General features: G+C 60.6%; 50 protein-coding genes, 3 tRNA genes and 1 riboswitch. Of the genes, 27 read left to right on the forward strand and 26 right to left on the reverse strand.

Going from position 1 to position 57,671, the window contains the following annotated elements; all coding sequences use genetic code 11:
• The first annotated feature begins 581 nt into the window (after positions 1-581).
• A riboswitch (cobalamin riboswitch) is annotated at positions 582-795 on the forward strand.
• 97 nt (positions 796-892) lie between these two features.
• The 6 genes from cobW to H043_RS0115720 all read left to right on the forward strand — a co-directional run bounded on the left by cobW (position 893) and on the right by H043_RS0115720 (position 11,428).
• Positions 893-1,963: a cobalamin biosynthesis protein CobW gene (cobW, locus tag H043_RS0115695; protein ID WP_027612646.1), complete on the forward strand. Its 1,071-nt coding sequence runs from the start codon at positions 893-895 to the stop codon at positions 1,961-1,963.
• A 3-nt stretch (positions 1,964-1,966) separates the two neighbouring features.
• Complete coding sequence (gene cobN / locus H043_RS0115700) at positions 1,967-5,815, forward strand: cobaltochelatase subunit CobN (RefSeq protein WP_027612647.1); 3,849 nt, start codon at positions 1,967-1,969, stop codon at positions 5,813-5,815.
• 164 nt (positions 5,816-5,979) lie between these two features.
• Entirely contained in the window at positions 5,980-6,978 is a 999-nt protein-coding gene (locus tag H043_RS0115705; protein ID WP_027612648.1) for an ATP-binding protein, read from the forward strand.
• Positions 6,906-7,637 carry a VWA domain-containing protein gene (locus tag H043_RS0115710; RefSeq protein WP_177325635.1) on the forward strand — a complete coding sequence of 244 codons (732 nt, stop codon included), beginning with the start codon at positions 6,906-6,908 and terminating at the stop codon, positions 7,635-7,637. Before H043_RS0115705 ends, H043_RS0115710 begins: the two co-directional genes overlap by 73 nt.
• 171 nt (positions 7,638-7,808) lie before the next feature.
• Positions 7,809-9,455, forward strand: a complete 1,647-nt coding sequence (locus H043_RS0115715) for a phospholipase D-like domain-containing protein (RefSeq protein ID WP_027612650.1) — start codon at positions 7,809-7,811, stop codon at positions 9,453-9,455.
• 413 nt (positions 9,456-9,868) lie between these two features.
• A complete protein-coding gene (locus H043_RS0115720; protein ID WP_027612651.1) occupies positions 9,869-11,428 on the forward strand; it encodes a TerC family protein in 1,560 nt (519 codons plus the stop codon).
• A gap of 166 nt (positions 11,429-11,594) precedes the next feature.
• Here H043_RS0115720 and H043_RS0115725 read toward each other — a convergent pair whose 3' ends face one another.
• Positions 11,595-12,023, reverse strand: coding sequence for a co-chaperone YbbN (locus H043_RS0115725; protein ID WP_027612652.1), 429 nt, complete (start codon positions 12,021-12,023; stop codon positions 11,595-11,597).
• 275 nt (positions 12,024-12,298) lie between these two features.
• Between H043_RS0115725 and H043_RS0115730 the strand changes: the two genes are divergently transcribed.
• From H043_RS0115730 to H043_RS0115775, 10 genes are all read left to right on the forward strand, one after another.
• On the forward strand, positions 12,299-12,547 hold the full coding sequence (locus H043_RS0115730) for a type II toxin-antitoxin system Phd/YefM family antitoxin (protein ID WP_003225462.1): 249 nt from the start codon (positions 12,299-12,301) through the stop codon (positions 12,545-12,547).
• The gene (locus H043_RS0115735; RefSeq protein WP_027612653.1) at positions 12,537-12,818 is read left to right on the forward strand and encodes a type II toxin-antitoxin system RelE/ParE family toxin; all 282 of its coding nucleotides are present in this window, start codon (positions 12,537-12,539) and stop codon (positions 12,816-12,818) included. The genes H043_RS0115730 and H043_RS0115735 overlap by 11 nt, the downstream gene beginning before the upstream one ends.
• 286 nt (positions 12,819-13,104) lie before the next feature.
• On the forward strand, positions 13,105-13,953 hold the full coding sequence (locus H043_RS0115740; RefSeq protein WP_027612654.1) for a transporter substrate-binding domain-containing protein: 849 nt from the start codon (positions 13,105-13,107) through the stop codon (positions 13,951-13,953).
• Positions 13,954-14,004: 51 nt separating this feature from the next.
• Entirely contained in the window at positions 14,005-14,667 is a 663-nt protein-coding gene (locus tag H043_RS0115745; RefSeq protein ID WP_003225455.1) for an amino acid ABC transporter permease, read from the forward strand.
• A gap of 9 nt (positions 14,668-14,676) precedes the next feature.
• Positions 14,677-15,339 (forward strand): amino acid ABC transporter permease, encoded by a 663-nt coding sequence (locus H043_RS0115750; protein ID WP_007965124.1) that lies wholly within the window; start codon positions 14,677-14,679, stop codon positions 15,337-15,339.
• A complete protein-coding gene (locus tag H043_RS0115755; protein WP_027612655.1) occupies positions 15,336-16,133 on the forward strand; it encodes an amino acid ABC transporter ATP-binding protein in 798 nt (265 codons plus the stop codon). The genes H043_RS0115750 and H043_RS0115755 overlap by 4 nt, the downstream gene beginning before the upstream one ends.
• 29 nt (positions 16,134-16,162) lie before the next feature.
• Positions 16,163-16,552 carry a RidA family protein gene (locus H043_RS0115760; RefSeq protein ID WP_003225452.1) on the forward strand — a complete coding sequence of 130 codons (390 nt, stop codon included), beginning with the start codon at positions 16,163-16,165 and terminating at the stop codon, positions 16,550-16,552.
• A 146-nt stretch (positions 16,553-16,698) separates the two neighbouring features.
• Positions 16,699-17,463, forward strand: a complete 765-nt coding sequence (locus tag H043_RS0115765) for an IclR family transcriptional regulator (protein WP_027612656.1) — start codon at positions 16,699-16,701, stop codon at positions 17,461-17,463.
• Positions 17,464-17,502: 39 nt separating this feature from the next.
• A complete protein-coding gene (locus tag H043_RS0115770; protein WP_027612657.1) occupies positions 17,503-18,717 on the forward strand; it encodes an amino acid deaminase in 1,215 nt (404 codons plus the stop codon).
• A 128-nt stretch (positions 18,718-18,845) separates the two neighbouring features.
• Positions 18,846-19,778 carry a sugar kinase gene (locus H043_RS0115775; protein WP_027612658.1) on the forward strand — a complete coding sequence of 311 codons (933 nt, stop codon included), beginning with the start codon at positions 18,846-18,848 and terminating at the stop codon, positions 19,776-19,778.
• 115 nt (positions 19,779-19,893) lie between these two features.
• On the opposite strand, the gene H043_RS0115780 is transcribed toward H043_RS0115775, so the two are convergent.
• Both H043_RS0115780 and H043_RS0115785 read right to left on the reverse strand, forming a co-directional pair.
• Positions 19,894-20,169 (reverse strand): peptidylprolyl isomerase, encoded by a 276-nt coding sequence (locus H043_RS0115780; protein WP_003225447.1) that lies wholly within the window; start codon positions 20,167-20,169, stop codon positions 19,894-19,896.
• 39 nt (positions 20,170-20,208) lie between these two features.
• Complete coding sequence (locus H043_RS0115785) at positions 20,209-22,758, reverse strand: PAS domain-containing sensor histidine kinase (RefSeq protein ID WP_027612659.1); 2,550 nt, start codon at positions 22,756-22,758, stop codon at positions 20,209-20,211.
• 133 nt (positions 22,759-22,891) lie between these two features.
• Between H043_RS0115785 and H043_RS0115790 the strand changes: the two genes are divergently transcribed.
• Positions 22,892-24,004 (forward strand): PilT/PilU family type 4a pilus ATPase, encoded by a 1,113-nt coding sequence (locus H043_RS0115790; protein ID WP_027612660.1) that lies wholly within the window; start codon positions 22,892-22,894, stop codon positions 24,002-24,004.
• Between the two features lie 113 nt (positions 24,005-24,117).
• Here the strand turns inward: H043_RS0115790 and H043_RS0115795 are convergent, their stop codons facing one another.
• From H043_RS0115795 to H043_RS0115840, 10 genes are all read right to left on the reverse strand, one after another.
• Complete coding sequence (locus H043_RS0115795) at positions 24,118-26,073, reverse strand: acetoacetate--CoA ligase (RefSeq protein ID WP_027612661.1); 1,956 nt, start codon at positions 26,071-26,073, stop codon at positions 24,118-24,120.
• 139 nt (positions 26,074-26,212) lie between these two features.
• On the reverse strand, positions 26,213-26,986 hold the full coding sequence (gene hbdH / locus H043_RS0115800; RefSeq protein ID WP_027612662.1) for a 3-hydroxybutyrate dehydrogenase: 774 nt from the start codon (positions 26,984-26,986) through the stop codon (positions 26,213-26,215).
• 7 nt (positions 26,987-26,993) lie between these two features.
• The gene (locus H043_RS0115805; protein ID WP_027612663.1) at positions 26,994-28,385 is read right to left on the reverse strand and encodes a GntP family permease; all 1,392 of its coding nucleotides are present in this window, start codon (positions 28,383-28,385) and stop codon (positions 26,994-26,996) included.
• A gap of 277 nt (positions 28,386-28,662) precedes the next feature.
• Positions 28,663-30,078 carry a sigma-54-dependent Fis family transcriptional regulator gene (locus H043_RS0115810; RefSeq protein WP_027612664.1) on the reverse strand — a complete coding sequence of 472 codons (1,416 nt, stop codon included), beginning with the start codon at positions 30,076-30,078 and terminating at the stop codon, positions 28,663-28,665.
• Between the two features lie 140 nt (positions 30,079-30,218).
• Entirely contained in the window at positions 30,219-31,793 is a 1,575-nt protein-coding gene (locus tag H043_RS0115815) for an ABC transporter ATP-binding protein (protein WP_027612665.1), read from the reverse strand.
• Between the two features lie 9 nt (positions 31,794-31,802).
• Positions 31,803-32,825 (reverse strand): ABC transporter permease, encoded by a 1,023-nt coding sequence (locus tag H043_RS0115820; protein ID WP_027612666.1) that lies wholly within the window; start codon positions 32,823-32,825, stop codon positions 31,803-31,805.
• On the reverse strand, positions 32,825-33,886 hold the full coding sequence (locus tag H043_RS0115825) for a microcin C ABC transporter permease YejB (RefSeq protein ID WP_027612667.1): 1,062 nt from the start codon (positions 33,884-33,886) through the stop codon (positions 32,825-32,827). Before H043_RS0115825 ends, H043_RS0115820 begins: the two co-directional genes overlap by 1 nt.
• Positions 33,886-35,754: an extracellular solute-binding protein gene (locus tag H043_RS0115830; RefSeq protein WP_027612668.1), complete on the reverse strand. Its 1,869-nt coding sequence runs from the start codon at positions 35,752-35,754 to the stop codon at positions 33,886-33,888. Before H043_RS0115830 ends, H043_RS0115825 begins: the two co-directional genes overlap by 1 nt.
• A gap of 135 nt (positions 35,755-35,889) precedes the next feature.
• Positions 35,890-36,171, reverse strand: a complete 282-nt coding sequence (locus tag H043_RS0115835) for a peptidylprolyl isomerase (RefSeq protein WP_016774509.1) — start codon at positions 36,169-36,171, stop codon at positions 35,890-35,892.
• 96 nt (positions 36,172-36,267) lie between these two features.
• Positions 36,268-37,137: a triacylglycerol lipase gene (locus tag H043_RS0115840; RefSeq protein ID WP_027612669.1), complete on the reverse strand. Its 870-nt coding sequence runs from the start codon at positions 37,135-37,137 to the stop codon at positions 36,268-36,270.
• Between the two features lie 337 nt (positions 37,138-37,474).
• On the opposite strand from H043_RS0115840, the gene H043_RS0115845 reads away from it, so the two are divergent.
• Positions 37,475-38,653 (forward strand): hypothetical protein, encoded by a 1,179-nt coding sequence (locus H043_RS0115845; protein WP_027612670.1) that lies wholly within the window; start codon positions 37,475-37,477, stop codon positions 38,651-38,653.
• 73 nt (positions 38,654-38,726) lie between these two features.
• On the opposite strand, the gene H043_RS0115850 is transcribed toward H043_RS0115845, so the two are convergent.
• Positions 38,727-39,791: a 3-deoxy-7-phosphoheptulonate synthase gene (locus H043_RS0115850; RefSeq protein WP_027612671.1), complete on the reverse strand. Its 1,065-nt coding sequence runs from the start codon at positions 39,789-39,791 to the stop codon at positions 38,727-38,729.
• Positions 39,792-40,406: 615 nt separating this feature from the next.
• Here H043_RS0115850 and H043_RS0115855 point away from each other — a divergent pair.
• From H043_RS0115855 to H043_RS0115895, 9 genes are all read left to right on the forward strand, one after another.
• Entirely contained in the window at positions 40,407-41,168 is a 762-nt protein-coding gene (locus H043_RS0115855; RefSeq protein WP_027612672.1) for a carbon-nitrogen hydrolase family protein, read from the forward strand.
• Positions 41,165-41,608, forward strand: coding sequence for a GNAT family N-acetyltransferase (locus H043_RS0115860; RefSeq protein WP_027612673.1), 444 nt, complete (start codon positions 41,165-41,167; stop codon positions 41,606-41,608). Before H043_RS0115855 ends, H043_RS0115860 begins: the two co-directional genes overlap by 4 nt.
• A gap of 127 nt (positions 41,609-41,735) precedes the next feature.
• Entirely contained in the window at positions 41,736-42,377 is a 642-nt protein-coding gene (uvrY, locus tag H043_RS0115865; RefSeq protein ID WP_024012761.1) for a UvrY/SirA/GacA family response regulator transcription factor, read from the forward strand.
• A gap of 2 nt (positions 42,378-42,379) precedes the next feature.
• Positions 42,380-44,203, forward strand: a complete 1,824-nt coding sequence (gene uvrC, locus H043_RS0115870) for an excinuclease ABC subunit UvrC (protein ID WP_027612674.1) — start codon at positions 42,380-42,382, stop codon at positions 44,201-44,203.
• Between the two features lie 32 nt (positions 44,204-44,235).
• On the forward strand, positions 44,236-44,796 hold the full coding sequence (gene pgsA / locus H043_RS0115875) for a CDP-diacylglycerol--glycerol-3-phosphate 3-phosphatidyltransferase (RefSeq protein ID WP_003225417.1): 561 nt from the start codon (positions 44,236-44,238) through the stop codon (positions 44,794-44,796).
• 60 nt (positions 44,797-44,856) lie between these two features.
• Positions 44,857-44,932: transfer RNA gene (locus H043_RS0115880), tRNA-Gly, on the forward strand.
• Positions 44,933-44,978: 46 nt separating this feature from the next.
• A tRNA-Cys gene (locus H043_RS0115885) sits at positions 44,979-45,052 on the forward strand.
• A 192-nt stretch (positions 45,053-45,244) separates the two neighbouring features.
• Positions 45,245-45,331, forward strand: a tRNA-Leu gene (locus H043_RS0115890).
• Between the two features lie 340 nt (positions 45,332-45,671).
• Positions 45,672-46,112, forward strand: coding sequence for a hypothetical protein (locus H043_RS0115895; RefSeq protein ID WP_027612675.1), 441 nt, complete (start codon positions 45,672-45,674; stop codon positions 46,110-46,112).
• Positions 46,113-46,265: 153 nt separating this feature from the next.
• Here H043_RS0115895 and H043_RS30435 read toward each other — a convergent pair whose 3' ends face one another.
• From H043_RS30435 to H043_RS0115955, 12 genes are all read right to left on the reverse strand, one after another.
• Positions 46,266-46,427 (reverse strand): hypothetical protein, encoded by a 162-nt coding sequence (locus H043_RS30435; RefSeq protein ID WP_177325636.1) that lies wholly within the window; start codon positions 46,425-46,427, stop codon positions 46,266-46,268.
• A 201-nt stretch (positions 46,428-46,628) separates the two neighbouring features.
• Entirely contained in the window at positions 46,629-47,135 is a 507-nt protein-coding gene (gene msrA / locus H043_RS0115905) for a peptide-methionine (S)-S-oxide reductase MsrA (protein WP_027612676.1), read from the reverse strand.
• Positions 47,136-47,342: 207 nt separating this feature from the next.
• Positions 47,343-47,627: a hypothetical protein gene (locus H043_RS0115910; RefSeq protein ID WP_027612677.1), complete on the reverse strand. Its 285-nt coding sequence runs from the start codon at positions 47,625-47,627 to the stop codon at positions 47,343-47,345.
• A 107-nt stretch (positions 47,628-47,734) separates the two neighbouring features.
• Positions 47,735-47,965: a hypothetical protein gene (locus H043_RS0115915; RefSeq protein WP_007964939.1), complete on the reverse strand. Its 231-nt coding sequence runs from the start codon at positions 47,963-47,965 to the stop codon at positions 47,735-47,737.
• 122 nt (positions 47,966-48,087) lie between these two features.
• Positions 48,088-48,318: a hypothetical protein gene (locus H043_RS0115920; RefSeq protein WP_027612678.1), complete on the reverse strand. Its 231-nt coding sequence runs from the start codon at positions 48,316-48,318 to the stop codon at positions 48,088-48,090.
• Between the two features lie 70 nt (positions 48,319-48,388).
• A complete protein-coding gene (locus H043_RS0115925) occupies positions 48,389-50,014 on the reverse strand; it encodes an ABC-F family ATP-binding cassette domain-containing protein (RefSeq protein WP_027612679.1) in 1,626 nt (541 codons plus the stop codon).
• A 145-nt stretch (positions 50,015-50,159) separates the two neighbouring features.
• Positions 50,160-51,188 (reverse strand): DNA topoisomerase IB, encoded by a 1,029-nt coding sequence (locus H043_RS0115930; RefSeq protein WP_027612680.1) that lies wholly within the window; start codon positions 51,186-51,188, stop codon positions 50,160-50,162.
• A gap of 69 nt (positions 51,189-51,257) precedes the next feature.
• Complete coding sequence (gene modC / locus H043_RS0115935) at positions 51,258-52,337, reverse strand: molybdenum ABC transporter ATP-binding protein (protein ID WP_027612681.1); 1,080 nt, start codon at positions 52,335-52,337, stop codon at positions 51,258-51,260.
• A gap of 3 nt (positions 52,338-52,340) precedes the next feature.
• On the reverse strand, positions 52,341-53,021 hold the full coding sequence (gene modB / locus H043_RS0115940) for a molybdate ABC transporter permease subunit (protein ID WP_003225407.1): 681 nt from the start codon (positions 53,019-53,021) through the stop codon (positions 52,341-52,343).
• Positions 53,022-53,789, reverse strand: a complete 768-nt coding sequence (modA, locus tag H043_RS0115945; protein ID WP_027612682.1) for a molybdate ABC transporter substrate-binding protein — start codon at positions 53,787-53,789, stop codon at positions 53,022-53,024. It abuts the gene before it with no gap.
• Between the two features lie 168 nt (positions 53,790-53,957).
• Complete coding sequence (locus H043_RS0115950) at positions 53,958-55,022, reverse strand: nitronate monooxygenase family protein (protein ID WP_027612683.1); 1,065 nt, start codon at positions 55,020-55,022, stop codon at positions 53,958-53,960.
• A gap of 101 nt (positions 55,023-55,123) precedes the next feature.
• A complete protein-coding gene (locus H043_RS0115955; protein WP_027612684.1) occupies positions 55,124-57,586 on the reverse strand; it encodes a hypothetical protein in 2,463 nt (820 codons plus the stop codon).
• Between the last annotated feature and the right edge of the window lie 85 nt (positions 57,587-57,671).

Below are 57,671 nucleotides of genomic sequence, written 5' to 3' on the forward strand. Positions count from 1 at the left end.
AATCTAAACTGTGGGAGCGGGCTTGCTCGCGAAGGCGGCCTGACAGCCGACCAATCTCTTACTGAATGCACCCAATCCCAGTAGGAACTGCCGAAGGCTGTGATCTTTTGATCTGCTTTGGCTTTGCTTTGGCTTTAGCTCTTGATTTGGCTTTTGATCTTCAGCCCCTTCGGCAGGCCGAGCGTAGGTGTTCATCCGGGGGGTTAGGCGCGCAGCGCCATGCGGCGAAGCCGCATCCATCGAGAGGAGGTGCAGCGAAGCAAACCGGAGGCGATGCCCCCGGATGGACACCGTAGCGAGGGAACACTGAGCCTAAGCGAAGTGCCGTACGCCGGGGGCAAAGCCTTTTGGGTTACCTTTTCGGCGTTTGGAAAAGGTGACTCGCTGTAAGAGCGAAACCGCCAGAGGCAACACCCGAAGAAACGGATATGCCCCCCAAACCCCAAACCCCAAACCTCAAACCCGGCGTTTGGAAAAAGTGACTCGCTGTAAGAGCGAAACCGCCAGCGGCAACCCCCGCAGCAACGGATATGCCCCCAATCCAAAAAAAACCAAAGCATTGACCCATCCTCAAGCCATGCGTAGCCTTGCGCTTTCGAGGTTCTTCGGCCCACGCCGAAGCTAAGAAGGGAACGCGGTCAAAGCCGCGGCTGCCCCCGCAACTGTGAACGGTGAAGTTCGTTGCCACGCCACTGCCAGCTCAATCCACTGAGCCCGCGGGAAGGCGCAGCGAACGCCGGGCCCAAGGCCCGAACACCGTCAGCCAGGAGACCTGCCTCGTCACAGATTTCTCACTACAACCGGGCGGGGTGATCCGGTGGCGAATTCTTCCGCGCGCACGCTCGCAGCGGATCTCGTCCCGTATGCCCGCCACCTTGCCAAAGGGCATCCGATGAAAACACTGGCCAAACTCCCCGTCACCATCGTCACCGGTTTTCTCGGCTCGGGCAAAACCACCTTGCTGCGACACATGCTCGACAACGCCCAGGGCCGTCGCATCGCCGTGATCGTCAACGAGTTCGGCGAGCTGGGCATCGACGGTGAGATCCTCAAGCAATGCACCATCGGCTGCACCGAAGAAGAAGCCACCGGCCGCGTCTACGAACTGGCCAACGGCTGCCTGTGCTGCACGGTGCAGGAAGAGTTCTTCCCGGTGATGCGTGAACTGGTCGCCCGTCGCGGCGATCTCGATCACATCCTGATCGAGACCTCCGGTCTGGCTCTGCCAAAACCATTGGTGCAAGCCTTCCAGTGGCCGGAAATCCGCAGCGCCTGCACCGTTGACGCGGTGATCACCGTGGTCGACAGCCCGGCCGTGGCCGCTGGCACCTTCGCCGCGTTCCCGGATCAGGTCGATGCCCAGCGCAAACTCGACCCGAATCTGGATCACGAATCGCCGCTGCATGAGCTGTTCGCCGACCAACTGGCCAGCGCCGATCTGGTGATCCTCAACAAGGCCGACCAGACCAGCGCCGAAGATCTGGCTCGCGTTCGCGCCGAAGTCGCCGAAGAACTGCCACCAGCGGTGAAAATCATCGAAGCCAGCAACGGTCGCCTGCCGCTGGACGTGCTGATCGGCCTCGGTGCCGGATCCGAAGAACATATCGACAGCCGCCACAGCCATCACGATCACCACCACGACGGTGATGACGACCACGATGACCACGATCACGACGCCTTCGATTCGATCTCGATCGAACTGCCGCAAGCCGACGAGAGCCTGCTGCTCGACGCGCTGACGCAATTGGTGGTCAAGCACGGCATCCTGCGTGTCAAAGGTTTCGCGGCGATTCCAAACAAGCCGATGCGCCTGTTGATTCAGGGCGTGGGCACGCGTTTCGACAAGCACTTCGACCGCCAGTGGGGCGCTGACGAAGCGCGCGTCACCCGTTTGGTGCTGATCGGTCAGGCACTCGACGCCGCGCAACTCGAAGCGCAACTGCGCGCCGCGCTCAGCGTTTAAGCCATGCACCTGCTCAGGACCCAGCCCGGCGGTTTCGTGTCGGATGACAACATTGCCGACCTTGGACAAACCCCCGCCGAGCTGGTGATCCTGTGCAGCGGCGATTCCAGCCTGGCGCTGCTCGCCGAAGCCGCGCAGCAATTGCCCGAGGATTACCCGAGCCTGCGTCTGGCCAATCCGATGCAGGTGCAGAATCACGCCTCGGTCGATCTGTATGTCGATGAGGTGCTGCGTCACGCCAAGGTCATTCTGATTTCGCTGCACGGCGGCATCGCTTATTGGCGTTATGGCGTCGAGCGTCTGGTGGAGTTGTCCGAGCGCGGGGTGCAGGTGATTCTGGTGCCGGGGGATGATCGTCCCGACCCGGAACTCAGCGACCTGAGCACGGTGCTCGCCGAAGATCGCGACCGTCTCTGGCAGTTCTTGCGTCAGGGTGGCATGGGCAATGCGCTGGACTTCTTCCATTGCCTGGCCAACCGCTGGCTGGCGCGTGACTACGCTTGGGGCGAGCCGCAGGCGTTGCCGCGTACAGCGATTTATCACCCACAGAAAAACACCGCCGCACTGAGCGACTGGCAAGCCGAATGGCTGCCCAGTCAACCGGTCGCGGCGGTGTTGTTTTATCGCTCGCATTTGCAAGCGGCGAACACTGCGTTCATCGACGTGTTCTGCCAGCGCTTGCAGGCGGCGGGGCTCAATCCGTTGCCGATCGCCGTCGCCAGCCTGAAAGAACCCGGCTGTCTGAGCGTGGTCGAGGACTGGCTGGACGAGGTCGAGGCGGCGGTGATTCTCAACACCACCGGTTTCGCGCAGTCCAGTCCAGAAGCCCCTCATCTGTGCCCGTTCCGGCGCAATATTCCGGTGATTCAGGCGATCTGCGCTCAGGACAACGAGCCGGGCTGGCGCGACAGCGAGCAAGGCCTGGGGCCACGGGACTTGGCGATGCACATTGCCTTGCCGGAACTCGACGGGCGCATCATCAGCCGGCCGATCAGCTTCAAGGACCTGGCCTGGCGCAGCGAGCGCAGCCAGTCCGACGTGGTCTGCTACCGGGCGCAACCCGAACGCATGGATTTTGTCGCTGAACTGGCGCGACGCTGGAGCGATCTGGCGCGGCTGCCGAACACGGAAAAACGCATCGCGCTGATCCTCGCCAACTACCCGACTCGCGACGGCCGGATCGGCAATGGCGTCGGTCTGGACACGCCGGCGGCGGCATTGAATATCCTGCGCGCGTTGCAGGCGGAAGGCTTCCCGTTGACGGCGGAGTTGCCGGACAGCGGCACCGCGTTAATCCAACAATTGCTCGGCGGCGTCAGCAACGACCTCGACAGCATTGACCTGCGGCCGTGCCAGCAAAGTCTTGCGATGGATGCCTATCTGGCGATGTTCAACGCGCTGCCGCAAGCCAATCGCGCGGCAGTGCTGGAACGCTGGGGCGCGCCGCAAAACGATCCGATGTGCCGTGACGGACGGATGATGATCGCCGGTCTGCGTTTTGGCCTGACCTTCGTCGGCATTCAACCGGCGCGCGGTTATCAGGTCGACCCGAGCGCGGTGTATCACGATCCGGATCTGGTGCCGCCGCACGGCTATCTGGCGTTCTATTTCTGGCTGCGCAACACCTACGGTGCGCACGCAGTGATTCACGTCGGCAAGCATGGCAACCTCGAATGGTTGCCGGGCAAGGGCGTGGGGCTTTCGGAGAATTGCTGGCCGGACGCATTGCTCGGGCCGCTGCCGAACATCTATCCGTTTATCGTCAACGATCCGGGCGAGGGTGCCCAGGCCAAACGGCGCACGCAAGCGGTGATCATCGACCACCTGATGCCGCCGCTGACCCGTGCCGAAACCTACGGCCCGCTGCGCAATCTGGAACTGTTGGCCGACGAATATTACGAGGCGCAACTGCTCGATCCGCGTCGCGCCCGCGAGCTGCAGCGCGACATTCTGCAACTGGTGCGCGAGACGCAGATCGACCGCGAACTGCAACTCGACGCCGGTCTGGACAGCGACGCCGATGCAGCGATCTGGCTGCCGCGTCTGGACACCTACCTGTGTGACCTGAAGGAATCGCAGATCCGCGATGGCCTGCACATCTTTGGCGAATCGCCGACCGGGCGTTTGCGCATTGATACCTTGCTGGCCTTGCTACGCATTCCGCGTGGCGACGGCAAAGGCGCGCAGTCGAGTCTGCTGCGGGCGTTGGCCAAGGCGTTTGAGTTGGGCTTTGATCCGCTGGATTGCTCCCTTGCCGATCCATGGAACGGCCCGCGTCCGCCAGAGCTGCAAAGCGTCAGCGACGAAGTCTGGCGCAGCGCCGGTGATACCCGCGAACGCCTTGAGCTATTCGCCACCCACCTGATCTCCCAAACAGTGCACGCCCCTTGTAGGAGTGAGCCTGCTCGCGATAGCGGTGTGTCATTCAACACTGAATTGCCTGACCTGACGCCATCGCGAGCAGGCTCACTCCTACAGGAACCGAGGGGGGCTGAAGTGAGGGTAATCATTGAAAACCTGCGCGAAGTCGTCGCCCCACGCCTAGACGCCTGCGGCCCCGCCGAAATGCGCGGTCTACTCGACGCCCTGAACGGCCGCTTTGTCCCCGCCGGCCCAAGCGGCGCGCCCAGCCGTGGTCGTCTCGACGTGCTGCCCACCGGGCGCAATTTCTACTCGGTGGACGTGCGTAACCTGCCGACCACCACCGCGTGGCGCATCGGTTTCCAGTCCGCCACGCTGATTCTTGAGCGGCATTTGCAGGATCACGGCGATCACCTGCGCCAGCTCGGTTTATCGGTGTGGGGAACGGCGACCATGCGCACCGGCGGTGACGACATCGCCCAGGCCATGGCGCTGATGGGCGTGCGTCCGGTCTGGGCCACCGGCAGTCAGCGCGTCGATGATTTCGAGATTCTGCCGCTGAGTCTGCTCGATCGGCCACGAGTCGATGTCACGCTGCGGGTCTCGGGCTTCTTCCGCGATGCCTTTGCCAACCTGATTCGCCTGTTCGACGCGGCCGTGCAAGCGGTGGCAGCGCTGGACGAACCGGATGACCTCAATCCGCTGGCCGCGAAGGTGCGCGCTGAACGTGAGGCGCTGCTGCAATCGGGGCTGGATGCCGAAGCGGCGCGACGCCAGGCCGGCTGGCGGATTTTCGGTGCCAAACCCGGAGCCTATGGCGCGGGCGTACAGGGCGCCATCGATGGGCGTCTGTGGCAGAGCCGCGAAGATCTGGCCGAGGTCTACCTGAACTGGGGCGCCTACGCGTACGGCGGGGCGGACGAGGGCACCGCCGCCCGCGAGCAGTTCGTCCAGCGCCTGAGCCAAGTGCAGGCGGTGTTGCAGAATCAGGACAACCGCGAGCACGATTTGCTCGATTCCAACGACTATTACCAGTTCCAGGGCGGCATGCTCGCGGCGGTGGAAACCCTGCGCGGTGAAGCGGCGGCGAGTTATCACGGTGATCACAGCCAGCCGGATCTGCCGAGAATCCGTACCCTGAAAGAAGAGCTCAATCGGGTGATCCGCTCGCGGGCAGCCAATCCGAAGTGGATCGACGGGGTCAAACGTCACGGCTATAAAGGTGCGTTTGAACTGGCGGCGACGGTCGATAACCTGTTCGCCTTCGACGCCACCACGCAACTGATCGATGATCATCAGTATGCGTTGCTGGCCGATGCCTATTTGCTCGACCCGACGACGCGGGATTTTGTTCGTGAACACAATCCGCATGCGCTGCGCGACATGACCGAGCGCATGCTCGAAGCGCAGCAGCGCGGGATGTGGCAGGAACCCGGGGCCTATAAAGAAGCCCTGGAAAACCTGCTGCTGGATATAGAAGAAGACACCTGACACACCGCCTCACTCTGTGGGAGCGAACCTGCTCGCGAAGGCGTCGTGTCAGACAGTATTTTTGTAGCTGGCACACCGCTTTCGCGAGCAGGCTCGCTCCCCCAGGGATCAACGTGGCTCCCAACGATTTTCGACAGATCACCGACCATGACCGAGTATTGAAGATGACCGACACCCCGCATTTCCCGCTCTCTGCCGTGGTCGGCGCCGATGACCTGAAACTCGCGCTGTGCCTCACCGCCATCGACCCGAAAATCGGTGGCGTGCTGATCGAAGGCCCGCGCGGCATGGCCAAGTCGACCCTGGCCCGTGGCTTGGCTGATCTGCTGGCGAGCGGACAGTTCGTCACGCTGCCATTGGGCGCCACCGAAGAGCGTCTGGTCGGCACTCTTGATCTCGACGCCGCGCTGAGTGAAGGGCGGGCGCAGTTTTCTCCCGGTGTTTTGGCCAAGGCTGACGGCGGTGTGCTGTACGTCGATGAAGTAAACCTGCTGCCCGATCATCTGGTCGACCTGCTGCTCGATGTGGCTGCCAGTGGTACCAACCTGATCGAGCGCGACGGCATCTCCCATCGGCATTCGGCGCGATTTGTATTGATCGGCACGATGAACCCGGAAGAGGGCGAACTGCGTCCGCAACTGCTTGACCGTTTCGGCCTGAACGTCGCCCTCCGCGGCCACACCGCGCCAACCGAACGCGGGCAGATCATCCGCCGCCGCCTGGATTTCGACAGCGATCCACAGGCGTTCTGCGTGCAGTGGGAAGCCCAGCAGCAAGCGCTGCGTGAGCGCTGCGAACAGGCGCGCATCGCCTTGGCGAACATCCCGCTGGATGACGACGCGTTGGCGAGCATCACCCAGCGTTGCTTCGCTGCTGGCGTCGATGGCTTGCGTGCTGATCTGGTCTGGCTGCGTGCGGCCCGTGCGCACGCGGCCTGGCGCGGCGCTGCAGTGATTGCCGAGCAGGACATCGACGCCGTGGCGGAATTTGCCCTACGGCACCGACGTCGCGAATCCTCTTCTTCCAGCCCTCAGCCACCCGCGCAGAACCCGGCCAGTAGCCAGGCCGAACCGAGCGAAGGGCAGGGCCAGTGGGGCGATATGCCCGCCCCGGCACTGGCCACGGGTGCCCGTCGCGAAGTGCCGAGCTGGCCAAAAAAGTAACCGGCATTCGTCCCCGATCCGACGCGGGGGCGAATGCCAGACCCCGCGCCGGACGCCTCGACCACGGACGCCAGGGCCAGCGCCACGCTGCGCGCAGCGGCCTGGTGAACTGGCCGGGCACGCTGCTCAATGGTCGGCCGCAGACTCGTGAAGATCTGCAGTTCCAGTTGCGTACTCGAACTCCCCATGAGCTGTGGCTGGTGATCGTTGATGCCTCGGCTTCAACGCGTCGGCATCAGGCGCTGAGCGATGCCAAGGGCCTGCTCGCGCAATTGTTCGATGATGCTTATCGGCAGCGCGCGCGACTGGCCTTGCTGACCGCCAGCGGCAGCGCGCCGAAATGGCAGGTGCAAGGTCTGAAGGCATCGAGTGGTTTGCGCACCTGGCTGGAGGCGTTGGGGGCGGGCGGCGGCACGCCGTTGGTGGCGGCATTGACGCAGGCACAGCAATGGCTGGTGCAGCGACAAAAGCGCTTCCGGGCCGAGCAGCAGCGCTTGCTGGTGGTGACGGATGGCCGCTTGAAAACCTTGCCGCCGATGTTGCCGCTGGAGTGTCCGGGATTGTTGATCGACATTGAGCGCGGGCCCATCCGATTGGCACGGGCGCGGGAATTAGCGGCGGCGCTGAGTGCGGAATATCGGCATATCGATGATGTGTGAAGTCTGAGCGGGCCTCTTCGCGAGCAGGCTCGCTCCCACATGGATTGTGAACGCTGCTTTACCTGTGGGAGCGAGCCTGCTCGCGAAGGCATCGCCTCGGATCATGCAGGATCAACGAAAACCGCAGAGCTGCTCTATGCTCCACCCCAGCCCAATCACAAGGAGTGAATCATGCGGGTACTGGTCGCCAATCCTCAGGACGATTTTCGCGTCAAAGCCTACGCCGGCACCAACGGCGTGCTGCTGGCCATGGATCTTGCCGAACCCCGGCGCAAAGGCCTGCTCGGGTTTGCCATCGAAAAGCAGCAGGGCGGCAAACCGTGGTTGTTCCTGTTCAACAGCCTGACATTTCCCGGCAAGGCGCACACGTTCCCGCAGTATCACGCCACGCCCAGCGATAAAGCGCCGCTACAGAAATTCCGCTGGGCCGATTACGCGGTCAATCCGGGCACGACGATGCACTATCGCGTGCATCTGGCCTATGGCACGGCGGATGCGCCGCTATTGGGAGAATCACTGGAGCTGAGCATCACCAGTGACGACGGTCATCCGGCCAACCAGAGCGTGATATTCAACCGTGCTGTGGCCGCCAGTCAGGCCTTCCAGCGCAAATTTCCCGACCTCGACGCGCAGATCAGCGCCAACAAGAACCTGCCCATCGAAGCCTGGCCCGACGCGGCGCGGCTGTGGCTGGAGAACGGGCTGTTGGAGCGTTTGCTGGGCTTTATCGAACGTGCGGTGGACGCGCAGTGGGCGCTGGAAATCGCGATCTACGAGTATCAGTTGCAGGCGATCATCGACGCTGTAAATGCGGCATTTGCCCGGGGGGTTCAGGTGCGCGTTCTGTATCACGCGCAACCTGATGATCCCGATACGACCCTGAACGAAACGAACCTTGCCAAATTGCCGATGGCGAACAAGCGCGGCCGGGTCACCCATAACATCTTTCACGACAAATTCATTGTTCTCAGCCGTGTCGATGGCGCGGGTCAGCGGCAACCGCAGGCGGTGCTGTGCGGCAGCACCAATTTCACCGCCAACGGCGTGTATCGCCAGGCTAACGTGGTGCATACGCTCGACGACGTGATGGTTGCCGCGCGGTATTTGCAAGTGTTCGAAGAAGTCTGGGCCAACCCGGCCGACGTCGCTGCGACGCGCAACTGGATAACCGGGCACAATCCGATGGACCCGGCACAGGCGCTGTTCGCCGGGTTCTCGCCACGCAGCGGTGGTGGCGATTTGCGTGAGTTTGTCGAGATCATCGAGGCGGCGAAAAAGGACGTGTTGTTCGTCACCGCTTTCAGCCTGCCGGACGCGATTCTCAACGCGCTGCTCGGCAAACCGCATGACGACATCCTGCGTTACGGCCTGCAAAACACCGCGAGCAGCATCACCGGATTTCATGCCGACCGCACCGCCGAATTCGCTGCCACAGCTTTGCTCAACACCGGGCTGGAAGGCTGGCTGAAAGAAAACATGAAAGGCCAGAAGGGCAACCTGCTGGTGCACACCAAAGCCGTGATCACCGACTTCACCACCGATGCGCCGACCATCATCAGCGGCAGTCACAACCTCAGTACGTCAGCCAGTAACGGCAATGACGAGAACTTCCTGATCATTCGTGGCGACACCGATCTGGCTGATCGCTATGGCCTGGAGTTGCTGCGGTTTTATGAGCATTACCGCTTTCGCTATTTCGCGAAAAAACTCGAGCTCAAGCAGGTGAGTCCGCTGGCGGTGGATGACAGCTGGACCAACGATTATTACGTAGAGGGGGATTTGCGCCAGTTGTCGCGGTTGCGCTTTGCCGGGCGATGATGTGGTGTGTTTGATGACCCCTTCGCGAGCAAGCCCGCTCCCACATTGGACTTTCTTTGAACTCAGAACCTGCGTCCGACGAATAACCCCTGTGGGAGCGTGCTTGCTCGCGAAAGGGCCTGCAGGAAATCACATTTCCTGTGCTCTTACAGATTTTGAAATGATTTGCCGCTGTAGAAAATGTGCCTTGAGCCTGTACGCTCCAAGGCCATTTTTCATTCAGGATTTGCATGAACACCCTCTTGGAGCCTCCCAGTCGTACCTTCTCCACGCGCCATGGCGCGGTCTTGACGCACTCGCAGCATCCGGTTTTCCGACTCCCGTCTATCGTTGACAACGCGGCTTCAGAGCCTTCGCGTTGCACTTTGCCGTGCCCGGCAGCCTGAATTCACTGAAGAGAGATCGAGACATTTATGGAATGGTTAGCGGATCCCACGGCGTGGTTAGGCTTATTGACTCTGATCGTGCTGGAACTGGTGCTGGGTATCGACAACCTGGTGTTTATCGCGATCCTGGCGGACAAACTGCCGCCGCATCAGCGCGACCGTGCGCGAATCATCGGCCTGTCGCTGGCGTTGATCATGCGCCTGGGCCTGTTGGCGAGTATTTCCTGGCTGGTCACTCTTACGCAGCCATTGTTCGAGGTATTCGACAAGAGCTTCTCCGGCCGTGACCTGATCATGCTGTTCGGTGGTGTGTTCCTGTTGTTCAAGGCCACCATGGAGCTGCACGAACGACTCGAAGGCCACGTCGGCCAGCGCTCGACCAACGCCGCTTACGCGCTGTTCTGGCCGATCGTGGCGCAGATCGTGGTACTCGACGCGGTGTTCTCGCTGGACGCGGTAATCACCGCCGTCGGCATGGTCGATGAACTGGCGGTGATGATGATCGCGGTGATCATTTCCATCGGCCTGATGATCGTCGCCAGCAAGCCGCTCACCCGCTTCGTCAATGCGCACCCGACGGTGATCATGCTGTGTCTGGGCTTCCTGATGATGATCGGTTTTGCCCTGACGGCCGAAGGCCTGGGTTTCCACATCCCGAAAGGCTATCTGTACGCGGCGATTGGTTTCTCGATCCTGATCGAGGTGTTCAACCAGATCGCCCGGGCCCGACGCAAGCGTTCGATGCAAGGCCTGCGCCCCATACGTGAGCGCACGGCCCACGCGGTAATGCGTCTGCTGGGCGGGCGCAAGCTGGAGGCGGAGGAGGTCGGCGAGGAAATCTCTGACCTGCTGGATGACGGCGAAGCCCCGAGTGCGGAGCTGTTCGACCGCCGCGAGCGAGTGATGATCAGTGGCGTGCTGCAACTGGCCGAGCGGCCGATTCGGAATCTGATGACCGTACGCGCGGACGTCGACACCATCGATCTGGCCGACGACGCCGAAACGATTCGCACAAAATTGATGCACTCGTCGTATTCGCGTCTGCCGCTGATTCGCGACGGCGCGGTGGATGAACCGTTGGGCTTCGTGCACAAGAAAGAGCTGCTCAAGGAGTACCTGGCCGGTACCGAGCCGAATCTGGAGCACCTGGCGCGCAAGACCATCAACCTGCTCGACAGCTATTCGATCCTCAATGCGCTGGAGCAAATGCGCGCGGCGTCGACTCACATCGCCTTCGTGGTCAACGAATTCGGTGACTTCGTCGGTGTGTTGACCATGACCGACATCCTCGAATCGATTGCCGGCGAACTGCCTGATGCCAGCGAAATCGAAGGTCCGGACGTGATCGAGGGGCAGGGCGGGTTCATCGTCAACGGCGCGTTGAACCTGACGCGTGTTCGCCAGCGCACCGGGTTTGGCGCCGAACCGACCGAGGACTATCAGACCCTGGCCGGACTGGTGATGAGCCTGCTGGATCGCTTGCCGATGATCGGCGATCGGCTGCAGTACGCAGGCTGGCAAATGACCGTCAAAGCCGTTGAGGAACGACGGGTGACGCAGGTGTTGCTGGTGCGCGATTCTGCGTAAGGCAGCAGCCTTGCGCTGACGGTGCCGACCCCTTCGCGGGCAAGCCCGCTCCTACAGCGCACGCGTCGTACACGAAATGTGTGAACAACGTTGACCCCTGTGGGAGCGGGCTTGCCCGCGAAAGCGATGTGTCAGACGCCGCAACGATTACGGGAAATGCACTGCCTCAAATCACCCGCCGATGCGCACGCGTGATTGTGCAGAGCCTGCTCAATGTGCGGCGCAACCACGGCAGGTCATGTCGTGGTTTCTGCTGCACCACCGGTGCCCTGGTCCTGCCAATATGCCGGGCAAAGTCCGCCGCCAGTGTTTCCTCTGTGCCGATGCCTTTGAGTTTTTTCACCAGCCTGCCGTTCTTGTAGAACAGCACCGTCGGCGTGCCGGTGACCAACGGATGGCGCGGCGACTCTCGGGTGTTAAGCATGTAGATATTGGCGCGATGCCGGTACGGCTCGGCAATCTGACGAAAAATCGGCCCGGCCCATTCGCAGGCGGGGCAGTGTTCATTGGCGAAATACAGGATCACCGGGCGCCAGGTTTTCAGGGCTTTGCGGTAAACCGGGGCCAGATTGGAAATGGTATTGGCAGCGCTCATTGAGAACTCCTTTTCAACGACCTCGAAGGTTCGATGACGTTAAAGAAGGGTGAAGAACAGGTCTACTGTCAGAAATTACAGGTGGCCTGTGGATTCGCGAGATTTTTCCACTTTTATGAAGGACCGGCCCGACACGAAGCCCGGAAATGTGGAATGTCGGGACGTGATACCTTTTTTCACTCAATAAAAGAGAAGGCGGTAATAAGCGATAGGCGTCGAAGCCGTCTTGGAGTGCTATTTTAAGCACCATTAACAGCACTCCAGGGAGCACCATCATGACTCATGTAGTTCTTTCCAATATCGTTGCGAGTATTTCTGAATTGAAAAGAAACCCCATGGGTACCGTGGCCGCCGGTGGCGGCCAATCTGTTGCAATCCTCAATCGAAATGAGCCAGCGTTTTATTGTGTTCCCGCAAAGGAGTATGAGGCGATGATGAATCGCCTTGAGGATCTGGAACTGATCGCACTGTGCAAGGAGCGAGAAAACGATCCCACCATCAAGGTCTCTATAGATGACCTATGAGCTGGAGTTTTCCGAGAAAGCCTGGAGGGAATGGAGAAAGCTTGATTCAGCACTTCAGGATCAGTTCAAGAAAAAGCTCTCTACACGTCTGGTCAATCCTCACGTTCCTGCCGATCGACTCCGAGGGTTGGGAAACGCCTACAAAATCAAGCTTCGCAGTGCGGGATACAGGCTGGTCTATCGCGTAAAGAACGAGATTTTGGTTGTTACCGTGATTGCGGTAGGGAGAAGAGAGCGGGGAGAGGTCTACGACCAAGCCGCTTGCCGATAGATATGGCGAGCTGGCCCCTTCAATCGCTAACCACATTGCACCGAAGTAGCCCTTCGTGCTCCATCTGGGAACCTGCTACTCGTTATTTGTAGCCTAAGGTAGCGCAGCCCATCAGTACCCGCACCTGACTCCATTTTTCGCATTTCCTGCATCCCGTTGATTCCAAAAACATTTAACCCCTCTACAGACTCCCTGTGATTCCTGTGGCACACTTTCTGCTGTCTATTCCGTAGTAACAAACCGTGTTCCGGTATAGCGGAATAAACATCATCCTGGAGTGCTTGCCATGCATCGCCGTCCTTCGTTGTTCAAAGCGTGTGTTTTCGTTCTTGCGGCTTCGTCCGCTGTGATGGGCATGGCCCAGGCAGCCGATAGCAAGCTCGACAGTGTTCTGGCCCGGGGCAAGCTGATTGTCGGCACCGGCAGCACCAATGCGCCGTGGCACTTTCAGGGTGCGGACGGCAAGTTGCAGGGCTTTGATATCGACATCGCCAGGATGGTGGCCAAGGGGTTGTTCAATGACCCAAGCAAAGTCGAGTTCGTCGTGCAGTCGTCCGACGCGCGAATTCCCAATCTGCTGACCGACAAGGTCGACATGAGCTGCCAGTTCATCACCGTTACCGCCAGCCGTGCGCAACAAGTGGCGTTCACCCTGCCGTACTACCGCGAAGGTGTCGGCCTGCTGCTGCCAGCCAACAGCAAGTACAAGGAAATCGAGGACCTGCAAGCGGCCGGTGACAGCGTTACTGTGGCCGTGCTGCAAAACGTCTATGCCGAAGAATTGGTGCATCAGGCGCTGCCCAAGGCCAAGGTCGATCAGTACGACAGCGTCGACCTGATGTATCAAGCGGTGAACTCCGGTCGCGCCGATGCCGCTGCTACCGATCAGTCGTCGGTCAAGTACCTGATGGTGCAGAACCCTGGCCGCTACCGCAGCCCGACCTACGCGTGGAGCCCACAGACCTACGCCTGCGCAGTCAAACGCGGCGATCAGGACTGGCTGAACTTCGTCAATACCGCCCTGCATGAAGCCATGACCGGCGTTGAGTTCCCGACTTACGCGGCCTCGTTCAAGCAATGGTTCGGTGTCGATCTGCCGGCGCCGGCCATCGGTTTCCCAGTCGAATTCAAATGATCCCGTGAGAGCGGGGCGCCTGTACGCGCCCCGCTCAAGGTACTGCTGACCATGAACTATCAGTTGAACTTTGCCGCCGTGTGGCGCGATTTCGACACCTTGCTGGCGGGGCTCGGTCTGGGCCTTGAACTGGCGCTGGTGTCGATCGCCATCGGCTGCGTGATCGGCCTGCTGATGGCGTTTGCCTTGCTCTCGAAGCATCGCGCCTTGCGGGTGCTGGCCTCGGTGTACGTCACGGTGGTGCGTAACACGCCGATTCTGGTGTTGATTCTGTTGATCTACTTTGCCTTGCCGAGCCTGGGAATCCGCTTGGACAAGATTCCCTCGTTCATCATCACGCTGTCGCTGTATGCCGGTGCCTATCTGACCGAAGTGTTTCGTGGCGGCTTGCTGAGCATCCCCAAAGGCCAGCGCGAAGCGGGGCTGGCGATCGGACTCGGTGAGTGGCAGGTCAAGGCCTACGTCACCGTGCCGGTGATGTTGCGCAACGTGCTGCCTGCGCTGTCGAACAACTTTATCTCGCTGTTCAAGGACACCTCGCTGGCCGCCGCGATTGCGGTGCCGGAGCTGACCTATTACGCGCGCAAGATCAACGTCGAGAGCTACCGGGTGATCGAAACCTGGCTGGTGACCACGGCGTTGTATGTCGCGGCCTGTTACCTCATTGCCATGCTGCTGCGTTACCTCGAGCAGCGTCTGGCGATCCGCCGATAGGAGGCTGCGATGTACGAATCTCCCAGTTGGTTGCATGAATTGTGGGTAGCACGCGAGACGTTGCTGCAAGGCTTCCTGACCAGTGTGCAGGTGTCGGCGCTGGCGATTCTGTTCGGCACGCTGCTCGGGGTTGTCACCGGTCTGGTGCTGACTTACGGCAAGTTCTGGATGCGCGCGCCGTTTCGCTTTTATGTCGACATTATTCGCGGCACGCCGGTGTTTGTATTGGTGCTGGCCTGCTTCTACATGGCGCCGGCGTTGGGCTGGCAGATCAGCGCGTTTCAGGCCGGTGCGCTGGGCCTGACGCTGTTTTGCGGTTCGCACGTCGCCGAGATCGTGCGCGGCGCCTTGCAGGCATTGCCACGCGGACAGATGGAAGCGAGCAAGGCGATTGGCCTGACGTTTTATCAATCCCTCGGTTACGTGCTGTTGCCCCAGGCGTTGCGGCAGATCCTGCCGACCTGGGTCAACTCGTCCACCGAAATCGTCAAGGCTTCGACCTTGCTCTCGGTGATCGGCGTCGCCGAATTGCTGCTCAGCACCCAACAGATCATCGCCCGGACCTTCATGACTCTGGAGTTCTACCTGTTCGCCGGTTTTCTGTTCTTCGTCATCAACTACGGCATCGAATTACTCGGCCGGCATATTGAAAAGCGGGTGGCCCTGCCATGACTCAAGCTCAAGTTTCCAACGTTCAGAACGCTCAGCCGCTGCTGGGCATCCGTGGCCTGCACAAGCAGTACGGCGCAGTCGAAGTGCTCAAGGGCGTCGACCTGAGCATGCAGCGCGGCAACGTGGTGACGCTGATCGGCTCCAGCGGTTCGGGCAAGACCACCTTGCTGCGCTGCGTGAACATGCTCGAAGAGTTTCAGGGCGGGCAGATCCTGCTCGACGGCGAGTCCATCGGCTATGACGAGATCGGCGGCAAACGCGTGCGTCATGCGGAAAAAATCATCGCCCGCCATCGCGCGATGACCGGCATGGCCTTCCAGCAATTCAACCTGTTTCCGCACCTGACCGCGATGCAGAACGTCACCCTCGGTCTGCTCAAGGTTAAGAAAATGCACAAGGACCAAGCCGTGGTGCTGGCCGAAAAATGGCTGGAGCGGGTCGGCCTGCTGGAGCGGCGCAATCACTTTCCCGGGCAGTTGTCCGGTGGTCAGCAACAGCGTGTGGCGATTGCCCGGGCGATTGCGATGAACCCCAGCCTGATGCTGTTCGACGAAGTCACCTCGGCCCTCGATCCGGAGCTGGTCGGTGAAGTGCTGAACGTGATCAAGGGCCTGGCCGAAGACGGCATGACCATGTTGCTGGTGACCCACGAAATGCGTTTCGCCTTCGAGGTTTCGGACAAGATCGTATTCATGAATCAGGGGCGAATCGAAGAGCAGGGGCCGCCCAAGGAACTGTTCGAACGCCCGCAATCGCCGCGTCTGGCTGAGTTTCTCAAGAGCACGCGGTTCTAATTTTTGCTTTGTAATCAGGAGAAGTACCCATGAGCATTACTCGATACGGCACCGGCAGCACGGCCGCTGGCGGTCAGCCACGCCCCTTTGCGCGCGCGGTTGAAGCGGATGGCTGGCTGCACGTGTCCGGCCAGGTGCCGGCGGTGGATGGCGAGATCATCGTTGGCGGCATCGTCGAGCAGACCCACCAGACCATGAAAAACCTGATCGCGATTCTCGAAGAGGCCGGTTACGGCCTGGAGGATGTGGTGCGGGCTGGCGTATGGCTGGACGATCCGCGGGATTTCAGCAGTTTCAACAAGGTCTTCGGCGAGTACTTCAAACCTGAACACGCCCCGGCGCGGGCCTGTGTGCAGGCGAGCATGATGGTCGATTGCAAGGTCGAGATCGATTGCATCGCGTACAAGAAGAAACCCTGAAATCTGTGCTGACTTCTTCGCGAGCAGGCTCGCTCCCACATTTGAAATGCAATCCCCTGTGGGAGCGAGCCTGCTCGCGAAAGCGGCCTACCAAGCGCCGCAGTAGTCTCGGTAAACTCCCGGCACTTTCATTGGGAACTGAAAACATGACCGAAGACACCATCAAACGCCGGGCCCGTGGTCTGGATCGGGCGTTCGATATCCTCGACTTCCTCAAGGAGATCGGCCAGCCGCTGCGTCCGAACGACATCGCCAACGGTATCGGCAGCCCGAAATCCACGGTCTACGAACTGGTGGCGTCGCTGCTGGAACGACGGATTCTGGAGCCGGTGGGCAAGGATGGTCACGTCTATCTCGGTCGCCAGTTGTATTTCCTCGGGCAGGCGCACCTGCGCCATTTCGACCTCAGCCGCGAGGCCGATCACGCCTTGCAGGAGATCGTCAGCCAGACCCGGGAAACCGCGCAGATGTGCCTGCTCAACGGGCGCAAATACACCGTGGCACTGATGAAGGAAGGCGAGCGGCATTTCCGCATTTCGTCCGACATCGGCGAAAACGCGCCGATCCCGTGGACTGCGTCCGGGCGCTTGCTGCTGGCGCATTTGAGCGACCAGCAGATCATCGACCTGATCGACGAAGACGACTACATCCTGCCCGACGGCGAGCGCCTGCCGTTGGAACGCTTTCTGGCGGAGATCCGCCAGGCTGGCATCGACGGTTTCTTCTCCTTCGACAGCGTGGCCGACACCTTCACCCATTGCTTCGCCGCGCCGGTCAAAGACCCCAGCGGCGTGGCCATTTGCACCCTGTGCATCGTCGCCCCACGGGCCGATGCGAAAAACAATTACGACGACTATCGCCGGGTGCTGATCGAGAGCGCCAACAGCCTCGCCCGGCGCATCAACGAATAACCGCGGCTGCCTGCGGCCGCGACAGTGAGGAGTTCAAGCATGACGACTGCCATCAATACCGCTGTGGAAAAGGGCGACGCTGCCGTTGGTGCGCACCTTGTGCGCGACGTCAGCCTGCCAGCGCTGGTGCTGCACCGCGAGGCGCTGGAGCACAACATTCGCTGGATGCAGAAGTTCGTCAGCGACAGCGGCGCCGAGCTCGCGCCCCACGGCAAGACCAGCATGACCCCGGCGCTGTTCCAGCGTCAGCTCGACGCTGGCGCGTGGGGCATCACCCTCGCCAGCGCCACCCAGACTCGCGCCGCATACGCCCACGGTGTACGCCGGGTGTTGATGGCCAACCAACTGGTCGGCACGCCGAACATGGCGCTGATCGCCGATCTGTTGGCAGGCCCGGATTTCGATTTCTACTGCATGGTCGATCACCCGGACAACGTCGCCGATCTCGGCGCCTACTTCGCCTCGCGCGGAGTGAAGTTGAATGTGATGATCGAGTACGGCGTGGTCGGTGGCCGTTGCGGTTGCCGCAGCGAGCAGGAAGTCATCGCGCTGGCCCAGGCGATCAACGCGCAACCGGCGCTGGCTCTGACCGGTATCGAGGGTTACGAAGGGGTGATCCATGGCGATCACGCGGTTAGCGGCATTCGCGAATTCGCCGCGTCGCTGGTGCGCCTGGCGGTGCAGTTGCAGGACAGCGACGCGTTTGCCATTGCCAAGCCGATCATCACCGCGTCGGGTTCGGCGTGGTACGACCTGATCGCCGAGTCGTTCGAAGCGCAGAACGCCAGCGGACGCTTCCTTAGCGTGCTGCGCCCGGGCAGTTACGTGGCGCATGATCATGGCATCTACAAGGAAGCGCAGTGCTGCGTGCTGGATCGTCGCAGTGACCTGCACGAAGGATTGCGTCCGGCGCTGGAAGTCTGGGCGCATGTGCAATCGCTGCCGGAGCCGGGATTTGCGGTGATCGCCCTCGGCAAGCGCGATGTGGCATTCGATGCCGGCCTGCCGGTGCCGCTGCTGCGCTACAAGGCCGGTGTGTTGCCGGCGGTGGGCGACGATGTCGGCGCCTGCAAGGTGACGGCAGTGATGGATCAGCACGCGTTCATGAGTGTGGCGCCTGGGGTTGAGCTGCGGGTGGGCGACATCATTTCCTTCGGCACCTCGCACCCGTGCCTGACGTTCGACAAGTGGCGGGTGGGGTTGCTGGTGGATGAGCAGTTGGCGGTGGTCGAGAGCATGGAGACCTGCTTCTAAGGTTTCAGACCGAGTCGCGCCCATCGCGAGCAGGCTCACTCCTACAGGGGAACGCATTCCAATTGTAGGAGTGAGCCTGCTCGCGAAGGCGCCAGTCCAGACATCCGCGAATCCAGAGACAGCACAAAATGACCAGCCTCAGCCCCCTGGGCCCGAACACCCCGCGCATCGCCCTGATCGGCGAATGCATGATCGAACTCCAGCACCGCGCCGATGGCAGCCTGCAGCAAAGCTTCGGCGGCGATACCTTGAACACCGCGGTGTACCTGTCCCGCGCCCTCGGCGACAAAGCCCAGGTCGATTACGTCACCGCGCTCGGCGACGACAGCTTCAGCGATGCCATGTGCCAGAGTTGGGCCGATGAAGGCATTGGCCTGGATCTCGTGCAGCGTCTGCCCGGTCGCTTGCCCGGCCTGTACTGCATCCAGACCGACGCCAACGGCGAGCGGCGTTTCCTCTACTGGCGCAATGAAGCGGCGGTGCGCGATTGCTTCACCACCCCGGCGGCGGAGCCGATTCTGGCGGCGCTGCCGGACTACGATGTGCTGTATTTCAGCGGCATCACCCTCGCAGTGTTAGGTGCGAAGGGGCGCGAGCGCTTGATCCAGACCCTGATCGAAGCCCGCCAGCGCGATGCGCGGATCGTCTTCGACAACAATTATCGGCCACGCTTGTGGGCCTCACCGGAAGAGGCGCGGGCGGCCTATCGCAGCGTGTTGCCGCATGTCGATCTGGCGTTGCTGACCGTGGATGACGAGCAGGCGCTGTTCCATTTTTCCGATTGCGACGCGGTGTTCGAGGCGTACGCGCAGATCGGCACGCCGGAAGTGGTGCTCAAGCGCGGCGCCGAGGCGTGTCTGATTCGTTGTGATGGCGAGGCGTTCGAAGTGCCGGCGCAGCAGGTCGACAAGGTGGTGGATACGACGGCGGCGGGGGATTCGTTCAGTGCGGCGTATCTGGCCAGGCGTTTGCTGGGCGGCAGTCCGGTCGAGGCGGCGCAGGCGGGGCATTGGCTGGCGAGTCGGGTGATTCAGGTGCCGGGGGCGTTGATTCCCAGGTAAGCGGTGGATGGCCGCTTGCTGCGCAATCGGTTCGCGGGCAAGCCCGCTCCCACAGGGTACGCATTCCAGGCTGTGGGAGCGGGCTTGCTCGCGAAGAGGCCCTAAGGCCAAGCACTCAATCGCGGAAAAACACCTGCACCAGGTGATAGCCGAACTTGCTCTTGATAGGCCCGTGCACCGTGCGCAGCGGCTTCTTGAAGATCACCGCATCGATCGCGCCGACCATCTGCCCCGGCCGCACTTCACCCAGATCACCGCCGCGTTTGCCGGACGGGCAGGTCGAGTATTTCTTCGCCAGCACATCGAACGCTTCGCCCTTGGCAATGCGTTGCTTGAGTTGTTCGGCCTCTTCGGCGGTTTTCACCAGAATGTGGCGGGCTTGGGCTTTCATCGTGCGATACCTGTAACGGGGTGACGGCGGGGCGCGGGATTATGCCTCAAGTGACGGCGTTTGGTTGATCATCTCGCGGATCTTGTTGGCCAGCACTTCAATCGAAAACGGCTTGGCCACCATGTCCATGCCATCCTCGAGAAAGCCCTGACGCTCGGCGGCTTTCTGCGCGTAACCGGTCATGAACAGCACCTTCAGCCCCGGACGATGCTGGCGGGCGATTTCCGCCAGTTGCCGGCCATTCATCCCCGGTAGACCAACGTCGGTCACCAGCAGATCCACACGCAGCTCCGATTCCAGCAGCGGCAGGGCGGCGCTGGCGTCGGCGGCTTCGTGGGCGAGGTAACCCAGCTCCTTGAGCAGATCGAGCACCAGCATGCGCACCGCCGGGTCATCTTCAACCACCACCACGGATTCGCCACAGGTGGCCGTCGGCGCCGCACTGAGGGTTTCCACGACTGGCCGTTCCGGCTCCAGCAGGTTCAGGCGCGGCAGATACAAGCGCACACAGGTGCCCTGATTCGGCAGGCTGTCGAGGCTGACATGCCCGCCCGACTGCTGGGCGAAGCCATAAATCATCGACAGCCCCAGCCCGGTGCCCTGGCCGATCGGTTTGGTGGTGAAGAACGGATCGAACGCCTTGGCCCGTACCGACGGCGTCATGCCGGTGCCGTTGTCGCTGACCGCCAGCATCAGGTAGTCGCCGGCCTTGACCGGTTCGAGGGTGGTGATGTCGTTGCCGTCGAGGTAGACGTTGGCGGTTTCGATCAGCAGCTCGCCGCCATCGGGCATGGCGTCGCGGGCGTTGATCACCAGGTTGAGCAGGGCATTTTCCAGTTGGCTGACGTCGGTGCTGATCGGCCAGACATCGTCGGCCAGGCGCAGCGTGAGTTCGATCGGGTCGCCCTTGGTGCGGCGGATCAAATCTTCCAGCGAATGAATCAGTTCGTTGACGTTGAGGGTCTTGCGGTCCAGCGACTGCCGGCGCGAGAACGCCAGCAGCCGATGGGTCAGCGCGGCCGCTCGGTTGGCCGACGACACCGCCGCTTCGGTGAAACGGCCGATTTCATCGGCGCGGCCGTCGGCGATGTAGCGTTGCATCAGGTCAAGGCTGCCGATGATTCCGGTGAGCATGTTGTTGAAGTCGTGGGCGATACCGCCGGTGAGCTGGCCGACCGCTTCCATTTTCTGCGCATGGCGCAACGCATCTTCGGCGCGCTCACGTTCGAACATCTCGTTCTGCAGACGCTGATTGGCCTGAGCCAGTTGTTCGGTGCGGGCGCTGACCCGTTCCTCCAGGGTTTCATTGAGATTGCGCAGGGCTTCTTCGGTCTTCTTCCGTTCGGATTCGTCGATCACGAAAATATAGAAACCGTTGACTGAGCCGTCGGCGCCGTGGCGCGGCAGGTAATTCATCAGCGCATGGCGGTTGCTGCCGTCGCGATGCGGGGTGTACAGGCTGAACGAGCAGGGCCGCCCGGCCAGTGCTTCGGCAATATACGGCGCGCGCAGGAAGTAGGCTTCTTCGCCGATCACTTCGCGGATGGTGCGGCCATACAACTCCTGCGGCGTGAGGCCGTACCAGTCCAGATACGCCGCATTGTTCAGGCGGAAGCGCTCGTCGTGGTCGACGTAACTGATGAGGATCGGCATTGCATTGATGATCAGCTGCAATTCCGTCTGGCTCTGGCGCAGCGCCTGCTCGGTGTGCTTGCGCTCGGTCAGGTCCAGCGCGGCGCCGAGGAAGCGCACCGGTCGCCCGTGGTGATCCTTGTAACAGCGGCCCCGGGCAAACACCCAGCGCAGTTCGCCGTCGGCTTTCAGCAGGCGGTATTCCTCGGCGTATTCGGTGCCGTGGGTAATGCAATGCTTGATGCTGCGGGCGATCAGGGCGCGGTCTTCGGGGTGCACGCCTTGCAGGTAGTCGCTGATCGGTAGCTGGCTGGCGTGGGCCGGATCGATGCCATGCAACTGGGCGAAATGGGCGTCGGCGATGAAACGGTCTTCGCCGATGTCCCAATCCCAGGTGCCAACCGCATCGGTGGCGGCCAGCGCCAGTTGCAGGCGTTCTTCAGTGTCGCGCTGGGCCTTGAGACTTTCTTCGGAACGGCGTTGCAGTTCGAGGGCGATGCGCCGGCGTTCGTTGGTTTCGATGGCTGTTACCAGAATCCCCGCCACTTGCGTGTCTTCATCGCGGATGGGGCTGTAGGTCAGGTCCAGCCAGAAGTCGGACTCTACGCCTCCGCGTTGCAGGGTAAATCGCCGCTCGCTGTAGGTGCGCACCTGGCCTTGTAGGACGGCTCGATAAATCGGGTCGGTAAAGTCCTGAAGTTCTGGCCATATAAGGTGCGCAGGCTGTCCGAAAGCGTGTGGATGCTTGCTCCCGGCGAGCATCGCAAAGCCATTGTTGTAGATCTGCGTGAGCTGCGGCCCCCACAACAGCAGCATCGGCATCGGCGAGTGAATCACGATGTCCACCGCGGTGCGCAGGCTTTGCGGCCAGGTGCCAGAAGCGCCCAACGGCGTGCGGCTCCAGTCGGTACGGGCGATCAGGGCTTGGGCGTCATCGGGGGAGGGTGCTGGGTTCATCACGTGTATCCTGAGCGTCGGTCAGTGCGTTGGCATCTACTATTCTTGCACTTGCGGTAGACGCTGTATGACCCGTTACGTCACGACAGCGGGTCATTTCTGTTCATTGAATGCTTCGCGGGTGCTTATTGCCATGGAAATCGATGCACTGTTGCTCCGTCTGTCGAGCCAGCACGGCTCTGACCTGTTCCTGTCCACGGGAGCGCCACCCAGTGCGCGCATCGATGGCGTGCTGACGCCGTTCAGCGAGCGGCCGTTCAAGCCCGGTGAAGTCGAGGCCATCGCCAACTCCCTGATGGACGCCGAACAACGGCGCGAGTTCGATCGGGATCTGGAAATGAACCTGGCAATTTCCCGTACGGGCATCGGGCGTTTTCGGGTGAACGTCTTCAAGCAACGCAATGATGTGTCAATCGTCATCCGCAACGTCAAACTCGATATCCCGCGCTTCGAAGACTTGAAACTGCCGCCGGTATTGCTGGAAACGGTGATGCTCAAACAGGGGCTGATCCTGTTCGTTGGCGCCACCGACTCCGGCAAGTCCACTTCGCTGGCCGCGCTGATCGATCACCGCAACCGCCACAGCAGCGGGCATATCATCACCATCGAAGACCCGGTGGAGTATATCCATCGACACCAGCGCTCGATCATCAATCAACGCGAAGTCGGCGTCGATACCCGCAGTTTCCATGCGGCGCTGAAAAACACCCTGCGCCAGGCCCCGGACGTAGTGCTGATCGGCGAGATCCGTGACCGCGAAACCATGGAGCATGCGCTGACATTTGCCGACACCGGGCACCTGGTGCTGTCGACGCTGCATGCGCACAACGCCAATCAGGCGCTGGACCGTATCGTCAATCTGTTCCCCGAAGAACGCCGCCCGCAGTTGCTGCATGCACTGGGCAACAATCTCAAGGCGTTCGTCTCGCAACGGCTGGTGCGCACTTTGGACGGCCAGCGCCGGGCGGCGGTCGAAGTGATGCTCGGCACCCCGACCATCGCCGACCTGATCCGCCGCAACGAGTTGGGCGAACTCAAAGGCATCATGGAGAAGTCCGGCGAGGCCGGCATGCAGACGTTCGACGCGGCGCTGTACGGGCTGGTGGTGGAGGGCGTGATCAGTGAGGACGAAGCGCTCAAGCATGCCGATTCGCAGAACAATCTGCGCCTGCGTTTGAAACTGCACACCGAGGCGGGCCCGGCGCCCGCACCCACAACATCAGGCGATTGGGGCCTGATGGATTAACACCTCACCCCTGTGGGAGCGGGCTTGCTCGCGAAAGCGGTGTATCAGTCACATTGTTATCGACTGACAGATTGCCTTCGCGAGCAAGCCCGCTCCCACAAGGGGATGGCGGGCTAATCCGACAGCTCCGGGCGATTGCGGAACTGCTCCAAGGCCTCGGGATTGGCCAGCGCATCGGTATTTTTCACCGGCTCGCCATGCACCACATTGCGCACCGCGAGTTCCACCACCTTGCCGCTGATGGTGCGCGGAATATCGGTCACCGCGACGATCTTCGCCGGCACATGGCGCGGCGTGGTGTTGGCGCGGATCACCTGGCGGATCTGTTGTTGCAGGTGGTCATCCAGCGTCACGCCATCCTGCAGACGGACAAACAGCACTACGCGCACATCGTCCTGCCATTGCTGTCCGATCGCCACGCTGTCCAGCACCTGCGGGACTTTCTCGACCTGACGATAGATTTCCGCCGTGCCGATGCGCACGCCGCCGGGGTTGAGCACCGCGTCGGAGCGGCCGTGGATCAGCATCCCGCCGTGGGGCAATTGCTCGGCGTAGTCGCCTTGGGCCCAGACACCGGGGAACAGGCTGAAATAGGATTTGCGCAGTTTTGCGCCGTCAGGGTCATGCCACAGCCCGACGGGCATCGCCGGGAAGTGTCGGGTGCAGACCAGTTCGCCTTTTTCGCCGATCACGGCAACGCCGGCGTCGTTCCACACTTCAACCGCCATGCCCAGGCTCTTGCCCATGATTTCGCCGCGGCGCACCGCCGACAGCGGATTACCGTTGACGAAGCACGACACCACATCGGTGCCGCCGGACATCGACGCCAGGCACACATCGCGCTTGAAGTCGCGGTAGACGAAGTCATAACTCTGCGGCGACAGCGCGGAGCCGGTGCAGAGCAGGGTCTTCAGGCTACTCAGATCATGGCTGTGCGCAGGCTTCAAACCGCTGCTTTCCAGTGTCGCGAGAAACTTGGGGCTAGTGCCGAACACACTGATGCGCTCGTCGTCGATCAGGTCGAGCAAGCGCTCATGGCCCGGGTGAAACGGCGAGCCGTCATACAGCACCACCGCGCTGCCGACCGCGAGGGCCGAGACCAGCCAGTTCCACATCATCCAGCCGCAAGTGGTGTAGTAGAACAACCGGTCACCGGGGCCGAGATCGACGTGCAGCCCATGCTCCTTGGCATGCTGCAGCAGCACGCCGCCGGTGCTGTGCACGATGCATTTCGGCACGCCGGTGGTGCCACTGGAATACAACACGTACAACGGGTGATTGAACGGCACCGGGACAAACCGCGGTTCGCCGCCGGGTTGGTAGAAATCGTCCCACAACGTCACGTTGGCGTGGGTTTGGTAATCCTCGGTACGGGCCTGCGCGCGAGCGTAGGGCACGATGATCAACTGCTGCAGCGATGGCAGTTGCGCGAGGATTTCGTTGAGCTTGGTGGTCTGGTCGATGTCTTTGCCGGCGTAACGGTAGCCGGCGCAGGTGATCAACACGTTGGGTTCGATCTGGCCGAAACGGTCGATCACGCCGTGGGTGCCGAAGTCCGGCGACGAGCACGACCAGATCGCCCCGAGGCTGGTGGTCGCGAGCATCGCCACCAGAGTCTGCCAGGTGTTGGGCATGCACGCGGCCACGCGGTCGCCGAGGCCGACACCGGCGGCTTGCAGGCTGGCCTGAAAACCGGCGACGTGCTCGGCCAGTTCGGCCCAGGTCAGCTGTTCGCGCTGACCGTTTTCCGCCACGGCGATCACTGCAACGGCATCGTCACGACGGCGCAGCAGGTGTTCTGCAAAGTTCAGGGTCGCGCCGGGAAACCATTCGGCACTGGGCATCTGCGCGCCTTCACGCAGGACGGCGTCGGGCTGGGTGTGAAAGCGGATGTCGAAGAAATCGACGATCGCCTGCCAGAACGCTTCGCGCTGTTCCACGCTCCAGCGGTGCAGGTCGGTGTAGCTGTTCAGCGCCAGGCCATGGCGCTGATTGATGTCGCGGCGGAACTGATCCATGCGCGATTGGGCGATACGCTCGGCGTCGGGTTGCCAGAGGAGGTCGGACATTGGTTTGCCTCTTGTTTTGTTGTTCATGACACATCACTTGTAGGAGTGAGCCTGCTCGCGATAGCGGAATTACATTCAACATTGATGTTGGCTGATACACCGCTTTCGCGAGCAGGCTCGCTCCTACAGGGGCGCAGCATTACTGCGCCAACCAGCCTCCATCAATATTCCACGCAGCTCCCCGCACCTGGCTGCCAGCCTCGCTGCACAGAAACAACACCAATTCCCCAAGATGCTGCGGTGTGACGAACTCCAGCGACGGCTGCTTCTCCGCCAGCAAATCATGCTGCGCCTGCTGCGGATCGACGCCTTTGGCGGCACGATCATCGATCTGTTTCTGCACCAGCGGCGTCAATACCCAGCCCGGACAGATCGCGTTGCAGGTCACATTACTGGTAGCCGTTTCCAGTCCGACCACTTTGGTCAAACCGATCACCCCATGCTTGGCCGCGACATACGCGGCTTTACCGGTCGATCCCACCTGACCATGCACCGAGGCAATGTTGACGATTCGCCCCCAACCCTTGGCGCGCATGCCCGGCAGGCTCAGGCGGGTGCTGTGGAACACCGATGAAAGGTTGATCGCGATGATCGAGTCCCAGCGCTCCACCGGAAACTCCTCCACGGCCGCCACGTGCTGAATCCCGGCGTTGTTGACCAGAATGTCGACGCCGCCGAATTCGCGTTCGGCGTAAGCGATCATCTCGGCAATCTGCGCCGGATCGCTGACGTCCGCCGGATGATGACCGACCTTGCCGCCAAACTGGCCGACTTCGGCGATCACGCTCGACGCATCACCGAAACCGTTGAGAATCAGGTTGGCGCCGGCCTTGGCCAGGCTCAGGGCGATGCCCAGACCGATGCCGCTGGTGGAACCGGTAACCAGTGCGGTCTTGCCCGAAAGAGTCGTCATGAATACCTCACACAATGCCAGTGGCGTAGAAAGTGCCGATCACTACGAAGACCGCCAAGGTCTTGATCAGCGTAATACAGAAAATGTCTTTATAGGCTTCGCGGTGGGTCAGGCCAGTGACCGCCAGCAGGGTGATCACCGCGCCGTTGTGCGGCAGGGTGTCCATGCCGCCGCTGGCCATCGCAGCCACGCGGTGCAGCACTTCCAGCGGAATGTTCGCCGCGTGCGCCGCCGCGATGAACTGCTCGGACATCGCCGCCAGCGCGATGCTCATGCCGCCCGATGCCGAGCCGGTGATACCCGCCAGCAGGGTCACGGTGATCGCTTCGTTGACCAGCGGATTGGGGATTTGCTTGAGCCAGTCGGCCAGTACCAGAAAGCCCGGCAACGAAGCGATTACCGCACCGAAACCGTATTCCGAGGCGGTGTTCATCGCCGCCAGCAGTGCGCCGCTGACCGCGCTTTTGCTGCCTTCGGCGAGTTTGCTGCGGATCGCCTTGAAGCCGAACACCAGCACCATCAGGATGCCGATCAGCAATGCCGCCTGCACCGCCCAGATTGCGGTGAGCTTGGCGATTTCCGTGGTCACCGGCGTGGCCATCCCCGGCAACGCGAGGCTGTGGGTCTTGCCGTACCACTGCGGAATCCACTGGGTGAACAGCAGGTTCATGATGCCCACCGCCAGCAGCGGCGACAGGGCGATCCATGGGTTCGGCAGTTTCAGGTCTTCGGCGGTTTCCGGCTCGTTACGCAGCTCGGTGCCATAACCTTCGCCAGCACGCTGCGCTTTGTTGCGTTGGCGCTGCAGGAACAACATGCCGGCGCAGAACACGAAAATCGTGCCGATTACCCCCAGCCACGGCGCCGCCCACGCGGTGGTATTGAAAAAGGTGCTGGGAATGATGTTCTGAATCTGCGGCGTGCCGGGCAGGGCGTCCATGGTGAACGAGAATGCGCCGAGGGCAATGGTTGCCGGGATCAGGCGCTTGGGAATGTTGCTCTGGCGGAACATTTCCGCGGCAAATGGATACACCGCAAACACCACCACGAACAACGACACGCCGCCGTAAGTGAGCAAGGCGCAAACCAGCACGATCACCAGCATCGCCTGACGCGTGCCGAGCAAGCGAATCGCTGCGGCCACGATCGAACGGGAGAACCCCGACAATTCGATCAACTTGCCGAACACGGCACCGAGCAGGAACACCGGGAAATACAGTTTGATGAAACCGACCATTTTCTCCATGAACACCCCGGTGAAGGCAGGGGCGACTGCAGAGGGGTCGGTCAGCAGGACAGCGCCGAGGGCGGCAATCGGGGCGAAGAGAATGACGCTGTAGCCACGGTAGGCGGCGAGCATCAGCAGCGCGAGGGCTGCCAAGGCAATGATCACACTCATGGAGTGTCTCCAAAGATTGTTATTTTTGTGGGTGAAGCGGGTGCAGGAGAGGCTTTAGCGAGATCTATGCCAGATACTCAAATCATTGAAATGTAAGGGTTTTATAGTTTTAAGCGTGTTGAGAGTTGAAGAGTTGTCTCTCTTTGGAGATTTTTGTAGAGAGGGCTGACGCCTTCGCGAGCAAGCCCGCTCCCACATTTGGAATGCGTATTCCCTGTGGGAGCGGGCTTGCTCGCGAAGCTTTTGCTGTTGTCTTTTATTGGAGACTGTGGTCTCTTTATTGAGACTCGGTGATGCCCAAGGCCAGCATCTTCTTGTACAGCGTCGAGCGTCCCAGTCCCAGTCGAGCCGCCGCCTCCGGCACTTTGCCCGCACATTGCGCGAGGGCGGACTGGATCAACTGCCGGTCAAACCGCTGCCGTGCCTCGGCGAAAGTCTCATCCGCCAACGGCTCTCGCGTCGACACCGACGGGCGCTCAACCGGGGTAAAGGTGCCGATGGCCGCGCGAATATCCTCTTCGGTGAGGATCAGGTCATCGCTGAGCAGCGCCGCGCGCTCCAGCACGTTGCGCAATTCGCGGATGTTGCCCGGCCACGCATGTTGTCCGAGCAGATCCAGCGCTGCGCGACTCAGTTCATGCTGGCTACGCAACTCTTCAAGGATCGCCTCGCTGAGCGCCGGCAAATCGTCGAGACGCTCGCGCAGCGGCGGAACCTGGATCGGCAGCACGTTAAGTCGGTAATACAGGTCGGCGCGGAATTCACCGCGCTTGATCGCGGCTTGCAGATCGGTCGAAGTCGCCGCGATCACTCGCACATCGCTCTGAATCACGTCGTTGGAGCCAACCGGTTCGAACTCCTTTTCCTGCAGCACCCGCAGCAGTTTGCTCTGCAGCGGCAACGGCATGTCGCCGATCTCATCGAGAAACAGCGTACCGCCCTGAGCGATCTGCAATTTGCCGGTACGACCCTTGCGGTCGGCGCCGGTAAACGCACCGGGCGCAGTGCCGAAAAACTCGGCTTCCAGCAGCGCTTCGGGAATCGCCGCACTGTTGATGCTGACGAAGGCTTTGTGCGCCCGGGGCGAAGCGCTGTGAATCGCCTGGGCCAGCAACTCCTTGCCGGTGCCGGTTTCGCCGAGCAACAACACGGGTGAATCGGTGCTCGCACTGCGGCGGGCACGGCGTTTGACTTCGAGGCTGGCGCTGCTGGTGCCGATGAAATGGGCGAAGTTGTATTTGGTCTGCCGCGCCCGCAGCAGCGAGCGGGTCGAAGCCAGTTCTTCCTGCATGCTCAGGTAGCGCTTGAGCATCGGTGACAGGCTGCGTAATTCATCAAACAGAGCAAACCCGATGGCGCCGATCACCGCCCCGGCATCGTCGTGGATCGGCAGGCGCATCACCACCAGCGGCTCTTTCGGTGTGTCCTGCATGTCCAGCAGGATCGGCCGGCCGGTGCGCACCACTTCACGCAGCAGGCTGCCGGGGATCACGCTTTCGCAGGGTTTGCCGATGGCTTTTTTCGCCGACTCAAGACCGAAACGCCGCGCATAGCGTTCGTTCATCCAGACGATGTTTGCATCACGATCGACAATCACCGTGCCTTCGCTGGACTGCTCGATGATCTCGAACAGCGAGCGGATCGCCAGCGTGCGCACGCGTTGGTAGTCCTTGAGGCTTTCGGTGGTGTTCATCTGACAGATCCTGAATGTCTTTCGGCTTTGGCGACGCCATCGCGAGCAGGCTCACTCCTACAATGGAACGCATTTCAAATGTAGGAGTGAGCCTGCTCGCGATAGATGCTACTCGGTATCAAGGCAAGCGCCGATTATGCCTACCCCGGATGCGCCGCTGCCAACAGCTCCTTGGTGTAAGGATGCTGCGGCGAGTCGAACACCTCGTGGCTGGCACCGCGCTCAACCACTTTGCCGTCCTTGATCACGATCATGTCATGCGCCAGCGCCCGCACCACCGCCAGGTCGTGGCTGATGAACAGGTAGGTCAGGCCGTGTTTTTCCTGAAGATCGCGGAGCAGGGCGACCACTTGTTTCTGCACGGTACGATCAAGGGCCGAGGTCGGCTCGTCGAGCAGGATCAGCGCCGGTTTCAGCACCAGCGCCCGGGCGATGGCGATACGCTGGCGCTGACCGCCGGAAAATTCGTGCGGGTAGCGATGACGGCTTTCCGGATCCAGGCCGACTTCCTTGAGTACACGGATCACCTGTGCATCGCACTCATCGGCGCTGGACTGACAGTGTACCTCCAGCCCTTCGCTGATGATTTGCGCCACCGACATCCGTGGACTGAGGCTGCCGAACGGATCCTGAAACACCACCTGCATCTGCCGACGCCATGGTCGCAATTGCTTCTGATCGAGGCCGTCGAGGGCGGTGCCCTGAAAACGGATACTGCCCTCGGAATCGAGCAACCGCAGAATCGCCTGACCCAGGGTCGACTTGCCCGAACCGGACTCACCGACAATGCCCAGGGTTTTGCCGCGCTGGATATTCAGGCTGATGCCGTCCACCGCGCGCAAATATTGTTTGCGCTGGAACAGCCCGCCACCGACGACGAACTCGACGCGCAGATCATCCACTTCCAGCACGTTCTCGCGTTCATCGCGGGGCAGGGCTTCGCCTTCCGGCTCGGCGTTGAGCAGCACGCAGCTGTAAGGGTGTTTCGGTTCGGTAAACAGGGTTTCGCACGGGGCTTGCTCGACGATTTCACCAGCCTTCATCACGCACACCCGTTGCGCAATGCTGCGCACCAGATTGAGGTCGTGGCTGATCAGCAGCAGCGACATGCCCAGGCGTTGTTGCAGGGATTTGAGCAGCAGCAGGATCTTGCGCTGCACCGTCACATCCAGCGCCGTGGTCGGCTCGTCGGCGATCAGCAGTTCCGGCTCACAAGCCAGGGCCATGGCAATCATTACTCGTTGCCGCTGGCCGCCGGAAAGTTGATGCGGATAGGCCTTGAGCCGCTCTTTGGGATTCTGAATGCCCACCAGTTCCAGCAGTTCAAGAATGCGTTGTTGCGCTGCTTTACCGCCCAGGCCGCGATGCACCAGCAGCGTCTCGCCGATCTGCTTTTCAATGGTGTGCAGCGGATTGAGCGAGGTCATCGGCTCCTGGAAGATCATTGCGATCCGATTGCCGCGTAGCTCACGCAAGACCTTTGGATCGGCACCGAGCAGTTCCTGACCGCGATAGCGAATGCTGCCGCTGGTTTGCGCATCGCCTTCGGGGAGCAGTTGCAGGATCGAATGCGCGGTTACCGATTTGCCCGAGCCCGACTCGCCGACCAGCGCCAGGCACTCGCCGGGGCGGATGTCCAGGCACAGGTTTCGCACCGCCGGCTGGCCATGGAAGGCGACGTTCAGGTCACGGATTTCGATCAGGTTATCAGTCATGGTCACACTTCAGGATCGAGGGTCGAACGCGTCACGTAACGCTTCGCCGATGAACACCAGTAAAGAAAGAATCAGCGCCAGGGTGAAGAACGCTGTCAGCCCGAGCCACGGCGCTTGCAGGTTCTGTTTGCCCTGGCCGATCAGTTCGCCCAGCGAAGCGCTGCCGGCGGGCATGCCGAAACCGAGGAAGTCGAGGGCGGTGAGGGTAGAAATCGCTCCGGTCAGAATGAACGGCAGGTAACTCAGCGTCGCGTTCATCGCATTCGGCAGGATGTGCCGGAAAATCACCTTGCGGTCGCTCAGGCCCAACGCGCGCGCCGCTTTGACGTATTCCAGATTACGCCCGCGCAGGAACTCGGCGCGCACCACATCCACCAGTGCCAGCCATGAAAACAGCGCCATGATCCCCAGCAGCCACCAGAAATTCGGCTCGACAAAGCCGGACAAAATGATCAGCAGGTACAGCACCGGCAATCCGCTCCAGACCTCCAGCAGACGCTGCCCGAGCAGATCGACCCAACCGCCGTAATAGCCTTGCAGGGCGCCGGCCGCGATGCCGATCAGCGCGCTGACGGCGGTCAGCATCAGGGCAAACAGGATCGATACCCGTGCACCGAAAATCACCCGCGCCAACACATCGCGCGCCTGATCGTCGGTGCCGAGCCAGTTGACCTTCGAGGGCGGGCTCGGCGCAGGTTGATTGAGGTCGTAGTTGGGCGTGTCGTCGCTGAACGGGATTGGCGGGAACAGCAGCCAGCCACCGCCCTTGCGGATCAGGTTCTGCACATAGTCACTGCGATAATCGGCCTGGAACGGCAATTGCCCGCCAAACTCCTGTTCGGTGTAGCGCTTGAAGACCGGGAAGTAGAGCTGGTTCTGATAGCTGACCACCAGTGGTTTGTCATTGGCGATCAGTTCACCGCCCAGCGTCACCACGAACAGTCCGATAAACAGCCACAACGACCACCAGCCACGGCGGTTTTTCTTGAATCGCGCGAAACGGCGACGGCCCAGAGGCGAGAGCTTGAACATCAGGCGTTCCTCGCGGCGAAGTCGATACGTGGGTCGACCAGGGTGTAGCACAAGTCGCCGATCAGTTTTATCAGGAGGCCGAACAGGGTGAAGATGAACAGCGAGCCGAACACCACCGGATAGTCGCGAGAAACCGCCGCTTCGTAACTCATGCGGCCGAGGCCGTCGAGAGAGAAGATCACTTCGATCAACAGCGAACCGGCAAAGAACACACTGATGAACGCCTGCGGAATCCCCGAGACCACCAGCAGCATCGCGTTGCGGAACACGTGACCGTAAAGCACGCGGCGTTCGCTCAAGCCTTTGGCGCGGGCGGTAACCACGTACTGGCGGGTGATTTCATTGAGGAACGAGTTCTTGGTGAGGATCGTCAGCGTGGCGAAACCGCCGATCACCAGCGCCGTCACCGGCAACACCAGGTGCCAGAAGTAATCGGCAATCTTGCCCAGGGTCGACAGCGATTCGAAGTTGTCCGAGACCAGTCCGCGCACCGGAAACCAGTTCAATGACGTGCCACCGGCAAACACCACGATCAGAAACATTGCGAACAGAAACGCCGGCATCGCGTAGCCGATGATGATCGCGGTGCTGCTCCAGATGTCGAAATGGCTGCCGTGATGCACCGCTTTGCGGATGCCCAGCGGGATCGACACCAGATAGGTGATCAGCGTCGCCCACAGGCCGAGGGAAATGGTCACCGGCATTTTTTCCAGAATCAGGTCGGTGACCGTCGCACCGCGGAAAAAGCTTTTGCCGAAGTCCAGCTGCGCGTAGTTCTTGAGCATCAGCCACAGGCGCTCATGCGCCGGTTTGTCGAAACCGTACTGCTTTTCGATGTCCTTGATCAGTTGCGGATCGAGGCCACGGCTGGCACGCGAAGTGTTGCTCATGGTTTCGCTGGAACTGCCGCCGACACTCGCACCGCCGATCCCTTGCAGATGGGCGATCGCCTGTTCGACCGGTCCGCCGGGTGCGGCCTGAATGATCACGAAATTGACCAGCAGGATGATCACCAGCGTCGGAATGATCAGCAGCAGGCGCCGCAGAATGTATGCCCACATCAGTGCGGTCCTCCGGGTCTGCCACGACCGATTTTCTCGGCGGTCATCTGCTGGTTGGTCAATGGCGTGCTGCTGATTTCCCACCAGCTCTCGATGGCTTCGTCATTGCTGGCCTGGATCGCCGGCATGCCGAAACGGTTCCACCAGACGGTGGAGGTGCCCGGTGGGTAATAGTTGGGAATCCAGTAGTAGTTCCATTGCAGCACCCGGTCCAGCGCGTGGGCGTAGTGCAGCATGTCGCTCTGGGTCGAGGCGCGGATCAGGCCGTTTATCAGTGTGTCGACCGCCGGGTTCTTCAGCACCATGTAGTTGTTGGCGCCGGGGTCGTTGGCCGATATCGAGCCGAAGTAGTTGAGCAACTCGCCGCCCGGAGATGTGCTGACCGGGTAGCCGGTGACGATCATGTCGTAATCACGGCTCATCAGGCGATTGACGTATTGCGAGGAATCGATACGGCGGATATTCAGCTCGATGCCGATCTGTTTCAGCGTGCGCTTGTAAGGCAGGAGCAGACGGTCCATACCGTTCTGGCTGACCAGAAAGGTGAAACTCAACGGTTCGCCTTCGGCGTTGACCAGTTGGTCGCCCTCAGGTTTCCAGCCAGCCTGTTCGAGCAGTTCCAGGGCTTGCAGTTGCTTGTCGCGGATCAGCCCGCTGCCATCGGTTTTCGGCGCCTCGAAGACCTGGGTGAACACTTCGTCGGGAACCTGCCCGCGCAACGGCTCGAGGATTTTCAGTTCGGCGGCGTCCGGCAGCTCGCGGGCTGCCAGTGCGGTATTGGAGAAATAGCTCTGCTGGCGGATGTACATGTTGCGCATCATCTGCCGGTTGCTCCACTCGAAATCCCAGAGCATCGCCAGCGCCTGGCGCACCCGACGATCCTGGAACATCGGTTTCTGCAGGTTGAACACGAAGCCCTGCGCAGATTGCGGGGCCTCGGTGGCCAGGTGGGCTTTCTGCAAGCGGCCGTCACTCAGCGCAGGGCTGTCGTAACCGATCGAATAGCCGGTGGCGGAAAATTCGCGGTTGTAGTCATAGGCACCGCCGCGCAATACCTGGCGGGCGACATCGGTGTCGCCGAAATACTCGATGCTGAAGTGATCGAAGTTATACAGGCCGCGACTGACCGGCAGATCCTTGCCCCACCAGTCGGGGTTGCGTTCAAAGGTGATGCTGCGCCCGGAGTCGACCTTGCCGACCCGATACGGGCCGCTGCCCAGTGGTGGTTCATAGCCACCGCCACCGGCGAAGTCGCGGGTTTTCCACCAGTGCTCGGGGAATACCGGCAGGGTGGCAATGTCCAGCGGCAGGGTGCGGTTCTCGTTGCTCTTGAAATCGAAGCGCACGGTCAGCGGCGCTTCCACTTCCACGCCTTTGACGTCGGCGAACTGCGTGCGATAGCGCAGGCTGCCCTGGGTCATCAACAGGTCATAGGTGTAGCGCACGTCCTCGGCAGTGATCGGCTTGCCGTCGGCAAAACGCGCCTTGGGATCGATGAAGAAGCGCAGCGACAGACCATCCTCCGAGCGCTCCATCTTTTGCGCCACCAGGCCATAGACCGTGTAGGGCTCGTCCATCGAGCGCTGGGCCAGCGGCGAATAGAGCATGCCGTCGATCTGGGTGACGCCGATGCCTTTATCTATATAAGGCAGGATGTGATCGAAATGCCCGATCTCTATCGCCGAGCGGCGCATGGTGCCGCCCTTGGGCGCCCGCGGATTGGTGTAGTCGAAATGGCTGAAACCGGCCGGGTATTTGGCAGGTTCGCCATAGACGGTCAACGCATGTTGCGGGGTGGCGTTCACACCGGCGGCGCCCAATAGCAGGGCCACGGCAGTGAACAGTAAAGTCGGGAAAGCCAGTCGCATTGTCAGCCTTAAAGCCGGGTGATCGATAAGCGCAATTTGTACGCGAGCGGCGCGTCAGTCGCCAGCCGTATCCTGTAACCAAAACACAACGGCCCACCAAAAGGCGGGCCGTTGGGACAGCAGTCAGGCGACGGATCAGTCCTGGCGGCTGGTGACTTCGAGCAGGTGATAACCGAACTGGGTCTTCACCGGGCCTTGCACGACGTTGATTGGCGCGCTGAAGACCACGGTGTCGAATTCCTTGACCATCTGGCCAGGACCGAATGAACCCAGATCGCCGCCCTGACGGCTGGACGGGCAGCTGGAGTTGGCCTTGGCGACCTCGGCGAAATCAGCACCGGCTTCGATCTGGGCCTTGAGTTCGTTGCACTTGTCTTCGCTGGAAACCAGGATGTGGCGGGCAGTGGCTTTAGCCATGGGGAAATTCTCCAATCTATTTCAGTAAAGTGTGGAGCCTACCGGATTCAGTAAGCGATTTCTCTGCAAAGTTCCACTCGGTACATTGACGTACATCTACAGTTGCGCGGCTTTCAGGCGCATCGCGTGTTCGACATAGAGGTCGACGGGATCCGCGCCGGGTATTCGCAACCCGCCCGGATGGCGCAAGCTGCCAAGGTGATTGAGGGGATAGTCGGAGCGGATGACCCGGCCCAGGTGAGAACTGTAACGGCCCACGAAACCATCGTTCTGTCCGGCCTCCGTGACGAAATGGCTGGATAATGCGTGGCAGACGGAATGCACTGGATCCAGAGCCTGCAACAAATTGTCCTGCAGCGTGCCGCTCCAGGAGTAGTAGTGGACGTCATTGACCCGTTCCGCCCCCTGGCCGCCCCACGTCGAAGGCAGGCCTTGAGGGTATTTTTTGTTGAATTGCCCGACGTCCGCAGTCGTCAGGGCATTGAGTGCGGCTACGGCGGCCTGCGGCAGACCCGGTTGACCGCTGAGTAGCGAGAGGAATCGCGCAAACTGTGTCGCAGCGTGCTCCGCCACCTGCTCCGGCAGGCCTCCCGGAACCAGCGCCAGGCGTAAGGCGTCAGCCAGTTCCGAGCCGTGATTGGGGCCGCTGACCGATGTCACCGAGGCGACTTTCTCCGGCGCGAGCGCAGCGGCATAACGGCATGCCAGCGCGCCCTGGCTATGTCCGATCAGGTTGACTTTACCGGCGCCGGTGCCTCGCAGAACGCGCTCGATCTGGAACATCAATTGCTGGCCGCGAACTTCGTTGTCATGGGTTGCGGACAGCTGCGGCACAAACACTTGCCCGCCTGCCTCCCTCAGCGCTTGCTTGACATCATGAAAAAGCTCGAAATGGCCGATACGGTCAAACCCGAACAGGCCATGGACCAAAAGGATGGGGTAGCGGGTTGTCGCATTCCGTTGCATGTTCCTGCCTCTTTTGCAGATGCTTGTCAGTGGTTGGTGCGTGCCACTGTAAAACAGGCCTGCGGGTCGGCGATGTCTGAAAAATCCTCTGTACTGAAAGGAAATTGGACTAAAAGCGGTACGAATTTTCGCTTCTGCTTGAGAGGGTAGTCGGAACATTTGGCAATCTTTTGCCCGGTATCGCTGGATTCTGCTTCGTAAGCCTACGTCATGCGGTGTATTTACCCTGCCGACGGAAGGCGTTGTGCTGACTTCCGCCGGTCGCTGGATGGTGTTCAATGGATTTCGTTCGACGCGGCCTTCACGGCGGCGTTTTATCCAAGGAATGGAGCTACGAATGTCTATATACGAAGCCACCGGCGATTCTTCTGTGGTACCAGCGTCAAATATGTCCCCTGTAGCGGATGAATCCGGTGAACACCGTCTTCTGAGTTTGAAGGTGGACGGCGACCACTTCGAATTCTGCTATCGACACGCGTCTGCAGCGGCAGACTCTCCAGGCTCGTGGCTGCCTGCACCGATGCTTGAGGTTATGGAGGGCGGAATGCTTGATCCTTCACTGGACCATGCATTCGTCAGGGTGGCGCCTTACCCGAACATGTTGTGCGGCGACAAACTTGTGCTGAGCTGGCAAGGACTGGATGACGAAGGATTGCCCTATATTCACGAAACCACTCGTGCGGTCAGTGAAAGTCAGGTGGGTCAGGAACTCGTCTTTGTCATAAAGGGTTTGCACATCGCAGCGCTGGAGCGCGGCTCGCTGGAGGTTTACTGGACGCTGTACAGCGTTGCGCTGCAGAAGCCCATGTCATCCAGGCGTTTGCAGCTGAATGTGGGTGATCCGGAACCCGATTTGCTGGCTCCGATCCTTGAAGAAACGGTGGGCGGGACGCTCGATCCGGCCCGTATTCCGCAGGGCACTAGCGTTATCGTGCGACCTTACGCCCGCATGGCTGTCGGGGACCGGGTCATCCTGTCGTGGCAAGGTGTCGAAGGACTGCCGGTGATCAGTGATGTGTTGCTCGTGGAGCCGTTTGCTGTCGGCGAAGCGCTGTCTTTCTGGATACCCGCAGATCGCATCGCCCCTCATCGTATGCAGGAGGTGAGCGTCAGCTACCGGGTGGAATCAAGGTCGGCGCAGGTGAGGAACTCTGCAACCTCGCGAATTCTGATCGCGCCATTGATGCGAGGCGAGCTCGCAGCTCCGCAGGTACTGGAAGCGCAAGATGGCGAACTGGAGGCAGTAGATGCCGAGGATGGCATTACCGTGGTGATCGGCAATGCCCAGGCCGAGGAGGGGGAGCTGGTTTACTTGAAATGCGATGGTGAGTATTTCAGTCACCGCGATGATCGGGACATCACCCGGGAAACTGCAGGCGAGCCCTTGGTATTCATCGTGCCTTATCGTTTCTGGCGAGAGCATCGGGAAACTGTGGTGCAGGTGTCGTATTCAGTGGAGCGGCTGGATGATGTCAGCCAGGCTTCCGAGATAACACGCATCCGGGTGCGGGCATAACCCGGTGGTGAAGTCTGAGCGATGACTCAGCCTTTGCGGGATTTTGATAAGCCCGCAAAGGCTGCTCGGATCATCAGGCTCGAAGACGTTCGGCAGCGCTCGACAGCAACTGTTCCGTCGCACTGAACCCAAGGCAACCATCGGTAACCGACACCCCGTAACGCAATGTGGGGCTCAAGGGCTGGCAGCCTTCGAACAGGTGGGATTCAATCATCATGCCGATCAAGGAACGATCGCCCAGCAGGCGTTGTTCGAGAACCGCGTTGAACACGTCGGGCTGGCGCAATGGGTCCTTGCCGCTGTTGGCGTGGCTGCAGTCGACCATGATCCGGCTCGGAATTTTCAGTCGGCTCAGGTCGGCATGTACCCGGGCGACGCTTTCGCGATCGTAGTTAGGACCGTGATGACCGCCGCGCAGCACTATATGAGTGTCGGGGTTGCCCGGGGTCTGGATGATCGCCGGGTGCCCTTGGCTGTCGACACCGAAGTGTCGGTGCGGATGTGCTGCCGAGCGCATGGCGTCGACGGCTACACCTACGCCACCGTCGGTGCCGTTCTTGAAACCAACGGGCATGTTCAGGCCGCTGGCCATTTCCCGGTGAATCTGCGATTCGGTGGTGCGTGCACCGATAGCAACCCAACTGAGCAGGTCGTCGAAGTAGCCGGCCGCCATTGGTTGCAGCAACTCGGTAGCGATGGGCAGGCCCAGGCGGATCATCTCAAGCATCAATTCACGCGACAGGGTCAGGCCGCCAGCCATGTCGTCGCTGCCATCCAGGTGCGGGTCGTAAGCCAGACCTTTCCAGCCGACGGTGGTGCGTGGTTTTTCGATGTAGGCGCGCATCACCAACAGCATCTCGTCGCTGACTTCATGGGCCAGGCGGGAAAGTTTTTCGGCGTATTCGAGTGCGGAGCGCGGGTCATGAATCGAGCAAGGGCCGACGACGACCAGCAGGCGATGGTCTTCGCCATTGAGGATCGCGCGGACAGCCTGGCGGTGGGCTGCGACTTGCTGGGCGAGGGCATTGCTCAGGGGCAATTGCTGTTTGAGCTGCAACGCGCTGGGCAGACGCAGGGTCAGTGCTTCGTTGGCAGAATCAAGGGTGGTCAGTGGCAGAGCAGAAACAGACGAGTTCATATTCGGGATTCCTGGGCTGGCGGCGGGTGTTTCCCGCTCACTCGGCCCTACTGGGGTGTTCGACAATTGGCCGGATTGGCTGCGTGTGTGTGCTTGCCACCTGTGGGTGACCGATCGGAGGCGGCAGGCTGTCCCGAGCGGAGGTTGCTAAATCGCCAGGCGGTAAAAGTGTCGTAACGGTAATAAGTGGCGTAGTTCATGTCGTGATTCCTCAAAGTTCTGGTGTGTTGCTGAAAAATTTGGGGCCTGAAAAAACAAAACCCCCGGTCGGGAGGCCGACCGGGGGTTGAGAATTCTCTGGTAGGCGACCCGTTTTTATGGGCGCCGGTGGGTATCAGGCGCGCCAGTGGCTAAACCAATACCCAAAATAAAAGCTGACAGGAGCGCAAACGTCATTCGCCCGGGCAGCCGCAACCGAGCGCAGGGCGCTGGCGGAACGAAGCTGTGAGAGGGCGTTGAACATGGTTTGTCTCCGATGAATGCGCCGAGCTTACTAGAGGCCCGTACGGCTGAGCAATCAGAAATTGCTATCGCCATTGCGGAGATTACCTATCGCTTGAGTGCTGCAGGCGTTGTGACACACTGGTTGCTTTGCACAAACACCAAGGATGATTCATGTCGATGTTCACGGTCGCTGCAGCCCAGTCGCTCTCCATTGCCGGTGATCTGGCGGCGAACATCGCCCGTCATTTGCGCTTCATGGCCGTGGCGGCGGAGCAGGGCGTCGAGCTGCTGGTGTTCCCGGAGCTGTCGCTGACAGGCTACGAAGGCCAGATGGCCGCAGACCTGGCAATCGATCCGCAGGATGCTGTGCTGCAACCCTTGCGCGATTGCGCTCGCGAGCTGGGCCTCACCGCTGTCGTCGGTATGCCGATTCGCGATAGGGACAGTTCGAAGGTATTGATCGGCGCGCTGACAATAGGAGGGGATGGTTCTCTTGAGGTTTACAGCAAACAACATCTGCACAGTGGCGAAGAGCTTTTCTATGCCCCAGGTGCTGGTGGTTCGTCCTTGAGCATAGGCGGCGATACCGTAGCGCTGGCGGTCTGCGCTGATTTTTCCCATGCCAGTCACGCGGCAGCGGCCGCCGATCTTGGTGCCGACCTGTACGCAGCAGGCGTGCTGATCGGGGAAAAAGGCTACGGCGTGGATAGCGCGCTGCTGCAGGGCTATGCCCAAAACCACTCAATGGCGGTGCTGATGGCCAATCACGCCGGGCTCACGGGTGGATGGCAATCGGCGGGTCGCAGCGCGTTCTGGTCTGAAAGCGGGACGCTGGTGGTCGCGGCGCAAGGGCCGGGTGAAGTGTTGGTTATTGCCCGGCGTGATGCCGGCGCATGGCAGGGGCGGGTAGTACCCGTGGCGGTAGACCTGTGACCTGGGCATTGCGTCGTGCCGAATCGGCAGATCGGGCGTTTGCCCGAGAGCTGACGTGCCAGAATATGCTGCGCTATTACATTGACCACGATCTGCTGTGGCAGGACGAAGCGTTCGACGTTGCCTGGGATGGGCGGGACAACTGGCTGGTCCTTCTTGGTGAAGTTCCTGTGGGATTTTTCAGTCTCAGTCATGATCGCCGGGCCTTGTACATCCGCGAGCTGCAAATAGCCGAGGTCTCTCGCAGGCAAGGTGCAGGATCCTGGGCGATTGATCAGGTTGTCGCTTTGGCTCGCGGCGAAAAACTGTCAGCACTGCGTTTGACAGTATTCAAAAATAATCCGGCGCAAAGTCTGTATAAGAGAAAAGGCTTCAAGGTGTGCGGTGAGGACGAGTGTTTCCTGAGGATGGAGCTCGATTTCGGTACACTTGTGCTCTGAAACCCACGGCCGGCAAGCCTTCGATGATGAATTGAAACTTTTTAAATGATGCTTGCCGCTAGGTCTGTCTGGCACTTTTTGCTAAGGTGTCCGGCATCCCAATAAGACCATATCGCGAGGTGTCTGCTTGATTAGGGTGCTAGTGGTCGACGACCATGATCTCGTTCGTACAGGCATTACACGTATGCTGGCCGATATCGATGGCTTGCAGGTGGTTGGACAGGCCGAGTCCGGGGAAGAATCCCTGATCAAAGCCCGTGAGTTGAAACCCGATGTGGTCCTGATGGACGTAAAGATGCCCGGTATTGGTGGCCTCGAGGCCACGCGCAAGCTGTTGCGCAGCCACCCGGACATCAAGGTCGTCGCGGTGACCGTGTGCGAGGAAGATCCATTTCCTACGCGCCTGTTACAGGCTGGTGCCGCCGGCTACCTGACCAAGGGCGCTGGTTTGCCGGAAATGGTTCAGGCGATCCGTCTGGTGTTTGCCGGGCAGCGATACATCAGCCCGCAGATTGCCCAGCAACTGGCGATCAAATCGTTCCAGCCAACCAACGATTCCCCTTTCGACGCCTTGTCCGAGCGGGAAATCCAGATCGCGTTGATGATTGTCGGCTGCCAGAAGGTGCAGATCATCTCCGACAAACTCTGCTTGTCGCCGAAAACGGTGAACACATATCGCTACCGGATTTTCGAAAAGCTGTCGATCAGCAGTGACGTCGAGCTTACGTTGCTGGCTGTGCGCCACGGCATGGTGGATGCCAGCGCCTGATCATGACTGAAGTATTCGATTCCGGCGCCTTCCTGGCGACTGTCAGTGGGCGCCCCGGCGTCTATCGCATGTTCGACAGCGATGCGCGCCTGCTGTATGTCGGCAAGGCCAAGAACCTCAAGAAGCGCCTTGCCAGCTATTTTCGCAAGACCGGGCTGGCGCCAAAAACCGCTGCGCTGGTCGGGCGTATCGCGCAGGTCGAAACGACCATTACCGCCAACGAAACCGAGGCGTTGCTGCTTGAGCAGACGCTGATCAAAGAGTGGCGGCCGCCGTACAACATTCTGCTGCGCGACGATAAGTCCTATCCCTATGTCTTTCTGTCTGACGGCCAATTCCCACGTCTGAGCATCCACCGTGGCGCGAAGAAGGCCAAGGGCAAGTATTTCGGCCCGTACCCGAGCGCCGGGGCGATTCGCGAAAGCCTCAGCCTCTTGCAAAAGACCTTTTTCGTCCGTCAGTGCGAAGACAGCTATTACAAAAATCGCACGCGCCCGTGTCTTCAATATCAGATCAAGCGTTGCAAGGCGCCTTGTGTCGGTCTGGTCGAACCTGAGGTCTACGCCGAGGATGTACGCCATTCGGTGATGTTTCTCGAGGGGCGCAGTCATGCCCTGACCAATGAGCTGTCCACGGCAATGGAAGAGGCGGCAATCAATCTCGAATTCGAGCGCGCCGCCGAGTTGCGTGACCAGATTGCCTTGCTGCGCCGTGTTCAGGATCAGCAAAGCATGGAAGGTGGAACGGGCGACATCGATGTTATCGCAGCTTTCGTCAACCCGGGCGGCGCTTGCGTTCACTTGATCAGTGTGCGCGGCGGTCGGGTGTTGGGCAGCAAGAACTTCTTTCCGCAGGTGGGTATCGAGGAGGAGGTCGCTGAAGTCATGGCGGCGTTCCTCGGTCAGTACTACATCAGCAGTCCGGAGCGCGACCTGCCAGGCGAACTGATCGTCAACGTGGTTCCCGAAGACGCCACGGCTCTGATCGACGCCATCCACGAGCTGCGCGGTCGGGAGCTGAGCATCAGCCACCGGGTACGCGGCACGCGAGCTCGATGGCAGCAGTTGGCGGTCACCAATGCCGAGCAAGCGCTGGGCGCACGCCTGGCCAACCGGCAACACACGGCTGCGCGTTTCGATGCGCTGGCTGAAGTGCTGAACCTGGATGAGCCGCCGCAGCGTCTTGAGTGCTATGACATCAGTCACTCCAGTGGTGAGGCCACCGTCGCTTCCTGTGTCGTGTTCGGCCCGGAAGGCGCGATCAAATCCGACTATCGTCGTTACAACATTGAAGGCGTCACGGCGGGTGATGACTATGCAGCCATGCACCAGGCGTTGACCCGGCGCTTCAGCAAACTGAAGGACGGGGAGGGCAAGCTGCCGGACATTCTGTTGGTGGACGGCGGCAAAGGTCAGTTGTCGATGGCCCGCGACGTACTCAACGAGCTGGCGGTGCCGGATCTCATTCTTCTGGGTGTGGCCAAGGGTGCAACACGCAAGGCGGGCTTCGAAACTTTGTATCTCAATGATGCCGCGCATGAGTTCACGCTGCGTGGCGATTCCCCGGCGTTGCACCTGATCCAGCAGATTCGTGACGAGGCGCACCGCTTCGCAATCACCGGCCACCGTGCGCGGCGCGGCAAGACCCGCCGCACCTCGACGCTGGAAGGCGTTGCGGGTGTCGGGCCGACCCGACGTCGGGACTTGTTGAAACATTTTGGTGGATTGCAGGAGCTGTCTCGTGCAAGCATCGAAGAGATCGCCAAAGCACCGGGGATCAGTAAAAAGCTCGCAGAGTCGATTTATGCAAACCTGCATAGCGAGTAGAATGCCAACTCACCTCGTAGCCAGTTGTGCCGATGAATATCCCTAATCTGATTACCGTTCTCCGCGTCCTGCTCATCCCGATCTTCATTTTGCTGTTTTACCTGCCTTACCAGTGGAGCTATATGGCCTCCGCTTCGGTATTCGCCTTTGCGGCGGCAACTGATTGGCTGGATGGCTATCTGGCCCGCCGCCTTGAACAAAGCACGCCGTTCGGCGCGTTTCTCGATCCGGTTGCCGACAAGCTGATGGTGGCAGTCGCTTTGGTACTGCTGGTTCAGGAACACGGCAATTTGTGGCTGACACTTCCCGCAGCCGTCATCATCGGCCGCGAGATTGTCGTATCGGCCTTGCGTGAATGGATGGCCGAACTCGGTGCCCGCGCTCATGTAGCAGTGTCCAATCTCGGCAAGTGGAAAACCGCGGCGCAGATGCTGGCGCTGGTGATCCTGCTGGCCAATCCCCGCGATTTCAGCTTCTGGGTGCTGCTGGGTTATGCCTTGCTGATGATCTCGGCGGGCCTGACGTTGTGGTCGATGGTTCAATACCTGCGGGCCGCCTGGCCGCATCTGAAAACCGACGTTGAAAAGAAATAAAACTTTTTTGAATCAAAGGGTTGACGGGGCATCTGAAATCTATAGAATGCGCCACACCAAGCGGGAATAGCTCAGTTGGTAGAGCACGACCTTGCCAAGGTCGGGGTCGCGAGTTCGAGTCTCGTTTCCCGCTCCAAGTTTGTACGCGGTTGTTGTTGTGCTACTAAACAGCGATCGTTTGAGGCCGAGTAGCAAAATGGTTATGCAGCGGATTGCAAATCCGCCTACGCCGGTTCGATTCCGACCTCGGCCTCCACTATAAACAAGCTCCGTAGATCCATGATTTACGGAGCTTTTTTATTTTCAGTGCGCTGCAAGATTAAGTCTTGAAATCAGCCACTGTGAACTTGCTTCACCGGGACGTGATGTATATATTTCCCGCTCTGCTTCAAAGGCTCAACAGACAGATTCTCTGGTCGACTGATTTGAGCACTACAACAGCGCTACCGCCCGAATGGCGAAACTGGTAGACGCATGGGACTTAAAATCCCCCGCTCGTAAGGGCGTGCCGGTTCGATTCCGGCTTCGGGCACCATCTTAAATCAAGGGTTTGCGGGCGAAAGCTGAGGCAAACCCTTGTTTGTTTTCGGATTGCCATTTTTAACTGGCTCCTCGTCAATTTTTCCATCCCTTGTCGTTCCTGCGCACAGAGACCGTTGGTCACTTCTCGATGCAACCAATCCTGCAAGCGTCTACGTTTGTGGCTTGGTCGAAGATATCAAAAGTCATTGAATGAACATTTTAGCTTGACCCGATGGCGTTGATATCAGGATGGATCTTGATCATGGCGCGGTGCATCGCTCAGGCGATGGGCATTCAGACGACCTGTCTGTTACGCCAGCCCCGCCATTTTTGACGTGTTAAGGAGAACACCGATGGCAATCAATCAAGTGCACGCAGCAACCGATAAAACCGCTCTCGTCGAAGCCGAGGTGTACCGTTGGTACAATCTCTTCTTTCCGTGGTCGCGCGGTATGTCTTCCCAGTCGGAAGGCGCCATCAAGCCTCTGTACGATGCGTTGGCGAATGACTTCCGTGTGGTACTCACCGATGGACAGATCATGAGCCGGGCGGACTATTGGGAGCGACTTTGGGGCTTGTATGGCAAGCGTGCTGGAAGCCCTGAATCACACATCACCAACCTCTCGATCACAGCGCTTCCCGGGGACTGTTTCCTGGCCGTCTTCGACCTTGTCAAAGACGGCATTACCAAGAAGAAAGTCGATTCGGCGCTGATGCGCGTCGATCAGGCCTCGCCATCTGGAATTTCATGGGTTTATGTCCATGAAAGCGAGCACGAGAGGAGCCTGGCGTAAGTCACTTGAGTTCCACTCTCGCGGCTAAAAAGCCCGGATGTTTTTAACCTTGACGAAAAATCAGGCCCAGCCCCGCGCTGGGCTTTTTTGTATCTGCTGTTCGGCCAGAAAACAAAAAGCCCAGGCATACCCGGGCCAGTTGAGGGAACACATTCAGCACGAATCAACCTCTTTTGCAGCCTGGGCGTTTGATCGTTCCTTGCGCCTGCGCAGCCAGCTGAAGAATGCATGTACCGGGTGCAAAAACGCAGCCAGTACGCACAGTAGCATGATGGTGAAAATGGCAATCAGCGGGAGGCTTTCGTGCGAGAACATGGTGGGGTACTCCTGTAGGCACTATGTTGGAACCCGCAGGCTAGACGCATTGAGCCATGCTTGCGATGAACGTATGTTCATCCTCGGACGCTTGAACTGTGCTACGGAGGGCTCACCAAAATGATCGATTCCAGAGGTGCGCAAGTGCCGGCCTTCAGTAAAGGCCAGCGGTGGGCGTGGAGTGATTACGCAGGTGTGTTTTCAGCTGCGTTTCGGCAGCTTCCAGTTTGGGCGTATGAAATGGCAGGTGTAACCGTTCGGGATCCGCTCCAGGTAGTCCTGGTGCTCAGGTTCAGCTTCCCAGAAGGGACCCGCCGGTGCGATTTCGGTGACCACACGTCCCGGCCACAGCCCGGAAGCGTCGACATCCGCAGCAGTGTCTTCGGCGATGTCACGCTGTTGTTCGTTGAGATAATAAATCGCCGAACGATAGCTGGGGCCGAGATCGTTGCCTTGACGGTTGGGTGTACTCGGATCGTGGATCTGGAAGAAGAACTCGAGGATCTGCCGGTAGCTGATCACCGCCGGGTCGAAAACGATCTCGATGGCTTCAGCGTGGTTGCCGTGGTTGCGGTAGGTTGCGTTCGGTACATCGCCGCCGCTGTAGCCGACTCGCGTCTGCAACACGCCGGGATAACGCCGCAGCAGGTCCTGCATGCCCCAGAAGCAGCCCCCGGCGAGAATCGCGGTTTCGGTTTGTCCGGTCATGATTTTTTGCCTCTCGGTGACTGTGGATACGGTTCTGGTTATGAGGGCGCGTTGGCTATTTGCAAGCTTGCCTCAGGGCTACGGGCTGCTCGAACCGGAGTTTTCAACAAAAAGCCCTGACGATAAGGCCAGGGCATTGATGGGTTCGAGCGGTGAATTCGGGACAATTCACGTCGAGTGATGGACTTTAAACACGACATCAATCGGTTATACGAACGCTTGCCCGAAAAAGCCCCTTGGCAGGCGCTGCGGCCCGGCCAGCGCGGTCAGGCGTTCGATCCACTCCGAACGCCAGTTCGACGCACCATGATCAGCTTTGGTGTGGCGCGCTGCGCGGCGTGCGGCATTGCGCTGGGTCTTGCGTGCTTCTTTGTAGGCGTCTGTGTTGCGGCAGCTGCGGCATTTGACGCGATTGAGTTCCAGGCTTGAGGCAAGGTTGTCGCCCTTGTGACCACAAGCCAGATGTCCGTCTGTTTTGAAATGGATAACCATGAACCGTCTCCTGGGTGACGTGTACAGGTTTTGACCGCCCACACCTCGGGGCGTTCGGTACATCGGCCAGACGGTACGCCGGTTAGCTGTCGTTTATCGCGGTGCAGTCATCTGAAACGCGGCAGTGGCCGTTCGACCGGTTGTAGCGACGACAGGGTGCTGCGGATCAGCGGTGTGTCTTTTTCGATGTCGTTCAGTCGGTCGCGGATGCGCAGCGCAGTCGGATGGCCGCCTTGATGGTCGACCCAGTCGGCGATTTCCTTGCAGGCCGCGGCAAGTCGCGCCTGACGAGAGTCGAGCAAGGTGAGGAGGGTGGTGATGGACTCTTTTTCGGACATGGAACACCTCCGTTCAGACAAACCGTTGAGAGGCAGCAAAAAGCCCGCGGGCTGCGAGCTCTCTGCCGTTGGGGCGCTGGTCCGTCAGCTGCTTTGAGTATAGACCCCGCCTGTCAATTGCATCAGCCGGCCGATTGTCGCGCCGGCAGCGGCGAGCTGGCCGCATTGAGCCGTCGGCATTCGCGTCGGGCATCTTCCTCAAGATCGTAGCCGTCGCCGATGAAGCCGCCGGTGCGCGTGTCGTTGATCCGAAACCAACTGCTGGCCTCGGCGGGTTCATGCTTACTTTCCCCGGCGCGGCGGCCGTGAATGATGATCTTGTTGCAGCGCTTCACGACAAATATGTCTTCCATGGCGTCACCACAGCAAATAGGTGTCAGATTAACTATAGAAGCCTTGGCCAATCGTGCAAAAAATAGCCAGTCAGTTCGTCGGTTGCAGCCGCCACTCTGTGGCATGCCAATCCAGGTGGTGCGTCGGTTTCAACGCCTGTAGAAACTCAGTGTCGTGGGAAACCGCAAAAATTGCGCCGGGAAACGTCTGCAATGCCTGCTCGAAAGCCTGAACCGATGCCAGATCCAGATGATTGCTCGGCTCATCGAGCAGCAACAATTGCGCAGGTGTCTTGCCCCACAAGGCCACCGCCAGCGCGGCTTTCAAACGTTCTCCACCGCTCAGTGAAGCGCTCGCTCGAGTGACCCGCTGCGCGTCCAGTTGCAGATGCGCCAGATGGCTGCGCAATTCGCTCTCACTCAACGGGCTCTGCAGCGCGAGCAGTTGCTCGATGACGCTGAGACGATCATCCAGCAGCTTCAGATGCTGGTCCAGATAAGCCGCAGGAACATGGGTGATGCATTCGCCGCTGGCGGGATGCAGTTGACCTGCGAGCACTCTGAGCAAAGTCGATTTGCCGCAGCCATTCGGACCAATGACGGCGACGCGCACAGGACCGCTCAGCGTGAGATTGAACGGTTGCGCTGGCAGCCATGGCAGGCACGTATCAATCAACGAGCAGACTCTGCGCGCAGCAGGCACTGCGCTGCCGGGCAGGTTCATCAGCACCGCATCATCCGCGAGCACTTTGGCATAGGCATCGCGCACCCGTGCATCAAGCTCCGATTTGCGCTGCTGATGACCATGACGCACCTGGCCCATGATCTGCCTCGCCGCACCTTTGAGGCCGGCGCGTTCGAAGCCCGAGACGTTGGCGGTTTTGGCATTGCGCAGTGAGCGGGCGGCATGCCGCTGGATGGTGTCGTGCTCGTTTTGCAAGCGCTGCTGCTCGCGCCGGCGCTCGGTTCGGCTTTGATCCAGCGTGGCTTGCGCCGCCGCCTGATGGATCTGTCGTTGCTGCTGGTAAGCGGAAAAATTGCCGCCGTACACCGTAACACCCAGCGGCGTCAGCTCGACGATACGCTGCATGCGCTCAAGCAATTGCCGGTCGTGACTGACGACGATCAATCCGCCGCGCCAGCGTTCCAGTTCGCTCATCAACCAGTCGCGGCCGGGGCCGTCGAGATGGTTGGTCGGTTCATCCAGCACCAACAGATGCGCCGGATTCAGAAGCGCCCTGATCAACGCCAGCCGCGCTTGCTGGCCGCCGCTCAGCGGTTGGGTCAGATCCGTGGGAGCAATGTCCGGCAGACCGGCGTTATCCAGCGATTGGCGCAGACGTTCGGGCAGATCCCAGCGCTCGCTGACGATGTCGAAATCTTCTGCTGCCGCCTCGCCAGACTGCAGCCGTTGCAATGCGCGAAGGGCGGCGGCGGTGCCGGTGGCGTCGGCCACGGTCTGCCGCGCATCGGCGGTGAATGTTTGCGCCACATAAGCCAATGGAATCGAGCAGGTGACGCTGCCGGCAGTTGGTTGCAAGTGCCCGGCGATCAGCTTGGCCAGCACACTTTTACCGACTCCGTTGCGCCCGACGATGGCGGTGTGGGTGTGATCGAATTGCAGATTCAGGTCGTTGAAAATCGTCTCGCCATTAGCGAACTGAAAACTGGTTTGATTCAGGGAGACGAGGGCAGGCGTACGCGAGACGTGAGTCATCGGCACCTCCGAAAAATGTCGTGAAGACTGACAGGCGCTATTCAGCGCTTATCGCGATTACATTTTCAGAAGGCTGGATTGTTCACTGTCTGCGGTCGTCCTGAAGGGGGAAAGGTGGCTAGCCTAGATCACCCATCCAGCGCGATCAAGGCGCGTCCATCATTTGCTCGAGAAACATCGCCAGCGCCACTTCCTCGGAGCGCAAGCCCTTGCGCACCCGCGGGCGTGGCAGTTCAGCCAGCGCACCGAGCAGGAAGCGCTCAACCACGGCCGGATGGATGTAGCACTTGCGGCACACCGCCGGGGTGTTGCCCAGCTGTTTGGACACGCTCTTGACCATCTCCACCACATGCCGTTTCGCCTCGGCTTCCGACTCCCATTGCAGTTCGCGCAATACCGCCAGGGCCAGTGCGCTGCCGGCCCAGGTGCGGTAATCCTTGGCAGTGAAGTCGGCGCCGGTGAGGGTTTGCAGGTAGCTGTTGACGTCATGGGAACTGACGGTGTGCCGCTCGCCGTTTTCGTCCAGATACTGAAACAGATTCTGTCCGGGGATTTCCAGGCAGCGCTTGATGATGCGCGCCAGGCGACGATCCTTGACGGTGATCTGGTGTTCGATGCCGCTTTTGCCGCGAAACTGGAACAGGATCGCGCTGCCGTTGACCTCGACATGCCGGCTGCGCAGGGTGGTCAGGCCATAGGAGCGGTTGTCCCGCGCGTATTGGGTATTGCCGACACGAATCAATGTGGCGTCGAGCAGCGTGATGACCGTGGCCATGACTTTGTCGCGGCTGAAGCCGGGGGCGTCCAGCAGGGTTTCAAGCTGTTTGCGCAACTTCGGCAATGCCATGCCGAACTCACGCAAGCGCGAGTACTTGTCGGCATCGCGCACCTCGCGCCAGCGCGGGTGATAGCGATACTGCTTGCGGCCCCGAGCGTCGCGGCCAGTGGCTTGCAAATGGCCACGCGGATCGGCGCAGATCCAGACATCGGTGTAGGCCGGCGGCACTGCCAGCGAATTGATCCGTTTGATCTCATCAGGGTTGGTGATGCGCTGCCCGGCCGGATCGAAATAGGCGAACTTGCCACGCAGCTTTTTACGGGTGAGGCCGGGTTGGGTATCGTCGACGTAATGCAGGTCGGGCGGTAAGACGTCGGCTAGTGCGGTGTCGGGCATGGCGGTGTCCTTGGCGAATCGCTCTGTTACAGCGATTGACCGCGCGCCATGGCCGTCGTGCCAACCAATTCAGGCCAGCACGGCGACGGCCTTGATCTGCGCCCATAAATGCTGGCCCGGGTGGATGGCGAGCTGATCCCGGGAAAACCGCGTGATCCGCGCCAACAGCGGTGTGCCGCCGGCATCCAGACGAATCAGCACATGCGCGGCATTGTCCGCCGCCAGCTCGCTGACCACGGTCACCGGCAAGCGATTGAGGATGCTGCTGGCCTCGCTGTTGTGCAGGGCCAGACTGATGTCGCGGGCGTGCACCTTGCAGCGCAGGGCCTGACCGACCGCCATCGGCGCGTGAGTCACCCGGATGTTCATGGCAGTCGCCGGCAATTGCAGACTCAGCAACTGGTACTCGGCATCGTAGGCGCTGACCTGGCCTTCGATGATTACACCAGCGTCATCGCCCAACGCCATTGGCAGGTCAAGGCGCGCGAGGGTTTCGCCAATCGGGCCGCTGGCCAAGGCCTTGCCGTCGCTGAGCAGCACCAGATGATCGGCCAGGCGGGCGACCTCATCCTGCGCATGGCTGACGTACAGCACCGGGATGTCCAGCTCGTCGTGCAGACGTTGCAGGTATGGCAGGATTTCATTTTTACGCTGACTGTCGAGGGCGGCCAGCGGCTCATCCATCAGCAACAGTTTCGGGCTGGTCAACAGCGCGCGGGCGATGCCGACACGTTGGCGTTCGCCGCCGGACAGATGCTGCGGATGACGCTCCAGCAAATGACCGATGCCCAGCAGTTCGGTGGCTTGCGCCATGTCGACCCGGCGCTGGGCCTTGGCAATGCGCTTGAGACCGAACTGCAGGTTGGCCAGCACCGACAGATGCGGGAACAGGCTGGCTTCCTGGAACACGTAACCCAGCGCACGTTCGTGCGGCGGGACAAAAATCCGCCGTTCGCTGTCCTGCCAGACTTCGTCGTTGATCTGGATGAAACCCTGCTCGGCTCGCTCAAGCCCGGCGATACAGCGCAGGCAAGTGGTTTTGCCCGACCCGGAATGACCATACAGCGCAGTCACGCCACGCCCCGGCAAGTGCAGATCGACATCCAGGCTGAAACCCGAATAAGCGATTTTCAGACGTGCATCAATCATCGATCAGCTCCAACCCGCGCGGGTCTTGCGGCTGGAGTAGAGCGCCAGCAACACCAGAAACGAAAACACCAGCATCGCCCCGGCCAGCCAATGGGCCTGGGCATATTCCATCGCCTCGACATGGTCATAGATCTGCACCGAGACCACGCGGGTTTTGTCGGGAATGTTGCCGCCGATCATCAGCACCACGCCGAATTCACCGACGGTATGCGCGAACCCGAGGATCGCCGCCGTCACGAAACCGGGGCGGGCCAAAGGCAGGATCACGCTGAAAAAAGTGTCCCAGGGATTGGCGCGCAAGGTTGCGGCCACTTCCAGTGGGCGGGTGCCGATGGCGGAGAACGCGTTCTGCAACGGTTGCACCACAAACGGCATGGAATAGATCACCGAACCGATCACCAGTCCGGTAAAACTGAAGGTCAGAGTGCCCAGACCCAGCCATTGCGTGAAGTGACCGAGAAAGCCATTGGGCCCCATCGCCAGCAGCAGATAAAAGCCGATCACGGTCGGCGGCAGTACGAGGGGCAGGGCGACGATTGCGCCGATGGGGCCACGCAGCCAGGAACGGCTGCGCGACAACCACAGGGCAATCGGCGTGCCGACGACCAGCAGGATAGCGGTGGTCAGGGACGCCAGTTTCAGGGTCAGCCAGATCGCCGCGAAGTCGGCACTCGTCAGCGACATTTAGAGTTGGTAACCGTAGGACTTGATCACCGCAGCGGCTTTCGGACCCTTGAGGTATTCAACCAGCGCTTTGGCGGCGGCGCTGTCCTTGCCTTTGTTGAGAATCACCGCGTCCTGTTTGATCGGGTCGTGCATGCTTGCTGGAACGATCCACGCCGAACCGCTGGTGACCTTGCCGTCCTTGTAGATCTGCGACAGTGCGACAAAACCCAGTTCGGCGTTGCCGGTGGACACAAACTGGTAGGCCTGGGTGATGTTCTGGCCTTCGACGATCTTCGCCTTGGTCGCCTCAGTCAGATTGAGTTTTTCCAGCACTTGAGTAGCGGCCAGACCGTATGGCGCGGCTTTCGGATTGGCGATGGACAGGTGCTGGTATTCATTCTTCTTCAGGACTTCACCTTTGGCGTCGACATAACCATCTTTCGCCGACCACAGGGCCAGGGTGCCGATGGCGTAGGTGAAGCGCGAACCCTTGACGGTGTCGCCTTCTTTTTCCAGTTTTTCCGGCGTGGTGTCGTCTGCCGAGAGGAACACTTCAAACGGCGCGCCGTTTTTGATCTGGGTATAGAACTGACCGGTGGCACCGTAGGCGGCGACCAGTTTGTGCCCGGTGTCTTTTTCGAAGTCGGCAGCAATGGCCTGGATCGGCGCGGTGAAGTTGGCGGCAACGGCCACCTGCACTTCATCAGCCTGAGCGGTACCGAAGGCGAATACCGAAAGCAGGGTGGCCAAGCAGGTTGGGGCAAAACGTGGGGCACGAATGGTCATGTAACAGCTCCGTTATGGGCGAGTGCAGAGGGCAGTTATTGTTGGAGGTGGACTGCACCGATGCGAAGGGTGGAACGCTATATAGCGAAATATATAGCGAAATGCCGCTAAACAGGAAGTGCTGGTGAACACAGGGTGAGGTGGTGCCATGTCTCACCCTGCGCCGGATCAGCGGCGGAGCAGTTTTGCCAGAGCGCCATCCGCCAGTTGCCGGGTCAGATCAGCGCTGTTCAGCTCTTCGCCCAATGGGAACGCCTGACCGGCCCAGAGGTTGCTGAACTGCGCTTCACTTTTGGCACGCAACGGTATCAGCGCCCCGCCGGCCAGCGGGAAGGCCGGGGCTTTCGGTGACATCGGGCTGATTTCGCGCATCACCCGATTGAGAATGCCGCGAGCCGGGCGGCCGGTGAACAGGTTGGTAATCGCGGTTTCGCTTTCCTTGGCGCTGCGCAGCGCCTGGTGATGCGAGGCGCTGACTTTCGCTTCCGGGGTGAACAAATACGCGGTGCCGACCTGCACCGCTGACGCACCGAGTACCAATGCTGCGGCCACACCGCGCGCATCGGCAATGGCGCCGGCAGCGATCACCGGCACCTTGACCGCATCGACGATCTGCGGCACCAGCGCAAAGGTGCCGACCTGACTGCTCAAATCATCGCTGAGAAACATCCCGCGATGCCCGCCAGCCTCGTAACCCATGGCGATGATCGCGTCGCAACCGTTTTGCTCAAGCCACATCGCTTCATCGACAGTGGTGGCGGACGAGAGGATTTTCGCGCCAGTGGCCTTGACCCGATCCAGCAGGGATTTTTCCGGCAGACCAAAGTGAAAGCTCACCACCTCAGGACGAAACTCTTCGAGCACGGCGCACGCTGCCGCATCGAATGGCGCGCGGTTGGAAACCGGTGTCGGTGCGTCGAAATCGACGCCCAATTCGCGGTAGTAAGGCTCCAGCAGGTTTTTCCAGTCTTGCGCGCGCTGTTCATCGGCGGCCGGTGGCTGGTGGCAGAAGAAATTGACGTTGAACGGTTTGCGGGTGTGCTCGCGAATGGTCTTCAGCTCTTCGCGCAACTGCTCGATGCTCAGCATTGCGGCAGGCATCGAACCCAAGCCGCCGGCGTTGCACACGGCGATCACCATTGCCGAAGTCGTGGCGCCGGCCATCGGGGCCTGAATGATCGGCAGCTCGATGCCGAGCAGGTCAAGAATGCGAGTGTCAGGCCATTGGCTCATGAAAGCGGTTCTCCGAACGATGAAACGGGGCAGGGACGGCAGAGCCGGTTTTTTAACAGCAAAACCGGACTCGGGGCCAGTCTGAATTTTCAATGCAGCCATCAGCGGCGATGAAAACCGCCGCCCCCGCCGCCCCCAAATGAGCGGTTCATGACTTGCGAGGAGTTGTGAAAGTTGTTGGTGCGCTGGTTGCCGAAGTTGCGCGCAGCAGACTCGCGATTGAGGTTCTGCAGTTGCGCATTGTTGTTGACCGGCGCCGTGCGGGCCGGGCTGCCCTTGACCATCGATTGCCAGCCGTTGTCGGTTTTCTTGTAGACGTTGCCGTCGCGCCCGGCATAGACGTTGTCGCCAATCCGTGCGGCGCCGCCGTTGCGGCCTTTCACGCCGGCATACTGCGTGGTCTTGTCGGTGTTGGGGTTGTACACCGCGCCACGATTGGCGGTGACCTGGGTGCCGGTGCGAGCATTACCTGCGGTGACCCGGCCACCGGCGATGGCGCCACCATTCGGCCCGACCACTTCACCGCTGCGTCCAGCCGCGTAGTTGCCGGTGTAGGCGTTGTGCACCGCGCCGCGTTGGCCTGCTGCCGCAATGCCGGTGCGCGAGTTATAGGACGAGCCAACCTGACCGGCCCAGCGATTGCCGGTCCAGGCGTTGTATCCGGCGCCATAGCGACTCACCGTCGCGCGATCCCCCCACTGACGATAAATGTTGCCGGTGGTGCCTGCCCAGCCACCGGGCCCCCAGGCAACAGCACCGCCACGATAGCCATAAGCGGCGCCGCCCCAGGCCAGTGGCGCGGGGTACAGGCGCGGGCCCCAGGCGTAACCCCAGCCATAATTGCCCCACCATGGATAAGCGCCCCAGCCCCAACCCATCGCCACGGTGTTGCCGCCCCAGCTCCAGCCGAAGCCGAAACCGAAGGTCCAGCCAGTCCACGGCGTATAGCGCATGGCGACGCCGAAACCGTAGGTCACCGGTGGCCCATACCAGACGCTGCCGACCCACGGCGTGTACGGATAACCGGTGCCGTAGACCACCACGCCGGTGGCCGGATCCAGATTCGACCCTTGATAACCCGGGGTATAGCCGACCACCACGGTGTCCCCGCTGGATTCATAGACTTTGACGTAGGTGAGGTAATGCATCGGTGAACTCGGCGGGATCGAATAGATCACCGCCGGCACCGAACTGGCGACGCTCCATGGTCCGTTCACCGAGGTGGCGCTGAACCAGATACCGTTTTCCACCGCATACCAGTTGTCGTTGTCGACACGAATAATCGGCGTCGCGCTGTTGACCACGTACTGCAGGGATGTGCTGTTGATTGCCTTCAACTGTGGCTCGCCATCGAACTGCGGTGCGGTCATTTTCACTGCGCTTTTCTTGATCGCCGAGGTTTGCGGGATGGTCGCCGCGATCGCGGCTTCCTTGGCCTGTGGCGTGCCGGCGACCGAGGCCTTGACGTTCTCTTTCGGGCTGTCGTCCGGGATGTTGGCGAAATCTGCCGGCAGTTTGTCCGCTGGGGTAAACGTCCATTGGCCGCGCATGTCGGCAGCGCGAAACCAGCGCCCGGAGATCAGCACGTAACTGTTCTGGTCACCGATTTCCTTGAAGATGTGCCCGGTGGTGTTGCTCACGTAGAGCAGGCTGGTGCCCTGAATCGGTAGCCACTGCGGCGCGCCGTCGGTGACGATCAGCTCAGTGGGCGTGGTGGCGATGAAGATTTTCGGCTGCGGCGGTCTGGCCAGATTTGGCACCTTGTCTTTCGGATCACTCTGCCCGGTCAGCAGATCGACCTGACGGCTCTGGATCGCCGCCTGTTTGGCCTTCTCCAGATCGGCTGGCGGTGTGGTCAGACGGGTATATTCGCCGCTGAGGCTGTCAGCGACCATCCAGCCATCGAACACGTGCAGGTAGTGCTTGCCCTCAGCGTCCTTGAGCAATAGCGGGCGGGTGTTGATCACCCGTTGCAGCGCGGTGCCATCGACCGCCCGGTACACGACGTCGCCATCGATGTAGACGAGCAGCGCCGGGACGTCGGAACTGATGATCGTCGGCGGGGTGTTTTCCAGCGGCGCGCTGTCGGCTTTCTGCTCGGCCGACAGCACGCCGACGGCGGCTTCAAGTTGATCGAGGGAGATGGTTTTCTTGCGACTTTCGGCATCTTTCTGCAGCGCGCCGAGCCAGACGTCGGCCTGACTGGCGTCGGCAGGGAAGTCGGCCTTGATGATCTTGTATTGATCCAGTGCGACCCAGCGCGTGGCCTTGTCGACCAGCGTGTGCGCGCTGAACTGGACGATGCCGAAGGTGGGTTTGCCGTCGGCGCCGGTGGCTTCGACGGCAGCCCGGGCATTGAGGGTGTAGCCATCCCAGCTGTCGAGTTGCGGCTGGTACACGGTCAGTTTGGCCTTGCCGCTGGTGATCACTTGCGGCCACGTCGGCGCGCTCGGGGCAGCGTCGGCAGCAGCAGGTTTGCTGGCGGTAGCCGGGGCCGCCCAAGTGTTGCCAACCGTCAGCAGGCACAGCATCAGTATTGCAAGCAACGAGCGCGGGTAAGACATTGTCAGCTCCATCGACAGGGCCGCTTTCAGCAGGATGGCAGCGAAAGCACGACCGTCGAAAAAGCATAGCCGCCCGCTTCACAAT

This window comes from Pseudomonas sp. URIL14HWK12:I6 (assembly GCF_000514195.1).
GTDB classification, from domain to species: domain Bacteria; phylum Pseudomonadota; class Gammaproteobacteria; order Pseudomonadales; family Pseudomonadaceae; genus Aquipseudomonas; species Aquipseudomonas putida_A.

What these genes read in the sequence shown, in the direction of transcription:
- cobW (WP_027612646.1), top strand. Translation starts at nt 893, where the DNA reads ATGAAAACACTGGCCAAACTCCCCGTCACCATCGTCACCGGTTTTCTC.
- H043_RS0115730 (WP_003225462.1), top strand. Translation starts at nt 12,299, where the DNA reads ATGACTCATGTAGTTCTTTCCAATATCGTTGCGAGTATTTCTGAATTG.
- H043_RS0115910 (WP_027612677.1), bottom strand. Translation starts at nt 47,627, where the DNA reads ATGGTTATCCATTTCAAAACAGACGGACATCTGGCTTGTGGTCACAAG.
- H043_RS0115955 (WP_027612684.1), bottom strand. Translation starts at nt 57,586, where the DNA reads ATGTCTTACCCGCGCTCGTTGCTTGCAATACTGATGCTGTGCCTGCTG.
- H043_RS0115805 (WP_027612663.1), bottom strand. Translation starts at nt 28,385, where the DNA reads ATGAGTGTGATCATTGCCTTGGCAGCCCTCGCGCTGCTGATGCTCGCC.
- H043_RS0115830 (WP_027612668.1), bottom strand. Translation starts at nt 35,754, where the DNA reads ATGCGACTGGCTTTCCCGACTTTACTGTTCACTGCCGTGGCCCTGCTA.
- H043_RS0115925 (WP_027612679.1), bottom strand. Translation starts at nt 50,014, where the DNA reads ATGACTCACGTCTCGCGTACGCCTGCCCTCGTCTCCCTGAATCAAACC.
- H043_RS0115950 (WP_027612683.1), bottom strand. Translation starts at nt 55,022, where the DNA reads ATGAGCCAATGGCCTGACACTCGCATTCTTGACCTGCTCGGCATCGAG.
- H043_RS0115770 (WP_027612657.1), top strand. Translation starts at nt 17,503, where the DNA reads ATGACGACTGCCATCAATACCGCTGTGGAAAAGGGCGACGCTGCCGTT.
- H043_RS0115740 (WP_027612654.1), top strand. Translation starts at nt 13,105, where the DNA reads ATGCATCGCCGTCCTTCGTTGTTCAAAGCGTGTGTTTTCGTTCTTGCG.
- H043_RS0115810 (WP_027612664.1), bottom strand. Translation starts at nt 30,078, where the DNA reads ATGAACACCACCGAAAGCCTCAAGGACTACCAACGCGTGCGCACGCTG.
- H043_RS0115735 (WP_027612653.1), top strand. Translation starts at nt 12,537, where the DNA reads ATGACCTATGAGCTGGAGTTTTCCGAGAAAGCCTGGAGGGAATGGAGA.
- H043_RS0115790 (WP_027612660.1), top strand. Translation starts at nt 22,892, where the DNA reads ATGGAAATCGATGCACTGTTGCTCCGTCTGTCGAGCCAGCACGGCTCT.
- H043_RS0115795 (WP_027612661.1), bottom strand. Translation starts at nt 26,073, where the DNA reads ATGTCCGACCTCCTCTGGCAACCCGACGCCGAGCGTATCGCCCAATCG.
- H043_RS0115825 (WP_027612667.1), bottom strand. Translation starts at nt 33,886, where the DNA reads ATGTGGGCATACATTCTGCGGCGCCTGCTGCTGATCATTCCGACGCTG.
- H043_RS0115850 (WP_027612671.1), bottom strand. Translation starts at nt 39,791, where the DNA reads ATGAACTCGTCTGTTTCTGCTCTGCCACTGACCACCCTTGATTCTGCC.
- H043_RS0115785 (WP_027612659.1), bottom strand. Translation starts at nt 22,758, where the DNA reads ATGAACCCAGCACCCTCCCCCGATGACGCCCAAGCCCTGATCGCCCGT.
- H043_RS0115840 (WP_027612669.1), bottom strand. Translation starts at nt 37,137, where the DNA reads ATGCAACGGAATGCGACAACCCGCTACCCCATCCTTTTGGTCCATGGC.
- H043_RS0115835 (WP_016774509.1), bottom strand. Translation starts at nt 36,171, where the DNA reads ATGGCTAAAGCCACTGCCCGCCACATCCTGGTTTCCAGCGAAGACAAG.
- H043_RS0115765 (WP_027612656.1), top strand. Translation starts at nt 16,699, where the DNA reads ATGACCGAAGACACCATCAAACGCCGGGCCCGTGGTCTGGATCGGGCG.
- H043_RS0115780 (WP_003225447.1), bottom strand. Translation starts at nt 20,169, where the DNA reads ATGAAAGCCCAAGCCCGCCACATTCTGGTGAAAACCGCCGAAGAGGCC.
- H043_RS0115920 (WP_027612678.1), bottom strand. Translation starts at nt 48,318, where the DNA reads ATGGAAGACATATTTGTCGTGAAGCGCTGCAACAAGATCATCATTCAC.
- H043_RS0115820 (WP_027612666.1), bottom strand. Translation starts at nt 32,825, where the DNA reads ATGTTCAAGCTCTCGCCTCTGGGCCGTCGCCGTTTCGCGCGATTCAAG.
- cobN (WP_027612647.1), top strand. Translation starts at nt 1,967, where the DNA reads ATGCACCTGCTCAGGACCCAGCCCGGCGGTTTCGTGTCGGATGACAAC.
- H043_RS0115750 (WP_007965124.1), top strand. Translation starts at nt 14,677, where the DNA reads ATGTACGAATCTCCCAGTTGGTTGCATGAATTGTGGGTAGCACGCGAG.
- H043_RS0115915 (WP_007964939.1), bottom strand. Translation starts at nt 47,965, where the DNA reads ATGTCCGAAAAAGAGTCCATCACCACCCTCCTCACCTTGCTCGACTCT.
- hbdH (WP_027612662.1), bottom strand. Translation starts at nt 26,986, where the DNA reads ATGACGACTCTTTCGGGCAAGACCGCACTGGTTACCGGTTCCACCAGC.
- H043_RS0115760 (WP_003225452.1), top strand. Translation starts at nt 16,163, where the DNA reads ATGAGCATTACTCGATACGGCACCGGCAGCACGGCCGCTGGCGGTCAG.
- H043_RS0115775 (WP_027612658.1), top strand. Translation starts at nt 18,846, where the DNA reads ATGACCAGCCTCAGCCCCCTGGGCCCGAACACCCCGCGCATCGCCCTG.
- H043_RS0115720 (WP_027612651.1), top strand. Translation starts at nt 9,869, where the DNA reads ATGGAATGGTTAGCGGATCCCACGGCGTGGTTAGGCTTATTGACTCTG.
- H043_RS0115895 (WP_027612675.1), top strand. Translation starts at nt 45,672, where the DNA reads ATGGCAATCAATCAAGTGCACGCAGCAACCGATAAAACCGCTCTCGTC.
- H043_RS0115855 (WP_027612672.1), top strand. Translation starts at nt 40,407, where the DNA reads ATGTCGATGTTCACGGTCGCTGCAGCCCAGTCGCTCTCCATTGCCGGT.
- uvrC (WP_027612674.1), top strand. Translation starts at nt 42,380, where the DNA reads ATGACTGAAGTATTCGATTCCGGCGCCTTCCTGGCGACTGTCAGTGGG.
- modA (WP_027612682.1), bottom strand. Translation starts at nt 53,789, where the DNA reads ATGACCATTCGTGCCCCACGTTTTGCCCCAACCTGCTTGGCCACCCTG.
- pgsA (WP_003225417.1), top strand. Translation starts at nt 44,236, where the DNA reads ATGAATATCCCTAATCTGATTACCGTTCTCCGCGTCCTGCTCATCCCG.
- H043_RS0115845 (WP_027612670.1), top strand. Translation starts at nt 37,475, where the DNA reads ATGTCTATATACGAAGCCACCGGCGATTCTTCTGTGGTACCAGCGTCA.
- H043_RS0115705 (WP_027612648.1), top strand. Translation starts at nt 5,980, where the DNA reads ATGACCGACACCCCGCATTTCCCGCTCTCTGCCGTGGTCGGCGCCGAT.
- H043_RS30435 (WP_177325636.1), bottom strand. Translation starts at nt 46,427, where the DNA reads ATGTTCTCGCACGAAAGCCTCCCGCTGATTGCCATTTTCACCATCATG.
- H043_RS0115815 (WP_027612665.1), bottom strand. Translation starts at nt 31,793, where the DNA reads ATGACTGATAACCTGATCGAAATCCGTGACCTGAACGTCGCCTTCCAT.
- H043_RS0115930 (WP_027612680.1), bottom strand. Translation starts at nt 51,188, where the DNA reads ATGCCCGACACCGCACTAGCCGACGTCTTACCGCCCGACCTGCATTAC.
- modB (WP_003225407.1), bottom strand. Translation starts at nt 53,021, where the DNA reads ATGTCGCTGACGAGTGCCGACTTCGCGGCGATCTGGCTGACCCTGAAA.
- msrA (WP_027612676.1), bottom strand. Translation starts at nt 47,135, where the DNA reads ATGACCGGACAAACCGAAACCGCGATTCTCGCCGGGGGCTGCTTCTGG.
- modC (WP_027612681.1), bottom strand. Translation starts at nt 52,337, where the DNA reads ATGATTGATGCACGTCTGAAAATCGCTTATTCGGGTTTCAGCCTGGAT.
- H043_RS0115745 (WP_003225455.1), top strand. Translation starts at nt 14,005, where the DNA reads ATGAACTATCAGTTGAACTTTGCCGCCGTGTGGCGCGATTTCGACACC.
- H043_RS0115725 (WP_027612652.1), bottom strand. Translation starts at nt 12,023, where the DNA reads ATGAGCGCTGCCAATACCATTTCCAATCTGGCCCCGGTTTACCGCAAA.
- H043_RS0115755 (WP_027612655.1), top strand. Translation starts at nt 15,336, where the DNA reads ATGACTCAAGCTCAAGTTTCCAACGTTCAGAACGCTCAGCCGCTGCTG.
- H043_RS0115715 (WP_027612650.1), top strand. Translation starts at nt 7,809, where the DNA reads ATGCGGGTACTGGTCGCCAATCCTCAGGACGATTTTCGCGTCAAAGCC.